Annotated in this window: 53 protein-coding genes and 5 tRNA genes (1 of these 58 only partly in view); 32 read left to right on the top strand and 26 right to left on the bottom strand. The window is 73.4% G+C overall.

The window, feature by feature from the left end; all coding sequences use genetic code 11:
• The first annotated feature begins 166 nt into the window (after positions 1–166).
• Positions 167–655, top strand: coding sequence for an LURP-one-related/scramblase family protein (locus ACYP53_RS07705; RefSeq protein WP_189913401.1), 489 nt, complete (start codon positions 167–169; stop codon positions 653–655).
• 139 nt (positions 656–794) lie between these two features.
• On the top strand, positions 795–1217 hold the full coding sequence (locus ACYP53_RS07700; RefSeq protein WP_189913402.1) for a DUF350 domain-containing protein: 423 nt from the start codon (positions 795–797) through the stop codon (positions 1215–1217).
• 25 nt (positions 1218–1242) lie between these two features.
• Here ACYP53_RS07700 and ACYP53_RS07695 read toward each other — a convergent pair whose 3' ends face one another.
• Positions 1243–1590 (bottom strand): winged helix-turn-helix transcriptional regulator, encoded by a 348-nt coding sequence (locus ACYP53_RS07695; RefSeq protein WP_189913403.1) that lies wholly within the window; start codon positions 1588–1590, stop codon positions 1243–1245.
• Positions 1591–1731: 141 nt separating this feature from the next.
• Here ACYP53_RS07695 and ACYP53_RS07690 point away from each other — a divergent pair, with 141 nt between their 5' ends.
• The 4 genes from ACYP53_RS07690 (at position 1732) to ACYP53_RS07675 (ending at position 5741) form a co-directional block, all read left to right on the top strand.
• Positions 1732–2607 carry an imine reductase family protein gene (locus ACYP53_RS07690; protein ID WP_189913562.1) on the top strand — a complete coding sequence of 292 codons (876 nt, stop codon included), beginning with the start codon at positions 1732–1734 and terminating at the stop codon, positions 2605–2607.
• 23 nt (positions 2608–2630) lie between these two features.
• Positions 2631–3200, top strand: coding sequence for a GNAT family N-acetyltransferase (locus tag ACYP53_RS07685; protein WP_189913404.1), 570 nt, complete (start codon positions 2631–2633; stop codon positions 3198–3200).
• A gap of 457 nt (positions 3201–3657) precedes the next feature.
• Positions 3658–4608 (top strand): hypothetical protein, encoded by a 951-nt coding sequence (locus tag ACYP53_RS07680; protein ID WP_459646976.1) that lies wholly within the window; start codon positions 3658–3660, stop codon positions 4606–4608.
• 170 nt (positions 4609–4778) lie between these two features.
• Complete coding sequence (locus tag ACYP53_RS07675) at positions 4779–5741, top strand: class I SAM-dependent methyltransferase (protein WP_459646975.1); 963 nt, start codon at positions 4779–4781, stop codon at positions 5739–5741.
• Between the two features lie 66 nt (positions 5742–5807).
• Here ACYP53_RS07675 and ACYP53_RS07670 read toward each other — a convergent pair whose 3' ends face one another.
• Positions 5808–6119, bottom strand: coding sequence for an ArsR/SmtB family transcription factor (locus tag ACYP53_RS07670; protein ID WP_189913406.1), 312 nt, complete (start codon positions 6117–6119; stop codon positions 5808–5810).
• A 51-nt stretch (positions 6120–6170) separates the two neighbouring features.
• A complete protein-coding gene (locus ACYP53_RS07665; protein ID WP_459646974.1) occupies positions 6171–7052 on the bottom strand; it encodes a TIGR03620 family F420-dependent LLM class oxidoreductase in 882 nt (293 codons plus the stop codon).
• 149 nt (positions 7053–7201) lie between these two features.
• On the opposite strand from ACYP53_RS07665, the gene cutA reads away from it, so the two are divergent.
• Entirely contained in the window at positions 7202–7531 is a 330-nt protein-coding gene (gene cutA / locus ACYP53_RS07660) for a divalent-cation tolerance protein CutA (protein ID WP_189913407.1), read from the top strand.
• Positions 7532–7583: 52 nt separating this feature from the next.
• On the opposite strand, the gene metG is transcribed toward cutA, so the two are convergent.
• From metG to ACYP53_RS07635, 5 genes are all read right to left on the bottom strand, one after another.
• Positions 7584–9317 (bottom strand): methionine--tRNA ligase, encoded by a 1734-nt coding sequence (gene metG, locus ACYP53_RS07655; protein WP_459646973.1) that lies wholly within the window; start codon positions 9315–9317, stop codon positions 7584–7586.
• A gap of 197 nt (positions 9318–9514) precedes the next feature.
• Positions 9515–9715, bottom strand: a complete 201-nt coding sequence (locus ACYP53_RS07650) for a DUF397 domain-containing protein (RefSeq protein ID WP_189913409.1) — start codon at positions 9713–9715, stop codon at positions 9515–9517.
• Entirely contained in the window at positions 9712–10560 is an 849-nt protein-coding gene (locus ACYP53_RS07645) for a helix-turn-helix domain-containing protein (protein ID WP_459646972.1), read from the bottom strand. Before ACYP53_RS07645 ends, ACYP53_RS07650 begins: the two co-directional genes overlap by 4 nt.
• Positions 10561–11158: 598 nt before the next feature.
• Positions 11159–11761 carry a GNAT family N-acetyltransferase gene (locus ACYP53_RS07640; RefSeq protein WP_189913412.1) on the bottom strand — a complete coding sequence of 201 codons (603 nt, stop codon included), beginning with the start codon at positions 11759–11761 and terminating at the stop codon, positions 11159–11161.
• 147 nt (positions 11762–11908) lie between these two features.
• Complete coding sequence (locus ACYP53_RS07635) at positions 11909–13192, bottom strand: adenylosuccinate synthase (protein WP_189913413.1); 1284 nt, start codon at positions 13190–13192, stop codon at positions 11909–11911.
• A gap of 126 nt (positions 13193–13318) precedes the next feature.
• Between ACYP53_RS07635 and ACYP53_RS07630 the strand changes: the two genes are divergently transcribed.
• The 3 genes from ACYP53_RS07630 to purM all read left to right on the top strand — a co-directional run bounded on the left by ACYP53_RS07630 (position 13319) and on the right by purM (position 17256).
• Positions 13319–14164, top strand: a complete 846-nt coding sequence (locus tag ACYP53_RS07630; RefSeq protein ID WP_459646971.1) for a diacylglycerol kinase family protein — start codon at positions 13319–13321, stop codon at positions 14162–14164.
• 326 nt (positions 14165–14490) lie between these two features.
• Entirely contained in the window at positions 14491–16074 is a 1584-nt protein-coding gene (purF, locus tag ACYP53_RS07625) for an amidophosphoribosyltransferase (RefSeq protein WP_189913414.1), read from the top strand.
• Positions 16075–16170: 96 nt separating this feature from the next.
• Positions 16171–17256 carry a phosphoribosylformylglycinamidine cyclo-ligase gene (purM, locus tag ACYP53_RS07620; RefSeq protein ID WP_189913415.1) on the top strand — a complete coding sequence of 362 codons (1086 nt, stop codon included), beginning with the start codon at positions 16171–16173 and terminating at the stop codon, positions 17254–17256.
• A gap of 189 nt (positions 17257–17445) precedes the next feature.
• Here purM and ACYP53_RS07615 read toward each other — a convergent pair whose 3' ends face one another.
• Together ACYP53_RS07615 and ACYP53_RS07610 are read right to left on the bottom strand one after the other, a co-directional pair.
• Complete coding sequence (locus ACYP53_RS07615) at positions 17446–17703, bottom strand: DUF3073 domain-containing protein (protein ID WP_189913416.1); 258 nt, start codon at positions 17701–17703, stop codon at positions 17446–17448.
• 386 nt (positions 17704–18089) lie between these two features.
• Positions 18090–19247 (bottom strand): Glu/Leu/Phe/Val dehydrogenase dimerization domain-containing protein, encoded by a 1158-nt coding sequence (locus ACYP53_RS07610; RefSeq protein WP_459646970.1) that lies wholly within the window; start codon positions 19245–19247, stop codon positions 18090–18092.
• A gap of 207 nt (positions 19248–19454) precedes the next feature.
• Between ACYP53_RS07610 and ACYP53_RS07605 the strand changes: the two genes are divergently transcribed.
• Together ACYP53_RS07605 and bldC are read left to right on the top strand one after the other, a co-directional pair.
• Entirely contained in the window at positions 19455–20423 is a 969-nt protein-coding gene (locus tag ACYP53_RS07605; RefSeq protein WP_459646969.1) for a hypothetical protein, read from the top strand.
• A 487-nt stretch (positions 20424–20910) separates the two neighbouring features.
• Entirely contained in the window at positions 20911–21117 is a 207-nt protein-coding gene (gene bldC, locus ACYP53_RS07600) for a developmental transcriptional regulator BldC (RefSeq protein ID WP_014137253.1), read from the top strand.
• A gap of 350 nt (positions 21118–21467) precedes the next feature.
• On the opposite strand, the gene ACYP53_RS07595 is transcribed toward bldC, so the two are convergent.
• Both ACYP53_RS07595 and hrpA read right to left on the bottom strand, forming a co-directional pair.
• Positions 21468–21541 (bottom strand) — tRNA-Asp (locus ACYP53_RS07595).
• A 133-nt stretch (positions 21542–21674) separates the two neighbouring features.
• The gene (gene hrpA, locus ACYP53_RS07590) at positions 21675–25661 is read right to left on the bottom strand and encodes an ATP-dependent RNA helicase HrpA (protein ID WP_459646968.1); all 3987 of its coding nucleotides are present in this window, start codon (positions 25659–25661) and stop codon (positions 21675–21677) included.
• A 301-nt stretch (positions 25662–25962) separates the two neighbouring features.
• Here hrpA and ACYP53_RS07585 point away from each other — a divergent pair, with 301 nt between their 5' ends.
• Complete coding sequence (locus ACYP53_RS07585) at positions 25963–27171, top strand: serine hydrolase domain-containing protein (RefSeq protein WP_459646967.1); 1209 nt, start codon at positions 25963–25965, stop codon at positions 27169–27171.
• Between the two features lie 40 nt (positions 27172–27211).
• On the opposite strand, the gene ACYP53_RS07580 is transcribed toward ACYP53_RS07585, so the two are convergent.
• A complete protein-coding gene (locus tag ACYP53_RS07580) occupies positions 27212–28171 on the bottom strand; it encodes a LysR family transcriptional regulator (protein WP_189913421.1) in 960 nt (319 codons plus the stop codon).
• A gap of 165 nt (positions 28172–28336) precedes the next feature.
• Here ACYP53_RS07580 and ACYP53_RS07575 point away from each other — a divergent pair, with 165 nt between their 5' ends.
• Together ACYP53_RS07575 and ACYP53_RS07570 are read left to right on the top strand one after the other, a co-directional pair.
• Complete coding sequence (locus ACYP53_RS07575) at positions 28337–29257, top strand: zinc-binding dehydrogenase (protein ID WP_459646966.1); 921 nt, start codon at positions 28337–28339, stop codon at positions 29255–29257.
• A 40-nt stretch (positions 29258–29297) separates the two neighbouring features.
• Positions 29298–30410 (top strand): alpha/beta hydrolase family protein, encoded by a 1113-nt coding sequence (locus tag ACYP53_RS07570; RefSeq protein ID WP_459646965.1) that lies wholly within the window; start codon positions 29298–29300, stop codon positions 30408–30410.
• Here the strand turns inward: ACYP53_RS07570 and ACYP53_RS07565 are convergent.
• From ACYP53_RS07565 to ACYP53_RS07545, 5 genes are all read right to left on the bottom strand, one after another.
• A complete protein-coding gene (locus tag ACYP53_RS07565) occupies positions 30396–30911 on the bottom strand; it encodes a DUF3995 domain-containing protein (RefSeq protein ID WP_459646964.1) in 516 nt (171 codons plus the stop codon). The genes ACYP53_RS07570 and ACYP53_RS07565 overlap by 15 nt on opposite strands.
• 136 nt (positions 30912–31047) lie before the next feature.
• A tRNA-Phe gene (locus ACYP53_RS07560) sits at positions 31048–31121 on the bottom strand.
• A gap of 27 nt (positions 31122–31148) precedes the next feature.
• A tRNA-Asp gene (locus ACYP53_RS07555) sits at positions 31149–31222 on the bottom strand.
• Between the two features lie 63 nt (positions 31223–31285).
• Positions 31286–31358 (bottom strand) — tRNA-Glu (locus tag ACYP53_RS07550).
• Between the two features lie 160 nt (positions 31359–31518).
• Positions 31519–31860 (bottom strand): metallopeptidase family protein, encoded by a 342-nt coding sequence (locus ACYP53_RS07545; RefSeq protein ID WP_189913567.1) that lies wholly within the window; start codon positions 31858–31860, stop codon positions 31519–31521.
• 70 nt (positions 31861–31930) lie between these two features.
• Between ACYP53_RS07545 and crcB (ACYP53_RS07540) the strand changes: the two genes are divergently transcribed.
• The 6 genes from crcB (ACYP53_RS07540) (at position 31931) to ACYP53_RS07515 (ending at position 37602) form a co-directional block, all read left to right on the top strand.
• Positions 31931–32455: a fluoride efflux transporter CrcB gene (crcB, locus tag ACYP53_RS07540; RefSeq protein ID WP_459646963.1), complete on the top strand. Its 525-nt coding sequence runs from the start codon at positions 31931–31933 to the stop codon at positions 32453–32455.
• Positions 32452–32838: a DUF190 domain-containing protein gene (locus tag ACYP53_RS07535; protein ID WP_459646962.1), complete on the top strand. Its 387-nt coding sequence runs from the start codon at positions 32452–32454 to the stop codon at positions 32836–32838. Before crcB (ACYP53_RS07540) ends, ACYP53_RS07535 begins: the two co-directional genes overlap by 4 nt.
• The gene (gene crcB / locus ACYP53_RS07530; RefSeq protein WP_189913427.1) at positions 32835–33209 is read left to right on the top strand and encodes a fluoride efflux transporter CrcB; all 375 of its coding nucleotides are present in this window, start codon (positions 32835–32837) and stop codon (positions 33207–33209) included. Before ACYP53_RS07535 ends, crcB (ACYP53_RS07530) begins: the two co-directional genes overlap by 4 nt.
• Before the next feature lie 188 nt (positions 33210–33397).
• Positions 33398–34135 carry a hypothetical protein gene (locus ACYP53_RS07525; RefSeq protein ID WP_189913428.1) on the top strand — a complete coding sequence of 246 codons (738 nt, stop codon included), beginning with the start codon at positions 33398–33400 and terminating at the stop codon, positions 34133–34135.
• Positions 34136–34330: 195 nt separating this feature from the next.
• Entirely contained in the window at positions 34331–36580 is a 2250-nt protein-coding gene (locus ACYP53_RS07520) for a DEAD/DEAH box helicase (protein ID WP_189913429.1), read from the top strand.
• Between the two features lie 188 nt (positions 36581–36768).
• Entirely contained in the window at positions 36769–37602 is an 834-nt protein-coding gene (locus ACYP53_RS07515) for a TIGR02452 family protein (RefSeq protein ID WP_189913430.1), read from the top strand.
• 27 nt (positions 37603–37629) lie between these two features.
• Here the strand turns inward: ACYP53_RS07515 and ACYP53_RS07510 are convergent, their stop codons facing one another.
• Together ACYP53_RS07510 and ACYP53_RS07505 are read right to left on the bottom strand one after the other, a co-directional pair.
• On the bottom strand, positions 37630–37974 hold the full coding sequence (locus ACYP53_RS07510; protein WP_459646961.1) for a hypothetical protein: 345 nt from the start codon (positions 37972–37974) through the stop codon (positions 37630–37632).
• Between the two features lie 95 nt (positions 37975–38069).
• The gene (locus tag ACYP53_RS07505) at positions 38070–39164 is read right to left on the bottom strand and encodes a hypothetical protein (protein ID WP_189913432.1); all 1095 of its coding nucleotides are present in this window, start codon (positions 39162–39164) and stop codon (positions 38070–38072) included.
• 295 nt (positions 39165–39459) lie between these two features.
• On the opposite strand from ACYP53_RS07505, the gene ACYP53_RS07500 reads away from it, so the two are divergent.
• The gene (locus tag ACYP53_RS07500; RefSeq protein ID WP_189913433.1) at positions 39460–40551 is read left to right on the top strand and encodes a low temperature requirement protein A; all 1092 of its coding nucleotides are present in this window, start codon (positions 39460–39462) and stop codon (positions 40549–40551) included.
• Positions 40544–40993 (top strand): RICIN domain-containing protein, encoded by a 450-nt coding sequence (locus tag ACYP53_RS07495; RefSeq protein WP_459646960.1) that lies wholly within the window; start codon positions 40544–40546, stop codon positions 40991–40993. The genes ACYP53_RS07500 and ACYP53_RS07495 overlap by 8 nt, the downstream gene beginning before the upstream one ends.
• A 37-nt stretch (positions 40994–41030) precedes the next feature.
• Here the strand turns inward: ACYP53_RS07495 and ACYP53_RS07490 are convergent, their stop codons facing one another.
• From ACYP53_RS07490 to ACYP53_RS07480, 3 genes are all read right to left on the bottom strand, one after another.
• Positions 41031–41726, bottom strand: coding sequence for a tyrosine-protein phosphatase (locus tag ACYP53_RS07490; RefSeq protein WP_189913435.1), 696 nt, complete (start codon positions 41724–41726; stop codon positions 41031–41033).
• A gap of 110 nt (positions 41727–41836) precedes the next feature.
• Entirely contained in the window at positions 41837–42598 is a 762-nt protein-coding gene (locus ACYP53_RS07485) for an SDR family oxidoreductase (RefSeq protein ID WP_189913436.1), read from the bottom strand.
• 67 nt (positions 42599–42665) lie between these two features.
• A complete protein-coding gene (locus ACYP53_RS07480; protein ID WP_459646959.1) occupies positions 42666–43940 on the bottom strand; it encodes a DNA glycosylase AlkZ-like family protein in 1275 nt (424 codons plus the stop codon).
• A 199-nt stretch (positions 43941–44139) separates the two neighbouring features.
• Between ACYP53_RS07480 and ACYP53_RS07475 the strand changes: the two genes are divergently transcribed.
• The 3 genes from ACYP53_RS07475 to ACYP53_RS07465 all read left to right on the top strand — a co-directional run bounded on the left by ACYP53_RS07475 (position 44140) and on the right by ACYP53_RS07465 (position 47319).
• Positions 44140–44895, top strand: coding sequence for a nucleotidyltransferase domain-containing protein (locus ACYP53_RS07475; protein WP_459647959.1), 756 nt, complete (start codon positions 44140–44142; stop codon positions 44893–44895).
• A 47-nt stretch (positions 44896–44942) separates the two neighbouring features.
• Positions 44943–45015 (top strand) — tRNA-Lys (locus ACYP53_RS07470).
• 297 nt (positions 45016–45312) lie between these two features.
• Positions 45313–47319 (top strand): carbamoyltransferase C-terminal domain-containing protein, encoded by a 2007-nt coding sequence (locus ACYP53_RS07465; RefSeq protein WP_459646958.1) that lies wholly within the window; start codon positions 45313–45315, stop codon positions 47317–47319.
• Positions 47320–47494: 175 nt separating this feature from the next.
• Here ACYP53_RS07465 and ACYP53_RS07460 read toward each other — a convergent pair whose 3' ends face one another.
• From ACYP53_RS07460 to ACYP53_RS07450, 3 genes are read right to left on the bottom strand one after another with little or no spacing between them, the layout of a single operon-like run.
• On the bottom strand, positions 47495–47680 hold the full coding sequence (locus ACYP53_RS07460; RefSeq protein ID WP_030245889.1) for a hypothetical protein: 186 nt from the start codon (positions 47678–47680) through the stop codon (positions 47495–47497).
• A gap of 41 nt (positions 47681–47721) precedes the next feature.
• Positions 47722–48597, bottom strand: coding sequence for a class I SAM-dependent methyltransferase (locus ACYP53_RS07455; protein WP_459646957.1), 876 nt, complete (start codon positions 48595–48597; stop codon positions 47722–47724).
• Positions 48594–49979: a cytochrome P450 gene (locus ACYP53_RS07450; protein ID WP_459646956.1), complete on the bottom strand. Its 1386-nt coding sequence runs from the start codon at positions 49977–49979 to the stop codon at positions 48594–48596. The genes ACYP53_RS07455 and ACYP53_RS07450 overlap by 4 nt, the downstream gene beginning before the upstream one ends.
• Positions 49980–50295: 316 nt before the next feature.
• On the opposite strand from ACYP53_RS07450, the gene ACYP53_RS07445 reads away from it, so the two are divergent.
• The 6 genes from ACYP53_RS07445 to ACYP53_RS07420 form a co-directional block, all read left to right on the top strand.
• Positions 50296–50664, top strand: a complete 369-nt coding sequence (locus ACYP53_RS07445; protein WP_229928241.1) for a hypothetical protein — start codon at positions 50296–50298, stop codon at positions 50662–50664.
• Between the two features lie 93 nt (positions 50665–50757).
• A complete protein-coding gene (locus tag ACYP53_RS07440) occupies positions 50758–51753 on the top strand; it encodes an ABC transporter ATP-binding protein (RefSeq protein ID WP_459646955.1) in 996 nt (331 codons plus the stop codon).
• Positions 51750–52622 (top strand): ABC transporter permease, encoded by an 873-nt coding sequence (locus ACYP53_RS07435; protein ID WP_189913442.1) that lies wholly within the window; start codon positions 51750–51752, stop codon positions 52620–52622. The genes ACYP53_RS07440 and ACYP53_RS07435 overlap by 4 nt, the downstream gene beginning before the upstream one ends.
• 19 nt (positions 52623–52641) lie before the next feature.
• On the top strand, positions 52642–53904 hold the full coding sequence (locus tag ACYP53_RS07430) for a cytochrome P450 (RefSeq protein ID WP_189913443.1): 1263 nt from the start codon (positions 52642–52644) through the stop codon (positions 53902–53904).
• Positions 53905–53936: 32 nt separating this feature from the next.
• On the top strand, positions 53937–55187 hold the full coding sequence (locus tag ACYP53_RS07425; protein WP_459646954.1) for a flavin monoamine oxidase family protein: 1251 nt from the start codon (positions 53937–53939) through the stop codon (positions 55185–55187).
• A gap of 11 nt (positions 55188–55198) precedes the next feature.
• Positions 55199–56070 carry the 5' portion of a Rieske 2Fe-2S domain-containing protein gene (locus tag ACYP53_RS07420; RefSeq protein WP_189913445.1) on the top strand. It continues 70 nt past the right edge of the window, so only the first 872 of its 942 coding nucleotides appear in the window; the start codon lies at positions 55199–55201; its stop codon lies beyond the right edge, outside the window.

Raw genomic sequence — 56070 nt, 5'->3', positions numbered from 1 at the left:
ACCGGGGGCGGCCGCGCGACGGGCTTTCCCTCGGGTGGGCGGCGGCGGTGGTTGGTAGCGGTGCTCCGGGGCGGTGCTCGGCGGCGATGCTTCGTGGCGGTGCTTTTCGGCGGGTGGGGGCTCGGGGTCGAATGGGGGTCGACGCCAACACGGAGGAGGTCCCGCGGTGCGGTATCTGGTCAGGGAGAAGCTGTTCGCGATCGGCGACGACTACTGGATCGAGGACGACCGGGGGCACAAGGCCTACCTGGTGGACGGCAAGGTGCTGCGGCTGCGGCACACCTTCGAGCTGCGGGACGCCCAGGACCGGGTGGTCGCGGTGGTGAAGGAGAAGATGCTCACCGTCCGCGACGCGATGAAGATCGAGGACGCCGACGGCGAGGTGATCGCGACCGTCCGGGAGAAGCTGTTCACCCCGTTCCGCGACAAGTACCTGGTGGACCTGGCCTCCGGCGGCGAGCTGAAGATCCACGGCAACCTCATCGACAAGGACTACCGGATCGAGGACGACCACGGCGACGAGCTGGCCCGGATCAGCCGCAAGTGGTTCCGGATCCGGGACACCTACGGGGTGGAGATCGCCGACGGCGCGGACACCGGCCTGCTGCTGGCCGTCGCGGCCTGCGTCGACCACCTGACGCACGAGGAGGACTGACCCGTCCCCGGATTCCGGATCCCGGTCCCGCTCTCACCCGCGTGGGGTATCTTTTGCCAACCCTTGACCAGGCCGGTCGAGGGGCCCTGACCAGCCGGTCGGGGTGCACGGCGAGAGTGGACCGGGGGCTGGAACCACGATGAACGACATCCTGCACGGGCTCGGCGCGGCAGCGGCGTACGGCGCCCTCGGGGTGGTGCTGCTGCTCCTCGGCGTCGGGCTGGTGGACCTGCTGACGCCCGGCAGGCTCGGCCACCAGATCTGGGTCGAGCGCAACCGCAACGCCGCCGTCCTGCTGAGCTCCGCACTGCTCGGCATCGGCGGCATCGTCTTCACCGCGATCGTCTACACCTACGCCGACTTCGCCAAGGGCCTTGTCTCGACGGCCTGTTACGGCGTGCTCGGACTGGTGCTGATGGCCGTCGCCTTCTGGCTGGTGGACCTGCTGACGCCGGGCAAGCTCGGCGCGATCCTGGTCGAGCCGGAGCCGCACCCGGCAGTGTGGGTGTCGGCCAGCTGCAACATCGCGGTGGCCGCGGTGGTCTCGGCCGCGATCGCCTGACGCGCGTCACGACCGGGTGGGCGCCTCACGCCGGGTGGGGCGCGCCGCCCAGGACGTGCTCCCGGCCCCACGCGCCCAGCGGCCCCAGCGCCGCGTTGAGGTGCCGCCCCACCTCGGTCAGCGTGTACTCGACCCGGGGCGGGACCTCGTCGTACGCCTCCCGGTGCACGATGCCGTCCGTCTCCAGCTCGCGCAGGTGCGCGGCCAGCACCTTCTCGGTGATCCCCGGCACCTGGCGGCGCAGTTCGCCGAACCGGCAGCTCCCGTGCTCGTCCAGCGCCCAGAGGATCAGCACCTTCCACTTGCCGCCGATCACGTCCATCGCGGCGTCGATCCCGCAGACGTACGCCCCCGGCCTCGGCACGGTCGCCATGCCCACCCCTCCCGACGCTCCGACCTGGATACTGACCCCAGGGTAACCACCCACTTCGAAGTGCGTACTTGATCGTTTCCGGGGGCGGCGCGGAGGCTGATTCCCGTGACGAACAACCGTGTTGAGAACGCAGCCGAGAACGTGACCGAGAACCCGCCCACCCCGCTGACCCTGCTCGGACTCGGCGCCATGGGCGCCGCCCTGGCCGGGGCCTGGCTCACCGCCGGGCACCCGCTGACCGTCTGGAACCGCACCGCCGCCCGCGCCGACGCGCTCGTCGGCCGCGGCGCCGTCGTCGCCGCCACCGCCGCCGAGGCCGTCGCGGCGAACCGCCTGGTCGTCGTCTGCCTGCTCGACGACGACTCCGTGGCCGAGGCGCTGGCCGACGTCGACCTGACCGGCAAGGACCTGGTCAACCTGGTCACCAGCACCCCCGACCAGGCCCGCGCCCGCGCCGCCTGGGCCGAACGGCGCGGCGCCCGCTACCTGGACGGCGGCATCATGGCCGTCCCGCCGATGATCGGCGTCCCGGCGGCCGGACCGTACGTCTTCTACAGCGGCTCGCCCGCGCTGTTCGAGGAGCACCGGACGGCCCTCGCCGCCCCGGCCGGCACCCGCTACGTGGGCGAGGACGCCGGGTACGCGGCCCTGCACGACGTGGCGCTGCTCAGCGCGATGTACGGCATGTTCGCCGGCGTCTCGCACGCCTTCGCGCTGGTCCGCGGCGAGGCGGTCGCGCCGGGCGACCTCGCGCCGCTGCTCAGCGACTACGTCACCGCGATGACCGGGTTCATCGCCGGCACCGCGGCGCGGCTGGAGAGCGGCGACTACACCAAGGGCGTGGTGTCCAACCTGGCGATGCAGGTGGCGGGCAAGGGCACCCTGCTGCGCACCGCCGAGGAGCAGGGCGTGAGCGCCGAGCTGCTGGAACCCTACTTCCGGCTGATGGAGCGTCGGCTGGAGGTCGGCAGCGGCGAGGAGGACCTCACCGGGGTCGTCGACCTGCTGCGACGGTGAGGGCCGGCCGGTAACGTACCGGCATGGCAGACCTAGAAGAACGCGCCGACGTCGTCGCGTCCGGCTCTCGACAGGCCCGGGCGGGAGTGCTGGTCAGACCGCGCCGCGGCGACGACCTCGCCGACTGCGTCCGGGTGCTGGGCGACGTCCACCGCGCCGACGGCTACCCCGCCGACTGGCCCGACCGCCCCGCCGACTGGCTCACCCCGGGCGGCCTGCTCGCCGCCTGGGTCGCCGAGTCCGAGGGCCGGCTCACCGGACACGTCGGCCTCGCCCGCAGCGCCCCGGACGACCTCGCCCCCGCCCTGTGGAGCCACCGCACCGGCGGCCGTCCGGAGCTCACCGCCGTGATCGGCCGGCTCTACGTCGCCCCCGGGGCGCGCGGCCACCACATCGGCGCGCGACTCCTCGCGGACGCCGTGGCGCACGCGCGGGCGCTCGGCCTGCACCCCGTCCTCGACGTCCTGGCCACCGACACCGCGGCCGTGGCCCTCTACCGCCGCCTCGGCTGGACCCACCTCGGCAGCGGCGACCAGCGCTGGCCCTCCGGCCGCACCGTCACCGTCCACTGCTTCGCCGCCCCCCGGGGATAGCACCGGCCCCGGCCTTCCCGCCCGCCCGGCCACCCCGGCCGGGCGGGCGCGCTCCCACGGGTCGTCGCCGCCGACCCGGTCGTCGGAGCCGTAGAAGGCGTCGGCCTCGGCCCGCAGCTGCGCCCCGTCGACCGTGGGTGCGCTCTGCCACGTGCGGTGCAGCTCGTCCACGGGGACGAATCGTCGGCGGTTGCTCATCGGCCGGTCGCTCATCGGCCGGACCTCGGCGATCTCGGTTCCGTTGCGGGTGATGCGGTAGATCTCGCCGGCTTCGACGTCGTCGAGGACGGCCTCGGACCGCGCCGCGAGTTCGCGCCGCGTGATGGTCTTCATGACGTCAGTGTGGTGCGCCGCATCGCCTCGTGCCGTGCCGTTCGCCCCGGATCCCTCGCGTGGGGGAGCGGGATCGTCGTGGGGGCTGAGGCCGGGGGCGGGTGGGGCGGGTGAGCCTGGGGCCATGGTGAAGCGCGGGTGGGTGCGGGACGGGCGGGCGGTGGCCGGGTGGGGCGTCGGCTACGCGGGGTTCGGGCTGGGGTGCGCGGGCAGTGGGACGGCGCTGTTCGGTGCCGGCTGGCTGGGGTGGGTGGTCGCCGGGGTGGGGCTGGCGGCGGCCGGGGCCGGGTGGGCGGCGGGGCGGCCGCGGGTGTCGGCGGGGCTGCGGCGGGGCCTGTGGGGGTTGTGCGGGCTGACCGCGGTGGCGGCCTGGGGCCTGCTGATGGACACGGTGACGCTGCTGTTCGGGCAGGCGGTGGACAGCGTCCCCGACACGGTGCTCCGGGTGCTGGCGGCGGTCGGGGCGGTGCTGCTGGCCGGTGCCGCCCGGGGCGAGCGGCCGGGCGGCCGGGCGAGGCGAACGGTGCCGGCCCCCTCGGCGGCCCCGGCCACCGTCCAACTCGCGGCCTGGGCAGGCACCTTGGCCTTCCTGCCGTACGTGGTGATGAAGCTGGTCTGGGCGCTCGGCGGCAGCTTCGCCGGGATCAGCGGTGACCGGATGTACGCCGACTACGTGCGCAACGGCTCCTCCGGGCTCTGGCTGGCCCTGGAGCGCTGGGGGCTGGACGGCACCGTGCTGCTCGCGGCGGTCGGGGTGTTCCTGCTGTGGGGGCTGGTCCGGCCGTGGGGGCAGGTCTTCCCGCGCTGGACCCTGCCGCTGCGCGGCCGCCGCGTCCCGCGCTGGCTGCCGCTCACCCCGGCGCTGTTGGGCGCGGCCACCCTGGCGCCGTACGGGCTGGTCGGGATCGGCTACCTGGCGCTGTGCACGACCGGGGTGATCCGGATCAGGGCGGGCGAGCTCGCCACGGCCGAGCAGGCGCTGCAGATCTCCTGGGTGGGGATGTTCGCGTTCGCCGGGTACGGGGTCGCGCTGGTGGTGGCGACCCGCTCGTACTGGCGGCGCACCGGCGGGTGAGCGGCAGCTGTTTGCTGGGGTGGCAACAAAGCTTGCCGTTGTTTCGCGGTCGGACGCAGCCTGGCGGTGGAGGATCTCGGACGGGCGGTCGCCGCCCACCGCGCGTCCGGCGCCGGGGTGCCCGCCTGAGGCGGCAGGCTTTTCGTCAACAACGAACGGAGACAAGGGACATGACCTCTCACCACCACCAGCAGCAGCAGCACGGCGCCGGCCACCAGCACGGGCACGGCCACGTCCCGGCCGCCGACTTCGACTGGGACGCGCTCGCCGCGCACCTGGAGCACGAGGCAGACCTGCGCGCCGACGCCGTCACCGAGGCCGCCCGCTGGCTGTCCGGCCTGTACGGCGCCGGGGCGAGCGGGACGGGCGTCGCGGACGGCACGAGCGGCACGGACCGTACGGACGGCGCGGCCGCCGGCGTGCGGCGGGTCCTCGACGTCGGCAGCGGACCGGGGGTGATCGCCGAACTGCTGGCCGGGGTCTTCCCGGCCGCCGAGGTGGTGGCCGTCGACCAGTCGGCCGCCCTGCTGGAGCGCGCCCGGACCCGCTCGGGCGGTCGGCTCGGCACCCAACAGGCCGATCTGCCCGCCGAGTTCGACAAGCTCGGCGAGGCCGACCTGATCTGGTCCGGCAACGCGATCCACCACCTGGGCGACCAGCAGGCCGCGCTCACCTCGCTCGCCGGGGTGCTGCGGCCGGGCGGCCTGCTCGCGGTCGCCGAACGCGGCCTGGCGACGCGCTTCCTGCCGCGCGACTTCGGCCTCGGCCGGCCCGGCTTCCAGGCCCGGCTGGACGCGGTCCACGAGGACGGCTTCAGCACCATGCGGGCCGAACTGCCGGGCAGCACCGAGGAGATCGAGGACTGGCCGGCCATGCTGGAACGGGCCGGCCTGACCCCGAGCGGCACCCGTACCTTCCTGGTCGACCGCCCCGCGCCGCTGGACCGCGGCACCCGCGAGTACCTGCGCACCCAGCTCAGCCGGCTGCACGACCAGCTCGCCGACAGCCTTCGGCCGGAGGACCGCGGCACCCTCGAAGCCCTGCTCGACGAGGACGCCCCCACCGGCATCCTCCACCGCCGGGACGCCTTCTACCTCTCCGCGATGACCGTCCACACGGCCCGCAAGGCCTGAGTCACCGCACCCGACCCGGCGGCCGAGGCCGCCGCGGCCGCCGGGCCGACGTGGGGGCCCCGGTGGTCAGAGGGTGTGGCCGAGGGTGCTGAGCAGGGTGGCGATGGCCGCCTCGTCGCGGCGGTAGTGGGTCCACTTGCCGATGCGGGTGGCGCGGACCAGCCCGGCCCGCTGGAGTTCGGCGAGGTAGGCGGAGACGGTGGACTGGGCGAGTCCGGCCTTGGCCTGGATGTGGCTGACGCAGACGCCGACTTCGTGCGGGTCGGCGATCGCGCCGTCCAGCGGGAAGTGGCGTTCGGGGTCGCGCAGCCAGGTCAGCAGCTGCAGTCGCGTCGGGTTCGCGATCGCCCGCAGGGCGGTGACCAGGTCGGCATCCATGTCAGGAAGGGTACCGGCGGTGGTGCGGGGCCCGGGGTCCCGGAGCGGCGCTCAGACCAGGGCCTCGGCCAGCCGGCGCCAGTGCGGGAGGGCGGAGCCGCCGGGCGGGGTGCCGATGACCTGGACGGCGACGTGGTCCGCGCCGGCCGCCAGCTGGCCGTGGAGCTTGGCGGCGACGGTGTCGAGGTCGCCCCAGTACACCAGGTCGTCCACCAGCCGGTCGCTGCCGCCGTCGGCGAAGTCCTCGTCGGTGTAGCCGAGCCGGCGGAACTTGGCGGCGTTGTACGGGGACGCGAGGTAGGGCGCCAGGTGCTCGCGGGCGGTGGTGCGGGCGACCTCGGGGTCGGCTTCGAGCAGGACGGCGTGCTCGACCGCGAGCAGGGCGTCCGGGCCGAGGATCTCCCGGGCCTGCGCGGTGTGCGCGGTGGTGACGTGGTACGTGTGGGCGCCGAGCGAGCGGTCGCGGGCGAGTTCGAGCATCTTCGGGCCGTACCCGGCGAGGACCCGTCGGACCGGGGCGGCCGGGGCCGGGTTGTGGGGGTCGGCGTCGAGGGCGTCGAGCTCGTCCAGGTACCCGGCCATCACGGCGAGCGGCTTGACCCCGGGCCGGGCGAGGCCGCCGTAGCCGAGCCCGAGCAGGTGGCGGTCCGGGTGGGCGTCGGCGAGGAGCAGTGCGGCGCCGTGGGTGCGGCGGGCCTCGCGGCCCCAGACCTGGGCGATGCCGTTGGCGATCCGGATCCGCCGGGTGGCGGAGAGCAGCAGGGCGGCGTGGGTGAAGGCCTCGCGCCCGATGCCCTCGGGGACCCAGAGCGCGGGCCAGCCGAGCTCCTCCAACTCCTGGGCGTGGTCCCTGATCCGGCTCGCGCGCAGGCCTTCGAAGTCGAAGGTGTAGATCCCGAACCGGCCCAGCCCCAGGCTCTCGACGTCACTCACGCGGCTCCCCTTCCGTCGTCCGTCCGACCCGAAGCGTCGAACGTATCGAACTATCGCAGATTTACGATGTGACGCGCAACGGAGAACCGCCCGGGAAGCCCGACTCCCGGGCCGCCCCGGCAGCCCGACTTCCGGGATACCGTCGGAACATGACAGTCGGTGAGCAGCGCTTCGTCGTGGTGACGACCACCCACGAGAGCGAGGAACTGGCGCGGGCCCTGGCGTCCGCCGTGGTCCGGGAGCGCCTGGCGGCCTGCGCCCAGGTGTACCCCGTCCGGTCGGTGTACTGGTGGGAGGGCGAGGTGCGGGACGCCGAGGAGTGGCGGATCGACCTCAAGACCCGGGCCGAACTCGCGGACCGGCTGGGCGCGTTCGTCGCCGAGCGGCACTCCTACGAGACGCCCGAGGTGATCGCCGTGCCGGTGGTGGCCGGCAGCCCCGGCTACCTGGACTGGGTGGCCGGGGAGACCGCTCGATAGCGAGCGGGGCCCGGGGGATCGCCTCCCCGGGCCCCGCTTCCGTCCACGGACCTCAGCCCTCCGAGCCGCCGAAGCGCGTCGCCCAGGCGGCCAGGTCCTCGTCCGTGATCTTGGCGAACAGCACCGGCGGCACCGTGAACGCCGTCCCGGCCGGCACCAGGTCCAGCGCGCGCGCCTCCTCCGGGCCGACCCAGCGGCAGGTGGCGGCCGCGGAGTCCGCGGGCAGCGCGAAGGCCCCGCGCATCGCCGCCGCCGCGGTCGGGATGAACGGCTCGGACACGACCGCGTACAGGTGGATCAGGTTCATCGCGGTGCGCAGGGTCAGCGCCGCCGCGTCCTGGTCGGTCTTCACCTGCAGCCAGGGCGCCTTCTCGTCCAGGTACGCGTTGCCCGCGCTCCACAGCGCGCGCAGCGCCTGCGCGGCCTTGCGGAAGTTGAGCGCGTCCAGCTGGGCCTCGTACTCGGCGAGCAGCCCGGCGACCTGCTCGCCGAGGCGCTGCTCGGCCTCGCCCGCCGGGTGGCCGCCGGGGACGTCGTCGCCGAAGCGCTTGCGGCTGAAGGTGAGCACCCGGTTGACGAAGTTGCCGAGGGTGTCGGCGAGGTCCTTGTTGACCACCGAGGCGAAGAGGTCCCAGGTGAAGCTGGAGTCGTCGGACTCGGGGGCGTGGGCCATCATGAAGTAGCGCCAGTAGTCGGCCGGGAGCAGCTCCAGCGCGACGTCGCTGAAGATGCCGCGCTTCTGGCTGGTGGAGAACTTCCCGCCGTAGTACGTCAGCCAGTTGAAGGCCTTGACGTAGTCGACCTTCTTCCACGGGCGGCGCGAGCCGAGGATCGTCGCCGGGAACATCACCGTGTGGAACGGGACGTTGTCCTTGCCCATGAACTCGGTGTAGCGGACGGTCGCGTCGGCCTCGTACCACCAGGACCTCCAGTCCCGGGGCTGCCCGGCCGGGGCCGCGTCCGCCCACTCCTTGGTGGCGCCGATGTACTCGATCGGGGCGTCGAACCAGACGTAGAACACCTTGCCCTCGGCGGCCAGTTCGGGCCACACGTCGGCCGGCACCGGGACGCCCCACTCCAGGTCGCGGGTGATGGCGCGGTCCTGCAGGCCCTCGGTCAGCCACTTGCGGGCGATCGAGGAGGCCAGCACCGGCCAGTCGTCGCCGTGGGCGGCGACCCACTCCTCGACCTCGTCGGTCAGCTTCGACTGCAGCAGGAACAGGTGCCTGGTCTCCCGGACCTCCAGGTCGGCGCTGCCGCTGATCGCCGAGCGCGGCTCCAGCAGGTCGGTCGGGTCCAGCACCCGGGTGCAGTTCTCGCACTGGTCGCCGCGGGCCTTGTCGTAGCCGCAGTGCGGGCAGGTGCCGACGATGTAGCGGTCCGGCAGGAAGCGTCCGTCGGCGTTGGAGTACACCTGGCGGATCGCGCGCTCCTCGATGAAGCCGTTGCGCTGCAGCTCGCGGGCGATCTCCTGGGTGATCTCCCGGTTCTGCGGCGAGGAGCTGCGGCCGAAGTGGTCGAAGGAGAGCCCGAAGCCGTCGTACACCGCCTTCTGCGCGTCGTGCGCCCGGGCGCAGAACTCGGCGACCGGCAGCCCGGCGTCCTTCGCGGCCAGCTCGGCGGGGGTGCCGTGCTCGTCGGTGGCGCAGATGAACAGCACCTCGTGGCCGCGCTGTCGCAGGTAGCGGGAGTAGACGTCCGCCGGGAGCATGGACCCGACCATGTTGCCCAGGTGCTTGATCCCGTTGATGTAGGGAAGGGCGCTGGTGATCAGGTGCCGAGCCATCCTCGGATGCTCCGATTTCTCCCGCACGCGCACCCCACCCGGAGTGCTGTGCCAGGCGCAGGGGTCCACTGTGGGCTGCCAAGCCTACCGCCGCCGCGGGCCGGGACGGTCGCCGCCGGGCGGGCGTCGGGGGCCGCTTCCGGGGCCGGTGTCTCAGCTGCCGCCGGGCCGGTGCCCGGCCGCCGCCGGGGCCGGTGTCACGGCCGGGTGAGGTCGCCGTACCGGTCGAACTCCCCGGCCTTCACCCCGCGGACGAAGGCGGCCCACTTGCGCGGCGTGGTCCGTACGACCACCTCGGGCCGGTCCGACTCGCGGATCTCCACCAGCCCGCCCGCGGCCCTGACCTCGACGCAGTCGGCGCTCTCGCCGCTGGCCGAGGCCTTGCGCCAACTGCTCATGAGAAGTCTTTCCGTAAGGTCCAGATGAACTCCCGGGACTCGTCCGGCTCCAGCGAGATCATCGCGGTCCTCTCCTTGATCCGGCGGTAGGAGTCCAATTCCGCTTCGGAGTGCACGAACTTCGGCCCGTGGGAGAGGTCGATCTGGACGGTGTCGAGCTCCGGGACAGGCCCGCGGGCGAGGTACAGGCTCTCCCCGGATCCCGTGTAGGTGGGGACGCTGAACGGGATCACCCGGATCTCCACCCCGGGCCGCTCGGAATTCTCCAGCAGGCTCAGCAACTGTTCGCGCAGCACTTCCGGACCGCCGAACTGCATGCGCAGCGCGGACTCGTGGAGGAATGCGCTGTACGGCTTCGGACGGTCGTCGAAGATCTGCTGGCGCCGAATCCGGAATTCCCTCCGGGCCTCCGCCTCCTGCTGGTACTGCGGGGGGAGGCGTTCGAACACCGCGGCGGCGTACTCCGGGGTCTGCAACAGGCCGGGGATGAAGGTGCTGTTGAGGATGGACAGGGAGGAGGCGTGGTGCTCCATCTCCGCGATGTCGATGATCTCGTTGGGCAGCCGGCCCCGGTAGCTGTCCCACCAGTACTTGCGCCGGTCCTGCGTCATCGCGAGCAGTGCGTCCAGGTACGGGCCGTCCTTGCAGCCGCAGGTGCGCGCCCAGGTCCGCAACCGGTCGGCGCTGATGCCCGACTTGCCGTTCTCCATCTGGGAGATCTTGGGCAGGTCGGTGCCGATGGTCGCGGCCAGGGTCTTGGGCGTCACGCCCACGCGTTCGCGCATCTTGCGCAACTCGATTCCGAGGCGCTGCTGGCGCACGGTCGGCGACAAGCGGGGTGGCATGACTCTCTTCTCCGGGTCGCGGCTGCGGTCGATGCTTCCGGTGAAGTGTGCCGCGCATACCGGGCCCTAGCTACCGAATTGGGGGATACCCCACGATGGAGTGAACGTTCTCTCGCTCGGTAGCAACTCTGGCACCCTGACCCTATGGTCGTCGTGTCACTCGCTGACTTGTTGCCGCCTAAACAGTCGTCAATCAGCCGTAATTACACACCAGATGCATGGTCACGGCGCCCGAACATCAACGACCGGAGACAGCCATGCCCCTTCCCACGCCTCTCCGCCTTCCCCACCATCCCCGTCCTTCCCACCGCATTTCCGCATCCCGGTGAATGCGCTTCTCGTCGCCGCGTTGTCCGCACTCCTCCTCGCCGTCCTTTTCGTCGGCTGGCTGGTCTGGCTGGTCAACCTCCAGCCCCGGGAACACCGCCCGGCGAAGCGCGGTATCGCGGCGGGCCATTCCGTCACCGGAGAACGGAAATAGCGGCGGCACACCACCGGAGGTGTGGCGGCGGATTGCCGGCCGGCTTCCGACGGCAAGCCGGTGCTCGCCCGGAGCGGGTGTGCGGCACCGCCGCCCTTCCAGCCGCCCGAGGCGTTCTCAGCCGCGGGAAAGGCGGTCCACCAGGCGGGACTTGGCGGCCGGCCACTCGTCGGCGAGCATCGCGAAGTAGGCGCTGTCCCGCCAGGTGCCGTCGGGGCGGAGGCGGTCGCGGCGGTGGATGCCCTCGAATCGGGCGCCGAGGCGCAGGACGGCGTTGCGGGAGCGCTCGTTGAGGGCGTCGGTCTTCCAGAAGACGCGGCCCATGCCGAGCTCCTCGAAGGCGTGGGTGAGCAGCAGCAGCTTGGCCTCGGTGTTGACGGCGGTGCGCCAGACCGAGCGGGCGTACCAGGTGCCGCCGATCTCCAGGTACTCGTTCTCGGCGCTGAAGTCGTGGTAGCCGGTGATGCCGACGGCCCGGCCGGTGGTGAGGTCGACGGCGGTGAAGTACACCGACTCCCCGGCCGCCGCCTCGGCGGTGCGGACGTCGAGGAGCGCGCCCAGCTCGTCCTCCGAGGTGGGGACGTGGACGAGGATCCAGCGCCAGACCTCGGGGTCGGAGCCGACGGTGGCCCAGAGGTCGGCGAGGTGACGGCGCTCCAGCGGCTCCAGGCGGATGTGGCGGCCGGTGAGGGTGACGGGGGAGGGCAGCTTCGCGGTCATGGGCCGAACGTAGCGCCGCTCTGCACTAGACGCAAGAGATATCTGCACTAGTACAAAATGCCCGACCGGGGCAGAGCAAAGGCCCCGCGGGACGGATCCCACGGGGCCCTCGAAGCGCCCGGCCTACGACGTGCCTGGCGGCCTGGCTCAGATGAACGAGTTGATCTGGATCGTCTCGTCACGGCCCGGGCCGACGCCGATGGCGGAGATCGGCGCGCCGGACATCTCCTCCAGCGCCTTCACGTACGCCTGGGCGTTCTTCGGCAGCTCGGCGAAGGACTTGGCCTTGCTGATGTCCTCGGTCCAGCCCGGCAGCGTCTCGTAGATCGGCTTGGCGTGGTGGAAGTCGGACTGGTTGTAGGGGAGCTCCTCGACCCGCTTGCCGTCGATCTCGTACGCGACGCAGACCGGGATCTGCTCCCAGCCGGTCAGCACGTCGAGCTTGGTGAGGAAGAAGTCGGTGAGGCCGTTGACCCGGGTCGCGTAGCGCGCGATCACGGCGTCGAACCAGCCGCAGCGGCGGTCACGGCCGGTGGTGACACCGCGCTCGCCGCCGATCCGGCGCAGGGCCTCGCCGTCCGCGTCGAACAGCTCGGTCGGGAACGGGCCGGAGCCGACGCGGGTGGTGTAGGCCTTCAGGATGCCGATGACCCGGTCGATCTTGGTGGGCCCGATGCCGGCGCCGGTGCAGGCGCCGCCCGCGGTCGGGTTCGACGAGGTCACGAAGGGGTACGTGCCGTGGTCGACGTCGAGCAGGGTGCCCTGGCCGCCCTCCAGCAGGACGACCTTGTCCGCCTTCAGCGCCTCGTCCAGGACGAGGGTGGTGTCGGCGAGGAAGGGCTTGATCTTCTCCGCGTAGCCCAGGTACTCCTCGACCACCAGGTCGGCCGGGATGGTGCGGCGGTTGTACAGCTTGACCAGGACCTGGTTCTTGTCGTGCAGCGCCGCCTCGATCTTCTGGCGCAGGATCGACTCGTCGAACAGGTCCTGGACCCGGATGCCGACGCGGTTGATCTTGTCCGCGTAGGTCGGGCCGATGCCGCGGCCGGTGGTGCCGATCCGGCGCTTGCCGAGGAAGCGCTCGGTGACCTTGTCCAGGGTGCGGTGGTACGGCGTGATCAGGTGGGCGTTGCCCGAGACCAGCAGCTTGGAGGTGTCGATGCCGCGCTCGTTCAGGCCGGCCAGCTCGGAGAGCAGCACGGCCGGGTCGATCACGACGCCGTTGCCGATCACCGGCGTGACGTTCGGGCTGAGGATGCCGGAAGGGAGCAGGTGCAGGGCGTACTTCTGGTCGCCGATGACCACCGTGTGACCGGCGTTGTTGCCGCCCTGGTAGCGGACGACGTAGTCCACGGAGCCGCCGAGGAGGTCGGTGGCCTTCCCCTTGCCCTCGTCCCCCCACTGAGCGCCAACGAGCACGAGTGCCGGCACAGGCGTACACCCCTTCCGGTTGGGGCATCCTGCGTAGGCCGCAGTCTGCCCCGAGATAGACGAAGCCCCTGGCGCAATGGCGCAAGGGGCTCTTGCACCGAGAGATTACCTGAGGAAGGACCGGTCGTGTCGTCCCTGTCCACGCCTGCTACCGGCGGCCCCGAGCCGCTCCTGCTGCTGCTCGACCCGGTGGCCCGGCGGACCGACGGCGAGTCGGTGCGGATCGCGAAGGACGTGCTCTGCGGGGGTGCGGACGTGAAGGTGGTCTATCCGGAGAGCACGTCCGAACTCGACCGGGTGCTTTCGCACCGGGGTCGGAGGCGACCGGTGGTGATCGGTTCTGATCTTGCCCTGCAGCGGGTGCTGCAGGCGTTGCACCGGCAGCGTGAGCTGGGCACGGAACCGGTGGGGATGGTTCCGGTCGGCCGCGCGGAGGAGCTGGCGACGGCCCGCGCGCTGGGTGTGCCGGGGGAGCCGGTCCGGGCCGCGCGAGCGGTGCTGTCGGGTGCGGCCCGCCGGCTGGACCTGCTGGTCGACGACGGGGGCGGGGTGGCCCTGGGCGGGGTGCGGATCACCGGCGGCGGGACGCGCTGGACGGGGGGCCGTACGGGTGGCTGGCGTTCGCTATGGGCGAAACTGGCTGCGGCCGAGCAGGCGAACGCACTCACCCCGGAGAGCACCGACCACAACCCCAGGGTCCGGGTCGAGGCCGACGGCCGGCTGCTCGCCGACGTCCACCGGCCGGTCCGGCTGGTCCAGGTCACCCTGCCGTCCGGCGCCTCGGACGGGACCGGGGAGATGGAGGTCGTGGTCCGGGCCTCCGGCGCCCTGGTGCGCGCCCGGGCGGCGAGCGTCTCGGTGGTCGGCCGCGGCTTCGGCTACGAGGCGGACGGCCACCCGGTCGGCCCGGTCCGCGCCCGGACCTGGACGGTGCACCCGGCGGCCTGGGGCCTGCTCCTTCCGGCCGCGTGAAGCCGCCTGAGGCCGCGCGAGACGGCGCGAGGCCGCGTGAAGCCGCCTGAGGCCGCGCGAGGCCGCGCGATTCCGGCCGCGTGAAGCCCGCGTGAACGCCGGGTGAGCAGGCTCACGTTCGTCCGCCCGCCGACACCCCCCGCTCCGCACACGGAACTCCCCAACAGGCGCGAACCACAAGGCCAACCGCCGCCGGGGGGAATTCCGGCCGGCCGAAATCCCCGCCCCGTAAGGGGTTTTGTCTACGCGCGTTACTCACCGATCGTCCGACAAACCCGGCATCCCGGGTTCCGGAAGCCTGTGCCAACTGCCCTAGACTCGAAGGCGTGCCACGTGGTGACGGAAGACTCAACCACGATCTTCTTCCCGGTGAGAAAGGCCCCCAGGACGCTTGCGGCGTCTTCGGTGTCTGGGCTCCCGGCGAGGAGGTCGCCAAGCTCACGTTCTTCGGCCTTTACGCCCTGCAGCACCGCGGTCAGGAATCCGCGGGCATCGCAGTGAGCAACGGCTCCCAGATTCTCGTCTTCAAGGACATGGGACTCGTCTCCCAGGTCTTCGACGAGGCCTCCCTGGGGTCGTTGCACGGGCATATCGCCGTCGGACACGCCCGCTACTCGACCACCGGTTCCTCGGTCTGGGAGAACGCCCAGCCGACCTTCCGGGCGACCGTCCACGGTTCGCTGGCCCTCGGGCACAACGGAAACCTGGTGAACACCGCCGAACTGGCGGCCATGGTCGCCGAACTGCCCGGCGAGGAGCACGTCTCGCGCTCCGGCCGGACCGCGGCGACCAACGACACCGACCTGGTGACGGCCCTGCTCGCCGGCCACCCGGACCTCTCCATCGAGGAGACGGCCAAGCTCGTCCTGCCCTCGGTCAAGGGCGCGTTCTCGCTCGTCTTCATGGACGAGCACACGCTCTACGCCGCCCGCGACCCGCAGGGCATCCGCCCGCTGGTGCTCGGCCGGCTGGAGCGCGGCTGGGTCGTCGCCTCCGAGACGGCGGCGCTCGACATCTGCGGCGCCTCCTTCATCCGCGAGGTCGAGCCCGGCGAGCTCATCGCCATCGACGAGAACGGCATGCGCACCTCGCGCTTCGCCGAGGCCAAGCCCAAGGGCTGCGTCTTCGAGTACGTCTACCTGGCCCGCCCCGACACCTCCATCGCCGGCCGCAACGTCCACCTCTCCCGCGTGGAGATGGGCCGCCGCCTGGCGAAGGAGGCCCCGGTCGAGGCCGACCTGGTGATAGCGACGCCCGAGTCCGGCACCCCCGCCGCGATCGGCTACGCCGAGGCCAGCGGAATCCCGTACGGCTCCGGCCTGGTGAAGAACGCCTACGTGGGCCGCACCTTCATCCAGCCCAGCCAGACCATCCGCCAGCTCGGCATCCGCCTCAAGCTCAACCCGCTGCGCGAGGTCATCCAGGGCAAGCGCCTGGTGGTCGTGGACGACTCGATCGTCCGCGGCAACACCCAGCGCGCGCTGGTGAAGATGCTGCGCGAGGCCGGCGCCGCCGAGGTCCACATCCGGATCTCCTCCCCGCCGGTGAAGTGGCCCTGCTTCTTCGGCATCGACTTCGCCACCCGCGCGGAGCTGATCGCCAACGGCATGACCATCGAGGAGATCGGCCGCACCCTCGGTGCCGACTCGCTCTCCTACATCTCGATCGACGGCATGATCGAGGCCACCAAGCAGCCCAAGGACAAGCTCTGCCGGGCCTGCTTCGACGGCGAGTACCCGATGGAGCTGCCGGACCCGGCGCTGCTCGGCAAGCTCCTGCTGGAGGCCGAGATCAAGGGCGGCCAGCAGCCGCCGGCCGTCCGCGGCAAGCCGACCAGCGGCAGCGACCTGGACGGCGTCCAGTCGCTGCTCGGCGGGGCGGGCGCGGCCGACGCGCTGCGCCGCCCGTAACGAATCCACGGTGGGGTCCCGCGAACCGGGGCCCCACCGCCGTTCCGCCCCCGCTCTTCCCGAACCACCCCCCTGACCCGAGAGGGCCGCACCGCAGTGACCAGCAACCAGAACGGCGCCACCTACGCCGCCGCCGGTGTCGACATCGAGGCGGGCGACCGCGCCGTCGAGCTCATGAAGCAGTGGGTGAAGAAGGCCAACCGCCCCGAGGTGGTCGGCGGTCTCGGCGGCTTCGCCGGGCTCTTCGACGCGTCCGCCTTCAAGAACTACGAGCGGCCGCTGCTGGCCTCGGCCACCGACGGCGTGGGGACCAAGGTGGCCATCGCGGCCGCCATGGACAAGCACGACACCATCGGCCACGACCTGGTCGGCATGGTCGTGGACGACCTGGTGGTCTGCGGCGCCGAGCCGCTGTTCATGACCGACTACATCTGCGTCGGCAAGGTCGTCCCGGAGCGGGTCGCCGCGATCGTCAAGGGCATCGCCGAGGGCTGCGCCCTGGCCGGCTGCGCCCTGGTCGGCGGCGAGACCGCCGAGCACCCCGGCCTGCTGGGCCCGGACGAGTACGACGTGGCGGGCGCCGGCACCGGTGTCGTCGAGGCCGACGCGCTGCTCGGCGCGGACCGGGTCCGGGCCGGCGACGTGGTGATCGCGATGGCCGCCTCCGGCCTGCACTCCAACGGCTACTCGCTGGTCCGCCACGTGCTGCTGAACGAGGCCGGCTGGAAGCTGGACCGCAAGGTCGAGGAGTTCGGCCGCACGCTCGGCGAGGAGCTGCTGGAGCCGACCCGGATCTACTCGCTGGACTGCCTGGCGCTCACCCGCGCCACCGAGGTCCACGCCTTCTCGCACGTCACCGGCGGCGGCCTGGCGGCCAACCTGGCCCGGGTCGTCCCGGCCGGCCTGCACGCCCGCCTGGACCGCGGCACCTGGACCCCGCTGCCGGTCTTCCGGACCGTCGCCGAGGTCGGCAACGTGGCCACCCTGGAGATCGAGAAGACGCTCAACATGGGCGTCGGCATGGTCGCGGTCGTCCCGCCGCACTCGGTGGACGCCGTGCTGTCGATCCTGGAGGACCGCGGCGTCGAGTCCTGGCTGCTCGGCGACATCGTCGAGCGCACCGACGAGCACGAGGGCGGCGCGGCCCTCTACAACGCCTACGAGGGCTTCCGGACGGTCTGACCCGGACCTGACGACGAGAGGGCCCCTCCGGCACGTCCGGAGGGGCCCTCCCGCGTACGGGCGCCCTACCGGCCAGCCCCGAGCAGACTCCTGCCCACGCCGGGCCGTCCGGTGAGCTGGGCGAGTAGCAGGGCACGCCGAAGACCGGTCCGGCGCCTCGGGCGCCGGACCGGTCCGGTGGAGCTGCTGTTACGAGCGGCGGGAGGCCTGCGAGGCCCCGGTGCCCGGCTCGTTGTCGTCCTCGTCGTCGAGGTCGGCGTAGCGGGCGGCGTACTCCGCGTACGGGTCGTCGTCCTCCTCCTCTTCGATCGGCTCCGGCTCGATCGAAGGAGCGGACGGCGATACGCCCAGCTCGTTGGACAGACGGTTAGCGTCGAACCCGCCGCTGTTGTACTTCAGCTCGCGGGCGACCTTCGTCTGCTTGGCCTTGGCCCGGCCGCGCCCCATGGGTCGACCCCCTCAACGATGGGGCTCACGGCCCCGAGTCTGACACGTGTTCATGATCAGGACCGGCCTGCCCGAATGGGAGAAGCCGTCCCTTGGAGCATTAACGGTACCTGTTTCCGCCGCTGGACGGTACGTCGTTGGTGTGACGTGGCGCGCACCGACCGCACCCGAGACCAGGTCTTTCCAGGTCAAGGGAGGTTTTGCGGCGATTTTCGCGCTGTCCGGAGGTGTCTTGGGTCCGTCGTTCCAGGACTGATTATCCCCCCTAGGGGGACCCCGGATCACCCGTTCGGCCGGAGAAGTGAGAATCCGGTTCCACATCGTGATGCGCGGGGGGCCACGGTGGCGGCCCCCCGCGCATCCGGGGTCGGGTGGCGACGGCCGGATCAGCCGCGGCGGGCACCCGGGAGCAGCACCGTGCGCAGCGCGCTGATCTCGCGCATCCGCTTCTCGGCCAGGCGGTCGGCGGCGACCGCCGGCGGGACGCCGTCGGTGGCGGCCCGGGTGAAGATCTCCAGGGTGGTGTCGAAGATCTTGGTGGCCTTGTTCTTGGCCCGGTCGAAGTTGAAGCCCTCGATCTCGTCGGCGACCTGGATGACGCCGCCGGAGTTCACCAGGTAGTCCGGCGCGTAGAGGATGCCGCGGTCGGCGAGGTCCTTCTCGACGCCGGCGTGGGCCAGCTGGTTGTTGGCCGCGCCGCACACGATGGAGGTGCCGGCCTCGCCGAGCGCGGCGACCACGCCGTCGGTCAGGGCGCCGCCGAGGGCGCAGGGGGCGTAGACGTCCAGCTTGGCCTGGAACAGGGCGGCGGTGTCGGCGACCACCTCCACGTCCGGGTGGGCGGCGCGCACGCGGTTGACGGCGGCCTCGAAGGGGTCGGTGACGACGACGGTGGCGCCGTCCGCGACCAGGTGGCCGACCAGGTAGTGGCCGACCTTGCCGACGCCCGCGACGCCGACCCGCTTGCCGCGCAGGGTCGGCTGGCCCCAGCGGGCCTGGGCGGAGGCGCGCATGCCCTGGAAGACGCCGAAGGCGGTCAGGATCGACGAGTCGCCGGCGCCGCCGTGCTCGGGCGAGCGGCCGGTCACGAACTCGGTCTCGCGCGCGATGACGTCCATGTCCTGCACGTAGGTGCCCACGTCGCAGGCGGTGATGTAGCGGCCGCGCAGCGACTCCACGAAGCGGCCGTAGGCCCGGAGCATCGCCTCGTTCTTGTCCTTGTTCGGGTCGCCGATGATGACGGCCTTGCCGCCGCCGAGGTCCAGCCCGGCCAGCGCGTTCTTGTAGGACATCCCGCGGGACAGGTTCAGCGCGTCCTCCATCGCCGCCTCCTCGGAGGCGTACGGGAAGAAGCGGGTGCCGCCGAGGGCCGGGCCCAGCGCGGTGGAGTGGATGGCGATGATGGCCTTCAGGCCGGAGCTGCGGTCGTGGCAGAGGACGACCTGCTCGTGGCCGTCGCCGGGGGCGCCGTCCTGTTCGGTACGGAAGATCCTGCTGAGCACGCCGGGTGCGGGGTGCGTGGCGGGGGTCTGTACGTCGGTCACTGTGGTGACTCCAGTATCGAAGGCCCGCTGCTGTGGTGCGGGCGCCTAAGGGGAAGCGTAGTCGGGTGGGCGCCGCCGATAGGCCCTCTTGTCCGAGCTTGTGCCGGTTGTCCGAGGGGTGAGACGGGAGGGGGTGCGCGGTGCGGGCGCGAACGGTTCGTGGCCGCGCCCTCCCGGGCCCGGTCGGCCCGTGCGACCATGCAGGACGTGACCGCCGTACGCACCTCCGTACAACCGCCCTACGCCGCCCACCTGCGGGTCTACGAGCCGCTGGCGGCCTACCCGGAGCCCGAGCGGGCCCGCTGGCAGGCCTACGCGGCGGAGCACGGGCCGGACGCGGGGGAGGCGGCGCAGCCGGTCGCGGCGGCGGTGCTGGAGGAGCAGCGGGAGGCGCTCGCGGAGCTGGCCGCCCGGACGCCCCGGGCGCTGCCGGAGCGGGAGAGCGGGCGGGCCTTCCTGCGGGTGGTGGACGGCGTCCTCTACGTCTGCCCGTGGGCGACCAGGCTGCGCAGCTGGCAGGCGCTGGAGGAGCTGCGGGCCGGGGCGCCGGTGGCGCTGCTGGACACCGCGCTGCCGCCGGCCGTCCGGGAGGCCGCCGAGGCGGACCGGGAGCGCTGGCGGGCCGAGCACCCGGACGCCCGGCCGTGGATCCTGACCAGCCGGTGGGAGGTGCCGGTGCGCTGGTTCCTGCCGTTCGGGGACGAGGACCGCTGCTTCGTCCCGGGCGGTCGGGCGGAGGGCGGGGGCCTGTCCGGCGGCGGGCCGCCCGGCGGGGAGCCCGGGAGGGAGCCCGGGAGGGAGCCGTCGGGGGGAGGGGAGCGGGACGGCCGGCCGGCGGCGCTCTTCTACCTGGTGCCGATGGCGCAGGCGCGCCGGCGGGTGGCGCGGGCCTACCGGGCGCTGCGCGAGGCGGTGCCGGACGGGGAGCTGGTGCGGGGGGCGGAGCTGATCGGGCGGTGGCTGGAGGAGTTCCATCCGCGCTCGCTGGTGGAACTGGACTACGGGGGGCTGGTGCACCTGATGGGGCCGGAGCGGTTGCTGGCGGACCGTTCGGCCGGGGAGCTGGAGGAGGGGCTGCGCGCGCTGCGGGCGGGGGACACCGCGGAGGCGCTGCGGGTGTACGGGGAACTGACGGTGCGCTGGCGCCGGGTGCTGGCGCTGCGGTACGCGAACTGACGTCCGACCACCCGTGTATGACTGTAAGGGTCCTTGGGACCGGAACACCGATGACCAAGGTCCTGGTTCGGGTCAATAGCCGTCGAACGTGACACTACTCACCGTTGACGCGAACTTACCCCTATGTGCAAAAATGGGACAACCAGCCCAACTTCACGTGAGCGTGCCCACTTTTGGGTGGTTCTGGAGTCGATGCGCGCTTTGCGGGGAAACGGAGGGTCTGGTCCCTTCGTAACCGGATGTCATCGCCGTGTGACTGTCCGTTATGGGGTGGTCCATCGCCATCCGTCAGCCTTGAACCCGTGAGGGGTCAATTTTGGCGGTTTGGTCGATAGGGCTGGACGGATGGTGTAGTTGTAGACACCAGGACAAGCCGTTCGTCCTATAACCGACTCGGCCCGTCTATGCCATTTCGGGCATCGCGGGCCAAGGTGCAGAATTTGAAGGATAGAACCGCCCTGGTTCGGTTCTCCCGAGGAGGCCGCTCATGACCGCTCGTACCCCTGATGCTGAGCCCCTGCTGACGCCGGCAGAGGTCGCCACCATGTTCCGCGTGGACCCGAAGACGGTCACCCGCTGGGCCAAGGCGGGCAAGCTGACGTCGATTCGCACGCTCGGCGGTCACCGCCGTTACCGTGAGGCGGAGGTGCGCGCTCTGCTGGCCGGGATTCCCGCTCAGCGCACTGAGGCCTGATAGGCCAAAGGCTCTTTCAAAGGGGCCGCTTACCGGACTCCGCCGGGTCCGGTAAGCGGCCCCTTTGTCATGCCTCGGGGCGGCGGGCCGGTCCATCGGAATGCTGAACTCCGGATAACGATTTGGTGTTCATGGGGCGGGGGGGATTTACAGTGAATAGAAGTGCAATTTTACATATTAAATTAGCGGGTCCTTGGGAAGGGTGTGCCACGCCCGGTTTCGAGGAAGGATGCGTGGTGACCGTCACACGGTCCGTCACTTGTGGTCCGGACCCGGTTCGGGATAGTGGTGGCGGCGTGGAAACGCGAGAGGCCCGGAACCTTGACGATTCCGGGCCTCTCGCACTGCGGCGATCCTGACGGGACTTGAACCCGCGACCTCCACCTTGACAGGGTGGCGAGCTAACCAACTGCTCCACAGGACCAGATTGTTCTGATCTCGTTCACTCGCTTGCCGCGCTGCGAACAAGACAGACTGTAGCCCATGGTGGGCCCCCAGGTCGAACTGGCTCCTGAAGGCCCACCCGCAGCTCAGGGCGGTGACCCGCGGCCCCGGGGTCAGAGCGTCGCCCGGGCCGCCTCCATCGCCTTCATGATCCGCTTCTCGGAGACCGGGCTCGGCGTGCCCAGCGACTGGGCGAAGAAGCTGACCCGCAGCTCCTCGATCATCCAGCGGATCGCCCGCACCTCCTCGGACGGCTGCCGGCCGGCCGGCACCGCCGCCAGCAGCTCCCCGTACGCCTGCTGCACCTGCTGCACCTTCAGCAGCTGCTGGGCGTCCCGCTGCGGGTGGTTGGGCAGCGCCTCCAGGCGGCGGTCCACCGCCAGCAGGTAGCGCTTGAGGTCCGGCAGCCGCCGCCAGCCGGTGGCCGTCACGAAGCCCGGGTGCACCAGCGAGGCCAGGTGCAGCCGGACGTCGTTCACCGCGTTCAGCAGCACCGGGCTGCTCACCGACTTCAGCCGGGTCGAGGCCTTGTGGAAGGCGATCAGCGCGGTGGCCGTCTTCAGCGTGGTGTCCGCGGACAGGTCGTACAGGTCCGCGCGCACCTTGTCGTGCAGCTTGCCGAACGCCGCCTCGTCCCAGGCCGGTCCGCCGGCCAGGGTCATCAGCCGGTCCGTCGCGGCGGACACCACGTCCTCGAAGAGCGCGGCGATCGAACCGTGCGGGCTGTGCGAGAGCGCCAGCTTCGCCTGGTTGCCCAGCCGGCCCTGGATCGACTTGGCCGGGGAGGTGGTGGTCAGCATCAGCAGCCGCCGGGTGCCGTCCCACATCGCCTGCGCCTGGGCCTCCGGGGTGTCGAACAGCTTGATGCCGACCGCGGCGCCCTCGTCCACCAGCGCCGGGTAGGCGCGCAGCGAGTGGCCGCGCGAGCGCTGCTCGAAGGTGCGCTGCAGCACCGGCAGGGACTCCGGCCAGGCGGTCAGCCCGCCCTGCTCGATGCCCTGGCCGGAGGCGGCCGAGGAGAGCGTCTCCTTGAGCTTCGGCTTGAGCTTCAGCCGCAGCTCCTCCAGGTCCTTGGACTCGGCGAGCTTGCGGCGCCCGTCCACGACCCGGAAGGTCACCTTGAGGTGCTCCGGCACCCGCTCGTCGTCCCAGGCCTCCGGCGGCACCGTGACGGCCGTCAGCCGCTTCAGGGCGTGCTCCAGCGACGGCAGCAGCGGCTCCTGGCGGTCCTTCACCGCGCGCAGCGCCGCCTTGGCGAAGTCCGGGGCCGGCACGAAGTTGCGCCGGATCGCCTTCGGCAGCGACTTGATGTACGCGGTGACCAACTCCTCCCGCAGGCCGGGGATCTGCCAGTCGAAGCCCTCCGCGGTGACCTGGTTGAGCACCGGCAGCGGGATGTGGACGGTCACGCCGTCCGCGTCGCTGCCCGGCTCGAACTGGTAGGTCAGCTGGAAGCGCAGCTTGCCCTGCTGCCAGTGGTCCGGGTAGTCGGCCTCGGTGACGCCGCCGGCGGCGTCGTTGATCAGCATCGACTTCTCGAAGTTCAGCAGGTCCGGCTGGTCGTGCCGGGCCTTCTTCCACCAGGAGTCGAAGTGCCGGGTGGAGACGACCTCGTCGGGCAGCCGGGCGTCGTAGAACTCGAACAGGGTCTGGTCGTCCACCATGATGTCGCGGCGGCGGGCCCGGTTCTCCAGCTCCTCGACCTCGCCGAGCAGCCTGCGGTTCTCCGCGAAGAACTTGTGGTGGGTCTCCCAGTCGCCCTCGACCAGCGCGTTGCGGATGAACAGCTCGCGGCAGAGCTCCGGGTCGATCCGCCCGTAGTTGACCTTGCGCTGGGCGACGACCGGCATCCCGTAGAGGGTGACCTTCTCGTAGGCCAGCACCGCGCCGGCCTTCTTCTCCCAGTGCGGCTCGCTGTAGCTGCGCTTGATCAGGTGGCCGGCCAGCGGCTCCACCCACTCCGGCTCGATCTTGGCGTTGATCCGGGCCCAGAGCCGCGAGGTCTCCACCAGCTCGGCCGACATCACCCAGCGCGGCGGCTTCTTGAACAGGCCGGAGCCCGGGAAGACCGCGAACCGGGCACCGCGGGCGCCGCCGTACTCGCGCTTCTCCACGTCGAACAGGCCGATGTGGGAGAGCAGGCCGGCCAGCAGCGACTGGTGGATCCGGTCGGCGTCCGGCTCGGCGTCGGGGTGGGGCTCCTCGATCGTCACGCCCAACTGCTTCGCCACCGTGCGCAGCTGGGTGTAGATGTCCTGCCACTCCCGTATCCGCAGGTAGTTGAGGAACTCCGTCTTGCACATCCGGCGGAAGGCCGAGGAGGAGAGCTCCTTCTGCTGCTCGCGGACGTAGCGCCACATCGCCAGGTAGGACATGAAGTCCGAGGTCTCCGAGGTGAACCGGCGGTGCCGGTCGTCGGCGGCCTGGCGCTTCTCCGCGGGGCGCTCGCGCGGGTCCTGGATGGACAGCGCGGCGGCGATCACCATGACGTCGCGGACGCAGCCGTTGCGGTCCGCCTCCAGCACCATCCGGGCCATCCGCGGGTCCACCGGGAGCTGGGCGAGCTTGCGGCCGAGCTGGGTGAGGCGCTTGCGCGGGTCCTTCTCCTCCGGGTCCAGCGCGCCCAGCTCGTGCAGCAGGTGGACGCCGTCCTTGATGTTGCGCGAGTCCGGCGGGTCCAGGAACGGGAAGGCGGCGATGTCGCCGAGGCCCGCCGCGGTCATCTGCAGGATCACCGAGGCCAGGTTGGTGCGCAGGATCTCGGCGTCGGTGAACTCGGGGCGGGAGAGGAAGTCCTCCTCCGAGTACAGCCGGATGCAGATGCCGTCCGAGGTGCGGCCGCAGCGGCCCTTGCGCTGGTTGGCGCTGGCCTGGCTGATCGCCTCGATCGGCAGCCGCTGCACCTTGGTGCGGTGGCTGTAGCGGGAGATCCGGGCGGTGCCCGGGTCGATCACGTACTTGATGCCGGGGACGGTGAGCGAGGTCTCGGCCACGTTGGTGGCCAGCACGATCCGGCGGCTGCTGGAACGCTGGAAGACCCGGTGCTGCTCGGCCGAACTGAGCCGGGCGTACAGCGGCAGGACCTCGGTGTTCCTCAGCTTCAGCCGGTTCAGGGCGTCGGCGGTGTCGCGGATCTCGCGCTCGCCGGAGAGGAACACCAGGATGTCGCCCGGGCCCTCGTCCTGCAGCTCCTGGGCGGCCTCGCAGATCGCCTGGACCTGGTCCCGGTCGCGGTCGGCGGCGTCCTCCTCCGCGCCGTCGGCAGTGTCTTCGGCGATTGGCCGGTACCGGACCTCGACCGGGTACGTCCGCCCGGAGACCTCGATGATCGGGGCGTCGCCGAAGTGCCGGGAGAAGCGCTCCGGGTCGATCGTCGCGGAGGTGATCACGACCTTGAGGTCGGGACGGCGGGGCAGCAGCTGCTTGACGTAGCCGAGGATGAAGTCGATGTTGAGGCTGCGCTCGTGCGCCTCGTCGATGATCAGGGTGTCGTACTGGCGGAGATCGCGGTCGGTCTGGATCTCCGCGAGCAGGATGCCGTCCGTCATCAGCTTGACCAGGGTGTCCTGGCCGACCTGGTCGGTGAACCGGACCTTCCAGCCGACCGCCTCGCCCAGCGGGCTGTTCAGCTCCTCCGCGACCCGCTCGGCCACCGTACGGGCGGCGATCCGGCGCGGCTGGGTGTGACCGACCAGACCGCGCACCCCGCGGCCCAGCTCCAGACAGATCTTCGGGATCTGGGTGGTCTTGCCGGAGCCGGTCTCGCCCGCGACGATCACCACCTGGTGGTCCCGGACCGCCGCCAGGATCTCGTCCTTCTTCTGGCTGACCGGCAGCTCGGCCGGATACGTGATCGTCGGGACGGCGCTCCGGCGCTGCGCCACCAGCAACTCGGCGCGGTCGATGTCGGCGGCGATCTCGGCGGCGACCTTCTGCCGGGCCTCGGGCTTGCGGACCCGGCGGGCCCCCTCCAGCCGGCGCCCGATCCGCACCTCGTCGCGCAGGGTCAGCTCGGGCAGGCGGGCGGCCAGCTCGCCGATTCCGGGGCCCTCGGAGGGCGCGGGGGCGGACTGGACTGCGGGAGAACTCACTGCGGGCATCCCTCTAGGTTCGCAAGGAGGCACGGCGGAGCGCACCTCGGTTTTCGAGCCCCTCCAGTGTCACAGCCGCCGGTGGCGAATCGCGAACGCCGGGCAACGGTTCGCGGCCGGCCCGGGCGCGCCCTGGGCTCCTCGTGGGCTCGTCCTGGGTTCGCCCTGGGCCGGATTGTCGGTGCCGTGCGCCACAGTGGTTCCCGGACGACATGACCGACGGTCAAGGGGTGTCGACCGAACGTCACGGGCCGCCACGGGCCGTCGAGGATCGTCACGGACCGCCGAGGACACGGGAAGGTGCTCACCGATGGGCAACACGGCAGGGTTCCACGCCAAGCGGCTGAGCCGGATCCCCGAGGTCCTCGGCGGGCACGTCGAACGAGGCGGAGTGCCAGGCCTCGTCGCCGCCGTGGCCCGCGACGACGAACTGCACGTCACGGTCCTCGGCAGCCACGACGTGGCCGGCACCGCCCCGATGCGGCGCGACACCCTGTTCCGGATCGCCTCGATGTCCAAGCCGGTCACCGCCGTGGCCGCGCTCACCCTGGTCGAGGAGTGCGTGCTGCGGCTGGACGACCCGGTCGACGACCTGCTGCCCGAACTGGCCGGCCGCCGGGTGCTGCGCCGCCCGGACGGCGAGCTCGACGACACCGAGCCCGCCGCCCGGCCGATCACCCCGCGCGACCTGCTCACCTTCGGGCCCGGTTACGGCCTCGCCATGCTCCCGCCCACCGCCCCGATCGTCCGGGCCGCGGCCGAGCGCGGCGTCAACGTCCAGCCGCCCCTGGGCGACTACCCCGACCCCGACGAATTCCTGCGTCGCCTCGGCGAGTTGCCGCTGCTCCACCAGCCCGGGGCCGGCTGGCACTACCACACCGGCTCGACCCTCCTGGGCATCCTCGTCGCCCGGGCCTGCGGCCGCCCGCTCGGCGACGTGCTGCGCGAACGCGTCCTCGACCCCCTCGGCATGCGGGACACCGGCTTCACCGTCCCCGCCGACCGGCTGCACCGCCTGCCCGTCCAGTACGTCCCCGACCTGGGCAGCGGCGAACTCGTCCCCTACGACGACCCGGCCGACAGCGCCTGGGCCCGGCCGCACCGCCTCCAGGACGGCGGCGCCGACCTCGTCTCCACGCTCGACGACTACCTCGCCTTCGCCCGCATGCTCCTCTCCGGCGGGGAGGGCCCCGACGGCGTCCGGGTCCTGTCCCGCCCCACCGTCGAGCTGATGACCACCAACCACCTCACCCCCGCCGTCCTCACCGCCTCCGCCCCGCTCCTGGGCCGCCCCGAACTCACCGGCTGGGGCTTCGGCGTCTCCGTCGCCACCACCCGCACCGGCCTCGCCGCCCCCGGCCGCTACGGCTGGGACGGCGGCCTCGGCACCGTCTGGTTCAACGACCCGGCCGAGCGCCTCACCGGCCTCCTGCTCACCCAGCGGATGTTCGAGACCGCCACCCCGCCGCCCGTCGCCCGGGACTTCGAGACCCTGGCCTACCAGGCCCTGGCGGGCTGAGCGGGCCTCCGGCCGGGGTGGTACTACGGCCGGAGTGGTCCTACGGTCGGAGCGCGGCCTCGTCCGCGTCCGGGAGCCAGTCCCGGGCCGGGTCGTACTCCAGCCACCGGCCGCGGGCCGCCTCGGTGGTGAACGCCTCGACCAGCCGGTCGAGTTGGGGGTTCGGCCCGCCGGAGGCCTCCTCCCGCCAGAGCAGCGACCAGGCGTACAGCGGGGTCGGGTCGGCCAGCGGCACGGTCCGCACGCCCGGGTGGTCGGGCAGCGGAGTGTCCGCCGGGACGAGGGAGAAGCAGGACGGGTCGTCCCGGACCTCGTCCAGGAAGTGCTCCAGCCCCAGATTGGTCGAGCCGACCCGGTCCTGGACGTCGAACCGGTCGGCGAACCGGGTCAGGAAGTCCAGCCGGTCCACCGCCGCCGGAAAGCGCAGCACACCGCCGCGCAGCTCCGCCGGCCGCAGCACGTCACGGCCGGCCAGCGGATGGGCGGCGCTCAGCAGCGCGTCCACCGGCTCCAAGCGGACCAGACGGTGCGTCAGCCCCGCGTCACCGCCGTCCGGCAACGGATGCACCCGGCCGAACCCGGCGTCCGACTCCCCGCGCAGCAGCGCCGCCGCCACCGACGGCAGGTCCCGGCCCGGCACCGGCTCCACCGACAGCCCCGGCGCCGCGTCCACCGCCCGCGCCAGCGTCCGCATCGGCGCGTACAGGTGCCCCCACACGTCGATCCGCAGCGGCCGCGCCGCACACCCCACGGCCGCCACCGCCCGCTCCCCCTGCGCCAGCACCCGCCGGGCCGGCTCCAGGAACCGCCGCCCCGCCCCGGTCAGCGCCACCCCGCGCGCGTCCCGCTCCAGCAGCCGCACCCCCAGCGCCCCCTCCAACCGCGCCACCCGCTTCGACAGCCCCTGCTGGCTGATCCCCAACCGCCCCGCCGCCCGCCCGAAGTGCAACTCCTCGGCGACGACGACGAACCCCCGCACCTGCGCCAGATCCAGATCCACCCGGGCACCCTAGGGCCTGCCTGCGCGCCCCGGCCCACCGGCCGCCAGGCTGCCCGGCGTCCGAGCTGCCACCACTCCCGTCGGTTGTCGTGGGCGGGCGGTGGTTGTTGGACCGGGGGGTGCGGGGCCGGGTGGGGTGTGGGGGTGACCGACGGAGGAGTGGGGATGAAGGCGCTGGTGGCGACGGGTCGGGCGGCGGAGCCGGTGCGGTTCGCGGAGGTGGAGCAGCCGCGGCCGGGGCCGGGGGAGGCGCTGGTGAAGGTCGAGGCGTTCTCGGTGAACCGGGGCGAGACGTTCCAACTGGAGGCGCCCCGGGCCGGGGGGCGGCCCGGGAAGGACGTGGCCGGGCTGGTGGTGCAGGCCGCCGCCGACGGGTCGGGGCCCGCCGTGTGCCGGCGGGTGGTGGGGCATCCGCCGGCCGGGGGGTGGGCCGAGTACGTGTGCGTCCCGACGTCCTCGCTCGCCGAACTGCCCGACCGTCTGGACGCCGTCCGGGCCGCCGCGCTGCCGCTCGCGGGCCTCACCGCGCTGCGGCTGCTCCGTACGGCGGGCGCGCTGGCCGGGCGGCGGGTGCTGCTGACCGGGGCCTCCGGGGGCGTCGGGCACTACGTCACCGAGCTGGCGGCCGCCGCCGGGGCCGAGCTGACCGCCGTCACCGCCTCCCCGGAGCGCGGCCGGCGCCTCACCGAGCTGGGCGCCGCCGAGGTGCTCCACGACCCGGCCGAGGCGCGCGGACCGTACGACCTGGTGCTGGAGTCCACCGGCGGCGCCGCGCTGCCGGTGGCGCTGGCCCGGCTGGCCCGGCGCGGCACCCTGATCTGGTTCGGCCAGGCCTCCCGGACGCCCGCCACACTCGACTTCTTCGACTTCTTCAAGGGCCCGGAGTCGGCGGTCGTCCGGCACTTCCACTACGCCGACTCCGACGTGCCCGACGGCGAGGACCTGGCCACCCTGGTGCGCCTGGCGGACGAGGGCCGGCTGACCCCGGAACTCGGCCGGGTCGTGCCCTGGGACGAGACCGCCGCCGTGCTCACCGACCTGCGCGAGCGCCGGATCCGCGGCAAGGCCGTGCTGACCGTCTCCTGAAACCCCCGCCCCCACCCCGGAGCCCTGAAGGGACCCCACCGTGCCCGACCCGTCCTTGCCCTCCCTCCCCTCCCTCCTCGACACCCCCGGCCTGCTGGCCGCCTTCGTCGCCGAGAACCGCCCGCGCGCCCACGGCGCCGGCCTCGACCCGTACGAGTACGCCCGGGTCACCGACCCGCTGACCTCCCTGCACGACTGGCCGGCCGCCTGCCGCGCCGCCGGCCGCCGGTACACCGGGGCGGCCGGGAGGGCGGCCGCCGAGGGCCGTACGGTCACCGCCGGTGAGGCGTACCGCAGTGCCGCCCGCTGGTTCCACCTCGCCGGGCTGCTCCCGCACCCCGACCGGGCAGCCGCCGCGGAGGCCGCCGAGGAGGCCGACGAGGCGATGCGGCGGGCGCTGGAGCTGTTGGACCCGGGGGCGGAGCGGGTGGCCGGCGAGGGCTTCGCGGGCTGGCTGCGCCGCCCGGCCGCTGCGGCCGGCACCGGGGCGGACGGCACCGGCGCGGACGGCCTCCCCGTGGTCGTGGTGGTGCCGGGGATGGACTCCGGCAAGGAGGAGTTCCACGCGGTCGTCGAGGCCCTGCTGGCCCGCCGGGTCGCGGTGCTCGCCGTCGACGGGCCCGGGCAGGGCGTCCTGGCGGCCACCAGCGCGCCGGAACCGGAGTACCACCGGGTCGTCGGGCGCGCCCTCGACGCGCTGGCCCGCCACCGGGACCTGGACCCCGCCCGGACCGCCGTCATCGGCCTCAGCCTGGGCGGCTACTACGCCGCGGAGACCGCCGCCCACGAGCCCCGGCTGCGGGCCGCGGTGACGGTCAGCGGTCCCTACCGGCTGGACTGGGACGGCCTGGTCCCGTTCGTCACCGAGACCCTGGCCCAGCGCTGCGGCGGGTACGAGGCGGCCCGCGCCTTCGCCGGCCGGGTCGACCTGACCGCGCTCGCGCCGCGGATCGCCGTCCCGCTGCTGGTGGTCGAGGGCGGCGAGGACCGGATCCCGGGCGTCACCGCCGCCACCGCCCTGGCCGAGCACGCCCCCGACGCCGAACTCCTCCTCGTCCCGCACGGCAACCACCTGCTCGGCACCGCCCTGCCGGACTGGCTGCCCGCCACCGCCGACTGGCTCACCGCGCGGCTCGACTCAGCGCGCGGCTGAACCCGGGACCGAGGCCGAGCGCGAGGCGGACCGGAGCGACGCCCGGTGGCCGAGCGAGGTGAGGGCGAAGAGGAGGCCGCCGACCAGGAAGAACGGCTCGTAGCCGAAGGCGGCGAACCGGGCCATCGCGTCCAGGTCGGCTCCCGAGCGGCTGCCGAAGGCCAGGGCGAACCAGTCCGGCACGGACGGCGCGGCGTGCAGCACCAGCAGCGCGGTGGTGCCCCACAGCGCCCCGGTCAGCAGCCGCGCCGGCACCCGCCGGCCCCACCGCCGCAGCGGCGCCAGCGCCACCGCCGCGGCCACCGCGCACAGCGGGACCGCGATCACGTCGATCACCAGCAGCGGGGTGCTGCTCCACACCGACCGGCCCTCCGGCAGCCCGAGCCGCCCGTCGGCCAGCCAGTACAGGTGCACCAGGGCGAAGGCCACCGCCCATCCCGCCGCCACGTACCCGGCCCGCCCCGCCACCCGGTTCCAGCCCGTGTCCCTCGTCGTCTCCATGCCCCAACGGTCCCGCCCCACCACCCCCCGCCGGATCCCCCCGCGGTCGCGTCCCCCTCCCCCCGCAGGGGGATCCGCCCGGCCGGTGGAACGACGAAGCCCCCGTAGCGAATTCGCTACGGGGGCTTCCTGGTTGTGGCCAGGGCCGGGGTCGAACCGGCGACCTTCCGCTTTTCAGGCGGACGCTCGTACCAACTGAGCTACCTGGCCGTACTGCACCGTCTCTTGCGAGACGAGCGATCCCGACGGGACTTGAACCCGCGACCTCCACCTTGACAGGGTGGCGAGCTAACCAACTGCTCCACGGGACCTGGTAGTGGCGAACCACTAAGGTCTTGCGGCACTGCACTTTACTACGGTCATGCGGTACTGCGTGCCCCCAACGGGATTCGAACCCGTGCTACCGCCTTGAAAGGGCGGCGTCCTGGGCCACTAGACGATGAGGGCTTGCGGCCTGTCCCGCTGTTTCCAGCGTTCGGGGACGTCGAGAAGCATATGGGATGCCGGGCGGATCGCCAAAACGGGTTTCGGCCGGGTGGGTGGGGCCGGTGCGGGGCGGGGTGCGGGAGGGGTGTCGGGTGGGGCTGCGGGCGGGTCCGGGGAGGGGTCAGGACCAGCCGAGTTCGTCGAGCTCGTGGTCGTCGAAGCCGAAGTGGTGGGCGACCTCGTGGATCACGGTGGTGCGGACCTCCTCGACCACCTGCTCGCGGGTGTCGCAGTGGCGCAGGGTGGGGCCGCGGTAGATCAGGATGCGGTCGGGCAGGACGCCCGCGTACCACTCGCCGCGTTCGGTGAGCGGGGTGCCCTCGTAGAGGCCGAGGAGTTCCGGGTCGCTGGGATCGGGTTCGTCCTCGACGAAGATCGCGACGTTGTCCATCATGGCCGCGAGCTGCGGGGGAATCTGGTCGAGGGCGTCGCTGACCAGTGTTTCGAACTCTTCCCGGGTCATCTCCACCGGATCATTGTCGGGTCTGGGGTGACGGTGTGCCAGGTGGCGGAGGCCGGTGTTTGATGGGGCTATGACGACCTCGGAGGACGCCCTGGGCGGCACGGTGGAGGGCCCTCCCCGGACGCCGCCGGTGGCGGCGCGGGTGCGCAGCCGACCGCCGGTGCTCCGCGGGCAGGGGCCGGCCGTGGCGGTGGTCGCGGTCGGTGGGGCGATCGGGGCGGTGGCCCGGTACGCGGCCGGGCTCGGCTGGACGACCGGGCCGACGGCCTTCCCGTGGACGACGCTGCTGGTCAACGTGGTGGGCTGCGCGGTGATCGGGGTGTTCCTGGTGGTGATCACCGAGGGGCGGCAGGCGCATCCGCTGGTGCGGCCGTTCTTCGGCACCGGGGTGCTGGGCGGGTTCACCACCTTCTCGACGTACGCGGTGGACGTCCGGCGGCTGCTGGAGGAGGGCCGGCTGGGGCCGGGGCTGGCGTACCTGGGGCTGACGCTGCTGGGCGCGCTGGTCGCGGTGTGGGCGGCGGCCGGGTTGACCCGGCGTCTGGTCCACCGCGCGGTGCGTCGCGGGGCCGAGGCGCGCGGGGGTGCGGGGTGAGCCGGCTGAGCGGGCCGGCGCTGCGGCTGACGGTGCTGGTCGGCGAGAGCGACCGGTGGCACCACCGCCCGCTGTACAGCGAGGTCGTGCACCGGGCGCGGGCGGCCGGGCTGGCCGGGGCGAGCGTGTTCCGGGGGATCGAGGGGTTCGGGGCGTCGTCGCTGGTGCACACCACGCGGCTGCTGTCGCTGAGCGAGGACCTGCCGGTGGCGGTGGTGATCGTGGACGAGGAGGAGCGGGTGCGGGCGTTCCTGCCGGAGCTGGACGGGCTGGTGGCGGAGGGCCTGGTGCTGCTGGACCGGTGCGAGGTGGTGACCTACGCCGGGCGCGGCCCGGCCGGGGGCGGCCACTCGGCCGGGGGCCGGGGAGTGGCGGCGGAGTGAACTGGCTGCTGGTGGTGGTGGGTGCGGTGGTCGGCGCGCCGCTGCGGTACCTGACCGACCGGGCGGTGCAGTCCCGGCACGACTCGGTGTTCCCGTGGGGGACGTTCACGGTGAACGTGGTCGGCTGTCTGATCCTCGGGACGGTGACCGGGGCGGTGGCGGCGGGCGCGGCGTCCTCGAACCTCCAACTCCTGCTGGGGACGGGGCTCTGCGGCGCGCTGACCACCTACTCGACCTTCTCGTACGAGACCTTGCGGCTGGCCGAGACCGGCGCCGGGCGGTACGCGCTGGCGAACGTGGCCGGCAGCGTGGCGGCCGGGCTGGCCGCGGTGTACGCCGGGGCGGAGCTGGCCGCGGCGCTCTGGGGCTGAGGTGCTCCGGGGCTGAGGCGGCGCACCGGCGTACCGGCGGACCCGCGGACCGGCGGCCGAACGGGCCCGGACGGGGCCGGGGGCGAACTGCCGTGCTGCCCGTGTCCCGTCGGGCGGGCGCGCGTTGGGCACCGAAAGCGGCCGCGCGCGAGTGGGCGGCCCGGGTGGGGCGGTAGAGAGGGACCTCGGTGGCTTCGGTACGGGCGGTGCGGGCGGTTCGGGCAGTGCGGGCGGTACGGGCGGCGCGGGTGCGGGTGGAGGCGGCGGGGACGGCCCCGGTGCGGCGGGTGGCGGTCCTGCGCTCGCGCGCGGTACGGGCGGCGGCGGTGCTGACGGTGGCCGGGCTGGGGCTGACCGGGTGCATGTCGGTCGGTCCGGCGGCCGAGGAGAAGCACGGCGGGGTGACGCCGGTCGGGCAGGCCGGTCCGGCGGGCAAGCCGGGTGCGACGGGCGGGCCCTCGGCCTCGCCGGGGGCCGGGCACCCGGGCGGTGCCTCGGGGCGCCCGGAGCGGCCGGGGGGCCTGCAGGCCGAGAACGCGCCGGGCGGGGCCACGGCCTCGGCGCCGGGCGAGGTGGTGCCGGGGGCGAACGGCGCGGTCGCCGGGGCGGTGCCGGTGCCGGCGCCCGTGGACGGCGCGCCGGGCGGCGGTTCGGCGGGCGGGGCGAACACCAGCCCCGCGCCGCACCCGGGCGGCGGCGCTTCGGCCGGCCCGGGCGGTACGGCGGGCTCCGGCGGTGCGGGCGGCACCGGCGACGGCCGTTCCGGCGGTGCGGCGGGCACCCCCTCGGCCACCCCGAGCAGCCGCCCGTCGAGCACCCCCGAGCCCGAGCACAGCACGCCTCCCGCGACCGTCCCGCCGTCCCCGGAGCCCTCCTCGGGTAGTTCCGGTTCTTCGGCCCCGAGCCCGCACGCGGGTGCGCACTAGTGGCTTGGCCAGGGCATTTGCCTCGGATCCCGTGGTTCCTCTATGGTGGTAGATCGTTCGTTTGATTCATTTGATTGGCGCCCTATTCCCATCTGGCGCCCTTGGCGCGTTCCGGCGATCCGTGGCTGACCGCATAGAGGCGGTTGTGAAACAGAACCCCGGACTTTGGCGCGTGCCACTTCCGGAAGGTTTTGCATGTCTCTCGTTGACGACGCCCGCTTCGCCATGCCCGCGAACGAGGCCGCCGCCGATGTCACCGACACCATCGACACCATCGACACCGCCGCGGACGAGGTGATCGCCGAGGCCGTGGAGGCCACCGAGGAGGCGGCCGCCGAGCCGACCATCACCTTCGGCGACCTGGGCCTGCCGGACGAGGTCGTCCGCGCCCTCGCCAAGCGCGGCGTCACCACCCCGTTCCCGATCCAGGCCGCGACCATCCCGGACGCCCTGGACGGCAAGGACGTGCTGGGCCGCGGCCGTACCGGCTCCGGCAAGACCCTCAGCTTCGGCCTCCCGCTGCTGACCCGCCTCGCCGACGGCGAGCGCACCAAGCCCAAGCACCCGCGCGGCCTGATCCTCGTCCCGACCCGTGAGCTGGCCATGCAGGTCGCCGACGCCCTGGAGCCGTTCGGCTCGGTGCTCGGCCTCAAGCTCAAGGTCGTCTGCGGCGGCACCTCGATGTCGAACCAGATCTACGCGCTGGAGCGCGGCGTCGACGTCCTGGTCGCCACCCCCGGCCGTCTGCGCGACCTGCTGAACCGCGGCAGCGCCAAGCTCGCCGACGTCCGCACCGTCGTGCTCGACGAGGCCGACCAGATGGCCGACATGGGCTTCCTGCCCGAGGTCACCGAGATCCTCGACCAGGTCCCGGACGGCGGCCAGCGCCTGCTGTTCTCCGCCACCCTGGAGAACGAGATCGACACCCTGGTCAAGCGCTACCTGAAGAACCCGGTCACCCACGAGGTCGACCCGTCGGCCGGCGCGGTCACCACCATGACCCACCACATCCTCGTGGTGAAGCCCAAGGACAAGGCGCCGATCACCAACGCGATCGCCGCCCGCAAGGGCCGCACGATCATCTTCGTCCGCACCCAGATGGGCGCCGACCGCGTCGCCGAGCAGCTCATCGAGGCCGGTGTGAAGGCCGACGCGCTGCACGGCGGCATGACCCAGGGCGCCCGTACCCGCGTCCTCGGCGACTTCAAGGACGGCTACGTCAACGTCGTCGTCGCGACCGACGTCGCCGCCCGCGGCATCCACGTCGACGGCATCGACCTGGTCCTGAACGTGGACCCGGCCGGTGACCACAAGGACTACCTGCACCGCTCCGGCCGCACCGCCCGGGCCGGCCGCTCCGGCGCCGTCGTCACCCTGGTGCTGCCGCACCAGCGCCGTGGCGTGTTCCGCCTGATGGAGGACGCGGGCGTCGACGCCTCGCGCCACATCCTCGACCACGCCTTCGACGCCGAGGTCGCCAAGATCACCGGCGCCCGTTCGCTGACCGAGGTCCAGGCCGAGAGCGCGGCCGGCATCGCCGGTGCCGCCGAGCGCGAGCTCGCCGACATGACCCGCCAGCTGGAGCGCGCGCAGCGTCGCGCCACCGAGCTGCGCGAGGAGGCCGACCGTCTGGCCGCCCGTGCGGCGCGCGAGCGGGCCGAGCTGGGCATCGAGGACGAGGCTCCGGCCGCCGCCGAGGAGGCCGGCGATTCCGCCGAGGCCGCTCCGGCCGCCGAGGCCCCCGCCGCGTCGCAGACCGAGGACCGCGCTCCGTCGTACCGCGAGGCCCGCACCGAGCGCCCGGCGTTCAACCGTGACCGTGACGACCGCGGTGGCCGTTCCGGTGGCTTCAACCGTGACCGTGACGACCGTGGCGGCCGCTCCTTCGGCGACCGTGACGACCGTCGCTCGGGTGGCTTCAACCGCGACCGTGACGACCGTGGCGGCCGTTCCGGTGGCTTCAACCGTGACCGCGACGACCGTGGCGGCCGCTCCTTCGGCGACCGTGACGACCGTCGCTCGGGTGGCTTCAACCGCGACCGTGACGACCGCGGCGGCCGTTCCGGTGGCTTCAACCGTGACCGCGACGACCGCGGCGGCCGCTCCTTCGGCGACCGTCCGGCCCGCTCCGGCGGTTTCGACCGTGACCGCGGCGGCGACCGTGGCGGCTTCAACCGTGACCGTGACGACCGCGGTGGCCGTTCCTTCGGCGACCGTCCGGCCCGCTCCTTCGGTGGCGACCGCCCGGCCTTCAACCGTGACCGCGACGACCGCGGCGGCAGCAGCCGTCCGTTCGCGCGCCGCGACGACCACCGCGCCGGTGGCCGTCCGCAGGCCGACCGCGGTGGCTTCAACCGTAGCGGCGGCGGTTTCGACCGCGACCGCGGCGGCGACCGCGCCGGTGGCTTCAACCGCGACGACCGCAAGCCGCGCTGGAAGAACTGACCCCGTACGGGCGGTAGTCGACCGCCCGGCCGGCTGAACGTACGAAGGGCCCGCTCCGTCCCCCGGAGCGGGCCCTTCGCGTTCCCCCGATACCCCCCGACACCTCGTCGTGCTCCCCCCGAGGTGTTGTTCTGGAAGTGAGAATAACCTGTGGCGCCCGGACGCGGTAGTCCCGTACCGTCCACGACATGAGCAGCAGACTGCATGACGTGGCACGGGTGAACGAGGAGATCGCCGAGCGGGGGAGCTACCGGACGGCCGGCGGCGAACTCGTGCCGGTGGGGGAGCGGCTGACGGCGGCCCGGGCCGGCACGGTGTCGTACGCGCCGTCGGCGCTGGACGCCCTGGTGGCAGCCGGCGGGCCCGGGCCCGGCCCGCGCGGGAGCGTCGAGGTGACGGCCGAGGGGAGCGTCGAGGCCGCCCGGCGCCTGGTCGAGGCCGGGGCCGGCCCGGTCGGGGTGCTGAACTTCGCTTCCGCCCGCAACCCCGGCGGCGGGTACCTGCGCGGCGCCCGCGCCCAGGAGGAGGACCTGTGCCGCAGCGCGCTGCTGTACAGCTGCCTGCTGGAGGCGCCGGACTACTACGAGGCGCACCGGGCCTCCACCGACCTCCGGTACAGCCACCGGGTGATCGTCTCGCCCGGCGTGCCGGTGATCCGGGGCGGGCGCGGCGACCTGCTGGCACGGCCGTACCCGGTCACCTTCCTGACCTCGCCCGCGCCCAACGCCGGTCAGCTGGAACGGCGTTCGGCCGGCACGGACGTCCGCGGCGTGCTCGCCGAGCGGGCCGTGCGGGTGCTCGCGGCGGCCGCCGAGCACGAGGTGCGCGCCCTGGTGCTCGGGGCCTGGGGCTGCGGGGTGTTCCGCAACGACCCGGCGCAGGTCGCCGAGGCCTTCGAGGGCGCGCTGGCCCGGTACGGGGCGGCCTTCGAGCGGGTGGTGTTCGCGGTCTGGGACCGCTCGCCGGTCTCGGCGAACCGGGCCGCCTTCGAGACCCGGTTCGGCGCGGCGCGCGGGGCCTGACGAGGCCTTCCCGGTTCGTGACGGGCTCTAACGGGTCCTGCGGTTGCGGGCGGACAGTGCCGTGGCGGCCGTGGAGGCCGCCGCGACCACGCCGGTGACGGCGAACACGGACGGCCAGGCGCCGATCCGCTTCGCCAGCGGGTGCGAGCCGCCGAAGGCCGCCACGTACAGACCGGTCAGCACCGCCGCGGTGGCCGTACCCGAACCGCGGCGCCACTGCGCGGCCGCCCCGGCGCCGGCCACCGCCAGCACCGCGCCGCCCAGCTCGCGCCGGCCGCTCCAGCGGGCGACGCCGTAGCCGCCGACCAGACCGCTCGCCGCGGTCAGCGCGGCGGGCGCGGCGGCCGCGAGCACGTTCGGGACCTTCGCCATCGTCGACTCCACTCCTCGGGGCTGTGTCGGTCGTCCGACCATAACCCGGCCCCTCCGGCGGCCCGCCGGGGGCTGCCCCGGCGGGACTCCGCCCTCTACCGGAAGGCCTCCGCGGCGGGCTTCCCCGGGACGGTCCTGGCCAGCCACCGCGCCGCCTCCGCCGGGTCGAGCACCCGCTCCAGCCGCAGGTCGCCCGGCACCTCCTGGATGAACCGCCCGGCCGACCAGCTGCGCTCGTACGGCAGCGGCTCCAGCACCAGGGTGCGCACCCCGTCCAGCACCGGGATGTCGCTCGGGGTGCCCTCGTTCCAGAGCCAGCCGCCGTCCGGGGCGACCAGGTTGAAGGCGCCGGACGCGATCAGCCGGCGGCCGTCCAGGAAGGCGGTACGGGCCAGCGCCACCACCTCCGGGTCCTGCCGGGCGCCGGGCAGGTGGCCGCCGCCGATCAGCACGTCGGCCAGCAGGGTGTGCAGCTGGAAGGTGTCGCTCAGGCCGCTCATCCGCAGCAGGTAGCCGGTGCCGGTGGGGCGGTCGAGCACCAGCAGCGGCTCCTCGTCCAGCATCAGCGCCAGGTGGGCGAGGCCCTTGAAGTCGTGCCGCTCGCCCTCGTACCGGGCGAACAGCTCCACGAGCACCTCGGTCACCCCGGCGGCACGGGCCTCGGCCCGGACCGGGGCGTGCGCGTACACCGCCCAGGCCGCCTGCTGCCACAGGTGCAGTGTCCACCAGCCGACCACGGCCAGGTGGGCGTTCCACTCGTCCAGCAGCGCCGGGTCGGCGATCCGCTCGTGCGCCTCGGCCGGGTCGTCCTGCTCCGGGTCCGGCAGCGGGCCGCCGCCGGTCTCGGCCCAGCGCCGGGCCAGCACCCGCGCCCCGCTCAGCGCCCCGCGCAGGCCGGCCAGCACCGGGCCGGCGCAGGCGACCGGATCGGCGCCGTGCTCCACGCAGGCGCCCACCACCATGGCCAGGTGGGAGCGGGGGAACGGCGGGGCGTCCGGCAGCAGCGCGGCCAGCCGGGGGCCGGCCGCCGCCCGCTCCTCCGGGGCGGCCGAGCCGAACAGCCCGCCGACCGGGCCGAGCGCGGGGCCGAAGCGCTCGTCGTCCCCGGCGGCGACCACCGCCTCCAGTTCGGCCACGGCTTCGAGGAGGGCGGGCTGCTGACGGTGCGACGGAGTCTGCTCGGTGGACATTCGCCGCAGCATAGGCGGCCCGGCCGGTCCGGTCGAAACGCCCCCGCGCCCCGGCCCGGTGACGGATACTCGCGCGGTGACCGCGTCCTCCGTTTCCTCCGGTGGCCCCGTTTCCTCCGGTGCTCCCGTCTCCCACGGTGTCCCCGTCTCCCACGGTGTCCCCGTCGCCCACGGCGCTCCCGTTCCCGCCGGTGCCCCCGGCCGCACCGGTCGCCCCGGCGCTCGCGTTCCAGCCGGTGCCCCCGGTAGCCCCGGGGCCGTCGAGGCCGCCGGGAGCGCCGAGCCGGCCCTGAAGGTGGCGCCGCTCGAACTCTTCCTCGACCTCGTCTTCGTCTTCGCCATCACCCAGCTCACCGGCAGCCTGGCCCACCACCTCACCCCCGGCGGGTTCGCCCAGGTGCTGGTGATGCTGGCCCTGATCTGGTGGATGTACGACGCCTTCATCTGGCTCACCAACGCCATGCCGCCGCGCACCCACGGCCGGCGCGGCCTGCTGATGCTGGCGATGGGCGGCTTCCTGGTGATCTCGCTGTCCGTCCCGCACGCCTTCGAGGGCAGCGGCGCCGCCTTCGGCTGGGCGTACCTGGTGATCGTCGCCCTGCACACCGGGATGTTCGTCGCCGCCGGGGTCACACCCGCCGCGGTGCTGCGGATGGGCGCGAGCAACCTGGTCGTCGGCGCCCTGGTGGTGACCGGCGGCTACGTCGCCGGGAGCGCCCAACTCGGCTTCTGGATGACGGCGTTCGCGATGCAGTTCGTGACCCCGTGGGTGGCCGGACTGCCCGAGTTCCGGCTGCGCTCCGACCACTTCGTGGAGCGGCACGGGCTGATCGTCATCATCGCCTTCGGCGAGTCGGTGATCGCCATCGGCGTCGGCGCCGGGAGCGCCGAACCCGGGCCCGCGCTGCTCGCCGTCGCGCTGCTCAGCCTGAGCGTCTGCGTCGGGCTCTGGTGGGCGTACTTCGGCCACGACGACGACGCCCGCGCCGAACACCGGATGGCCGCGCTGCCCTCCGACCGGCGCAACCGGGCGGCCGTCTCCGTCTACTACCTCGGCCACCTCGGGCTGCTGCTCGGCGTGGTGCTGTTCGCCGCCGGGGTGAAGTCCGCGGTCGGCCACCCCGGCGCCGCGACCGGCCTGCCCCAGGCCGGGGCGCTGGCCGGCGGCACCACCCTCTACCTGCTGGTCAACACGGCCCTACGCGGCTTCTTCGGCCTGCGCCCCAACCTGCCCCGGGTGCTCGGCGCCGTCCTGGTCGCGGGCACCGTGCCGCTGGGCACCCGGGTGTCGGCGCTGGTCCAGGTCGGCGTGGTGGCGGCGGTGCTGGCCGCGGTCTTCGGCTACGAGGCCTGTCGGTACCCGGTGGCAGACTTCGACCGTGACTGACTCCGCGATCACCGACGGCAGCTACCTCGTGCGCAACGTCGGCAACGGCCTGCTGCTGCGGGTCGCCGACGCCTCCCGGCGCAGCGGCGCCCGGATCGTCCTGGGCCCGGACGACGGCACCGATGCCCAGCTCTGGCGCCTCACCGCCGTCCACCCGGGCGGCGCGCTCTTCCACCTGGAGAACGCCGGCAGCGGCAAGCGCCTCGACGTCACCGGCGCCTCCCCCGACAACGGCGTCCCCATCCAGCAGTGGGGCGCCAACGCCTTCGGCGCCCAGGAGTGGCTGCTGGAGTCCCACGTGGACGCCCCGGGCACCTACACCGTCACCAGCTTCGTCAGCGGCAAGCCCCTGACGGCACCGGACGCCCCGGACGACGTCGTCCGCCAGTGGGAGGACGTCGACGCCCCCACCCAGTGGTGGCGCTTCGAGCGCCGCGGCTGATCGCCCGCGCCTGACCGCCCGCGCCTGACCGCCCGCGTCAGGCCGAGAGGTTGGTGTGGACGGCGGCCAGTTCGGCGTCGGTGACGCCGTGGTGGCGCAGGTAGGCCGGGATGTCGGTGTGGTGGGTGCGGATCCAGGCCAGGGAGGAGGCGAGGAGTTCGGCGCCGACCGGGCGGGAGACGCGTTCGGTGCCGGTCTCGTCGATGTACGGGGTGGGGCCCTTGTCCAGGCCGAGGCCGATGTTGGAGAGCAGGAAGTCGGCGGTGATGTCGGCTTCGGAGGCGCCGAGCAGGGTCTGCAGGACGGCGACGGTCAGACCGGTGCGGTCCTTGCCGACGGCGCAGTGGACCAGGACGGCCGACGACTGCGGTTCGGCGAGGCGGCGCATGACGGCGGCCAGCGAGGGGCCGGCCGTCTCCGCCATGAAGGGGTAGAGGGAGGCCTGGTCCTCGGGCCAGGGCCGGTCGAGGTTGTCGCGGTCGGCGGGCAGGGTCGGCAGGTGGAGGGTCTCGTGGTCGAGACCGTGCCGCTGGTCGGGCCAGACCTCCAGCTCGAACGCGCTGCGCAGGTCGATCACCGTCCGCAGGCCGAGGTCCTTGAGCCGTCGGGCGCCCTCCTCGGTGAGGGTGTGGAGGGACCCGGAGCGGTAGAGCACGCCCCGGCGGAGGGCGCCGATCCCGCCCGCGTCACGGAAGTTGCGCACACCGGGGATGTCGATGAAGGCGTCGGTCATGGCCCCACCGTACGGGCGGGGGCGGGCTCGGGGAAGGAAACCGGAGGGGGCCGTTCGGTGGCGGGGCGACGCTGTCCGAAACCGGCCCCCGAACCGGTGGGGATCAGCCCTCAGCGCCCGCCCGAGACCTCCAGGAACGCCCCCGTGGTGTACGAGGCGGCCGGGGAGAGCAGGAAGAGGATCGCCTCGGCGACCTCCTCCGGCTGCCCGCCGCGCCGCATCGGCAGGCCGGGGGCGACCCGGTCGACCCGCCCCGGCTCGCCGCCGAGCGCGTGGATGTCGGTGTGGATCAGCCCGGGCCGCACCGCGTTGACCCGGATCCCCTCGGCCGCGACCTCCAGGGCCAGGCCGCGGGTCATCGAGTCCACCGCGCCCTTGGCGGCCGCGTAGTCGACGTACTCGTTCGGCGAGCCGATCCGGGAGGCGGCCGAGGAGACGTTGACGATGGCGCCGCCGCGGCCGCCGTGCCGGGTGGACATCCGGCGGACGGCCTGGGCCGCGCAGAGGAACGGGCCGGTGATGTTGGCGGCCCAGATCCGGGTCAGCCGGTCCTCGTCGATCTCCTCCAGCCGGCACTGCTTCTCCAGCGTGCCGGCGTTGTTCACCAGGCCGGTGAGCTGGCCGAGTTCGTCGTCCACGGTGGCGAACAGCCGCTCCACGTCGGCGGTCCGGCTGACGTCGGCGCGGACGGCCAGGGCGGTACCGCCCTCGGCCCGGATCGCGTCCACGACGGCCGCCGCCGAGGCCTCGTCCGTACGGTAGTTGACGCAGACCCGGTGGCCGCGGCGGGCGGCCAGCAGGGCGGTGGCGGCACCGATGCCGCGGCCGGCGCCGGTGACGATCAGGACCTCGTCGGTGGTGGTGGTCGACATGATCCGTACGCTACCCGGCGGTTCGGGCCGTCATGCCGGTCGGGCCGCTGTACGCCCGGCCCGCCCGTCAGGCCGCCGCGGCGGCCCGTAGTGCCGCGATCTTCGGTGCCCGGCTCTTCGGCGAGTCGAGGCTGAAACCACGGGCGTCGCCCAGCTCCTCGCGGACGAACGCCTCGGTGCGGGCCACCGCCTCCCGCAGGGCGTCGTCCGGCGGGACGAAGGGCAGCAGGACGATCTCGGCCCGTTCGGTGTCGTACTCCCAGAGGCCGACGATCCGGCCGCGGTCCAGCACCACGTGGGTCTGCGGGTCGGCCTCGGTGCCGAAGGAGCGGCCGGCCCGGCCGGCGGGCAGCGGGCGGGCGGCATCGGCCGGGTCGAGCAGCCGGGGCAGGTCGCGGTGCAGCAGGTGGATGCCGTCGATGCCGGCCAGCAGGGTGTAGTGCGGGGTGCTCGGTACCGTGAACTCGGTGAACTCCTCGGCGAGTTCGGGCGGCAGCAGGAGGTCGGAGCCGGGCGCGAGCGGGACCGCGCCCGCCTCGGCGACGGCCCGGCGGGCGGTGGCGGCGGTGAAGCCGGAGAACCAGCGGAAGTGCGTGAGGGTGGCCGGGCCGGCCCAGGAGAAGTAGCGGCGGGCGAGGTCGGCGGCGTCCCCGGCGACAGGCTGGTCCCAGCCGGTGTAGCCGTAACGCTGCTGGTCCAGGCGGCCGTTGACGGGCACCCGGCGGATCCGGCCGCGCGACTGCATCAGCCCGAGGGCGAGCGGCAGGGTGGTGGCGACGCCGCGCTTGCGGCCCGCCTCGCCGAGCGGGCGGACCGCGTCGCCGACCGCCTCCCGGATCGTGGTCGGGTCCAGCGGTTCGCCCTCCGGCAGCACCCGTTCGATCGCCAGGCAGAGCTTCTCCACCTCGTCCCGGCCGACCCCCAGGTGCTTCTCCGCCGCGACCAGTTCCCCCACCGGTGCGGCCGCGCCGGCCGCCAGACCGAGCGCGAAGTCGGCGGCCGGCAGCACGTACGTACAGCCCCGCGCGGCGGGCAGCTCGTGCACCTCCAGCCGGGCCACCGCCGCGTCCACCGCCGCCCGGCCGAGCCCGGCCCGGGCGAACAGGCCCAGGTACGGCGCCGCGCCGCCCACCGAGCGGGCCCAGCCGGTGGCGGCCAGCACCTCCGCGGCGGACGCGCCGGGGTGCGGACGGTCCAGCCACTGCCGGTGCGACCACCAGGCCCGCAGCTTCTCGACGCCGACGGCCGTTCCGGTCGCGCCGGTTGTCCCGGTCGCCCCGGCTGCCCTGGTCGTTCCGGCCGCCCCGGCTGTCACCGCTTCCGCGTGGGGATCGCGCTCCATGGGGCCAGTATCGGCGGCCGGGCGGGCCGGGGACCGGAAATCGCTCGCCCGGCGCGGCCCGCTCCGGAGAGGATGCCGGTACCCGTTCGGCGGCCCGGCCGTACGTCCGTCCATCCGTACGTCCTCCGGCCGTACGTCCCCCGGGAGGAGACCGCCCGTGCCCGCCGCCCCGCCCGTGCCCGCCCCGCCCGTCGCCGCCCTGCCCGGCGCCGTCCCCGGTGCCGTCCTGCTCGCCGGCATCGTCGGCTCCACCGCCTACGGCTTCGCCCACGCCGGCTCCGACGTCGACCGGCTCGGCCTGTTCGCCACCCCCACCGAGGAGTTGCACGGTCTGCACCGCCCGGCCGAGTCGCACGTCAGCACCGATCCCGACCTCACCCTGCACGAGGCCGCCAAGTGGTGCCGGCTCGCCCTGGGCTGCAATCCGACCGCCTCCGAACTCGTCTGGCTGCCGGACGAGCTGTACGAGATCCGCACCCCGCTCGGCGAGGAACTGATCGGCATCCGCGCGGCCTTCCTCAGCGCACCGGCCGTGCGCAGGGCCTATCTCGGTTACGCCGACCAGCAGTTCCGCAAACTGCTGACCCGTGACACCACCGACCCGGCCACCCGCCGCCGGGCCGCCAAGCACGCCCGGCACCTGGTCCGGCTGGTCGAGCAGGCCGTCCGCCTGCACCGGACCGGCCGTAACCTGATCCGGCTGCCCGACCCCGAACGGATCCGCGACCTCGGCGAACGCATCGCCGACCGGCCGGCCGTCGCCGAATCCCTGCTCGCCGACGCCGCCGAGCGCCTGGACGGCCCCGGCGTCCTGCCCGCCGTCCCCGACCCGCGCCCCGTCGAGGACTGGCTCCGCCGGGTCCGCGCCGCCCACTACACCCCGCCTCAAGGAGCGCTCCACGCCACCGGCGCGCCCGCGCAATCCACTGGCGGAGCCCTGGGCCCCACCGGGTAGGATCGCGGTGGCTCTTCCCACCGGGTACCACCGGGACCGAGGGCCGCGGGGCACTAGCTCAATTGGCAGAGCTGCGGACTTTTAATCCGTAGGTTCAGGGTTCGAGCCCCTGGTGCCCCACCGCGACGAGGCCGGGTCAGCGCATCGCTGACCCGGCCTCCGCCGTTCCCGGGCCGGGGTCGACCACGGGCCCGGACCGGCCTTCCGGCGCCCGGGATTGCGCATGCGTAGGCGGCGGGCGGGGGCGTGCGTAAACGGGGATTTCAGTATGTACCGGGTCTCGGCGGGCGTGGTCGAATGGCCGGGTAGTCGCTGGTGCCGGGGGCGGGCGGCCGGCCCTGGGCGGGGTGCGGGAAATCCCCTCGCGAACGGGCCGGAATTACCTCTCCTGGGCAGACCGAGGAAAAAGAGGTAACCGTGGCCGAGCATTTCCTTTCCGCCTATCTCACGCCGCCGGGGCCGGGTGCGGTCTTCTCGGTGCGGCACGACCAGAATGTCGCGCTGTGGCGCCGGGACGGCGCGGACGTCGAACTGGTGCGGGTGTGGGAGCTGGAGCGGGTCAGCGGGCAGAAGCACCACTTCTGGCCGCTGTACACCGAGGGCCGGGCCGAGGCCTTCCTGTCGGCGCTGCTGGCCGAGGAGGGGCTGACCCTCGACGACGTGACGGCGACCTGGGGCACGCCGGGGCTGCCGAAGGCGCGGCCGGTGCCGAAGCCGGCCGGGTCGGAGGAGTTCCCGCTGCACAGCCTGGCGCACCTGTTCAGCGGTGTGCTGAGGGACATCCCGCTGTTCCGGGACGGGCAGATCATCGGCATGGCGATCGACGCGCTGCCGGACTACGCGCAGGAGAGCCGCCCGAACACCTACTGGTACGCCGGCTGCGTGGTGAAGCAGGGGAAGATCACCTTCGAGCCGGTGGAGTCGCCCGGCCCGCTGTACACCGCCGCCGAGACGGTGTTCGGCCTGGAGCCCGGCTCGCTGATGGCGCTGGCCACGGCCTCCACGGCGGCGATCGAGTTCGACGCCGAGGCCGCGATCGCGGACGTCACCTTCTTCGGCGGCTCCGCGACCCAGCCCTGGAAGGCCGCGCACGACCTGGTCCGCGCGGTGGTGGCCGCCGCCGAGGAGCAGCTGGCCGACGTGGAGCTGGACGACTCGCTCAGCCGCGAGGACCACCTGCGCAGCGCGGTGATGAAGGTCGTCCAGCGCTGCTGCGAGGGCGTCGCGATCCGCAACGTGGAGCGGCTGCTGGAGGTCGGCGGCATCCGCGCCGAGGACACCCATCTGTCGACCAGCGGCGGGTACGCGCTCAACTGCCCGACCAACACACTGCTGATGGACCGGTTCGGCTTCAAGGGCCTGGTCACCCCGCCGTGCGCCAACGACTCCGGCCAGGGCATCGGCCTCGGCCTGCTCGGCCTGTACGGGGCCGGCGCGCTGGCGGAGTCCGGGCTGCGGATCCTCTCGCCGTACTACGGCCGGGACGTCATGGACGTCGAGGAGGCGCTGGCCGAGTTCGCGCCGTGGATCGCCTCGGTGACGGACTTCGAGGCCGAGCGGTTCGTCGCCGACGTCTCGGACGGCGTGATCGCCTGGGTGGACGGCCGGGCCGAGCTCGGTCCGCGCGCGCTGGGCCACCGCAGCCTGATCGGCGACCCGCGCTCGCAGAAGGTCAAGGACCTGCTGAACGAGTACAAGCGGCGCCAGTGGTGGCGCCCGGTCGCCCCGATGGTGATGGCCGAGCACACCGGCGAGTGGTTCGCCTCGGACCGCGAGTCGCCGTACATGCTGGAGGCGGTGCAGGTCCGCCCGGAGGTGCGGGACCTGGTGCCCGCGATCGTCCACCTGGACGGCTCGGCCCGGCACCAGACGGTCACCGCCGAGTCCAACCCGCGGCTGCACCGGGCGCTGGACGCGTTCCGGGCCGCGACCGGGGTGCCGATCCTCTGCAACACCTCGCTCAACGACAAGGCCGAGGCGGTCGTCGACCAGGCCGCGCAGGCGCTCAACTTCTGTGTCCGCAAGGGCGTTCCGGTGCTCTACCTGTGCGGGCGGCGGGTCGAGCTGCGGACCGCGCCGGTGCCGGCCGCGGACGCGCCGACCGAGCCGCGGCCGCGCGCGCTGGAGTACTTCGCCGGGCAGGAGGCGGACCGCGACGCGCTGTGGCAGGGCTGGCTGGACGCCGGGTACACCGTCGAGGGCATGTACCACCTGTCGCGCAGCCACCAGCTGCGCGCGGAGCAGGAGTTGTCCACGCCGGAGCGGGTCAACCTGCTGGCCGCGTACCGGGCGACGGTGGACCCGTCGTTCCGCGGGCTGGTCGACAACTTCCGCCGGACGCACGGGCCGGGCGGCTCCTTCGTCGACCCGTCCACGCTGACCGGGGCGTTCGGGGTGATCAACCCGCTGCGCAAGTCGCGCTGACGGCTGCCGCACGGGGCGGGGCCGGAAACGGGCCGGGACCGGAAACGGGTCGGGACCGGAAACGGGTCGGGACCGGAAACGGGTCGGGACCGGAAACGGGTCGGGGGGTAGGGCTTCGAAAGCCCTACCCCCCGACCCGTTTCCGCTGCTAAGCCGCCGGGCGTCGCCACCACCGTCAGTAGCGCGGCTTCCGGGTCAGCGCCAGGCCGCCGAGCAGGAAGGCGACGCCGAGCACGCCGGCGACGACCGCGTCGGTGGTCTGGGCGGGCTTGTGGCTGGCGTCCATCACGGCGGTGATCAGACCGGCGACGGCGCTGATGTAGCAGAAGATGGTGATGAAGATCTTGACCTTGGGGTGCATGGCGGTTCCTTTCGGTGCTGCTCTGTCGGTTGGTGTGGTGGTCAGGCGTTTTCCTGCGGTCCGCGGCCCGCGGGTGCGGTCGCGGCGGCGGTGAGGCCGAGCAGCATCACCCAGGCGTCGGGGTCCGACCGGAAGCGGTTCCAGCGGTCGGCGGCGAGGGCGAGTTCGGCCAGGGAGAGGACGCCCCGGGCCACCAGCGGTTCCAGCCGCTGCGGGCCGAGCTGGCGGGCGAAGGCGTCGGTGGGGTGGTCGTCGTTGGTGGTCGCGAAGGGGCGCAGCGCGACCTGGTCGAAGCCGGCCGCCCGCAGCAGCCGGGGCAGCCGTCGGCCGATCGACCGGTCGCCGCCGTCGGCGCGCTGGGCGGCGGCCATCTTGGCGTGCACGCCCGCGAGTTCGGGGTACGAGGGCTCGGCGGCGCCCCACAGCGCGGAGTCGACCTCGGTGCAGGCGACCCGTCCGCCGGGCTTCAGCACCCGGCGGACCTCGGCGAGCACGGCGACCGGGTCGGGCACGTGCTGGAGGACGTAGCGGAGCAGGACGAAGTCCACGCTCGCGTCCGGCAGCGGCAGGTCGGCGCCGTCGGCGACGAGCAGGGTGACGCCGGGACCGGCCGCGTGGGCGAGCAGTTCGGCGTCGATGTCGGCGGCGATCAGGGTGGTGCCGGCGGGCAGCGCGGCGCGCAGCCGTCGGGTCACCGCGCCCGGCCCGGCGCCGAGTTCGAGCACGGTGGCGTCGGTGCCGTCCGAGCCGATGCCCAGTTCGCGCAGGATGCGCAGTTCCTCGGGGAAGGAGAGCGCGGCCTGCGCCTCCAGCCGGTCGAGTTCGGCGGCCAGACCGCCGCCGGTGGTGCGGGCCGGGTCGTACGAGCCGCCGACGGGACGGGCGGGGGCGGCGGTCGTGGTGTCGGTGGTGGTCATCGGGGCCTCGCGATCATCGTCATGCCGTGCTTGGGGCGGAGGGTGACCAGGGCCTCGGGCTCCACGGGGAAGCCCTCGACCAGTTCCAGCCGGACCGACTGCAGCAGGGTGGCGAGCACCAGGACCGCCTCCAGCATCGCGAAGTGCTGGCCGACGCAGATCCGGTCGCCGCCGCCGAACGGCAGGTAGAGGTGGCTGGGGAGGTCGGCGCCGTCGAAGCGGTCCGGGCGGTACGCGTCCGGCGCGTCCCAGTAGTCGGGGTGGCGGTGCAGCACCCACTGGCTGACGCACACCAGGGTGCCGGGCTCGACGTGGTACCCGCCGACGGTGTCCCCGGCCACCGCCCGGCGGGAGATCAGCCAGACCGGCGGGTAGAGCCGCATGGCCTCCTGGATCGCCCGGCGGCAGGCCGGCAGGTCCTGGAGGTCGGCGGCGGTCGGCGGGCGGCCGCCGAGGACCCGGTCGACCTCCTCGCGGACCTTGGCCAGCTCCTCGGGGTGGCGGTCGAGCAGGTAGAGCGTCCAGGTCAGCGACTTGGCGGTGGTCTCGTGGCCGGCCATCACGATGGTCAGCACCTGGTCGCGCAGGTCCTCGTCGGAGACCAGGTGGTCGGTGGACATCATGGTGTCCAGCAGGTTGCCGCCCTTCCCGGCACCGTCCCGCCCGCTGCCCCCGCCGCTGCCGCCACTGCCCCCGCTGCTGCCGCCGCTCAGACGGCGGGAGGCGATCAGGGTGCGGGTGACGGTGTTGAGGAAGACCCGGGCCCGGCCGAAGTCGGCGTACCGGCGGGCGGTGTCGGCCGGGTCGGGGTCGGGGCTCGGTACGTAGTGGCCGATGCAGCGGTTGACGGCGTCCACCGCGCGACTGAAGCCCTCGCCGATGCCGTCGATGTCGGCGCCGAGGATGGCGTGGGTGAGGATGCCCAGGGTGAGCGCGGTGAACTGCTCGTCCACCTCCACCGGGGCGCCGGACTCCAGGGACGGGCGCCAGCGCTCCAGCATGGCGGTGGTGGCGTCGGTGACGATCTCGTCGAAGGTGCGCACGGCGCTGGGGCGGAAGGCCGGGGCGGTCAGGTGCCGCTGGCGGGCCCAGTCGGCGCCGTTGCTGGTGAGCAGCCCGTTGCCGAGCAGCGGGCGCAGCATGGCGTCGTCCGGGGTGCCCTCCTTGGTGTAGTTGGCGCCGTTGTCCTTGAGCACGTGTTTGGCGTACTCCGGCCGGTTGAGCAGGTAGACGGTGTCGCCGGCCGCGCGGTGGCGGGTGACGTCGCCGTAGCGGCGGGCCAGGCCGGTGATGAAGTCGAGCGGCGACTCCCTCATCAGCGCCATGTCGACGTCGTCGGCAGGGCCTGGCGGGACGGTGTGCGTAGGCACGGTGCGGACCACCCCCGTTTTCCTCTCGATGCTTACCCGGGACTCCGGAATGCGTACTCGGCCCTGCAATGCGTACCCGGCAATTCCCGGTACGCATTCGAATGCGTATTGCGATGCGTATTCTGATACGTATTCATGGGCGCGTGACGGCTGAAATCTACCGCACCTGCCGCATGTGCTCAATACTTAGTCCGGGCACCGGAAATGAAGTCTTGGCGGCCGATTGCGGCCGTGTCATTCTTCATTTGTCAGCAGCGCCGGGAAGCACCGAGCACCAAGCTTCCGGCACCGCCGGCACCACCGGAAATCTGAGAAAAGGAAAAGTCACATGGCTTTGGACCAGAGGAAGCGGGCCGAGTTCGTCAACGGCTACACCCGTGCCCTGATCAGCGCCTGGTCGAGCGAGGAGTACGCGGCCCGCCTGCGTACCGACGCCCGCGCCGCCCTCGCCGAGGCCGGCCTGGAGTTCCCGGCCGACGCCGAGATCGTCATCGTCTCGACTGCCGCCGAGGGCGAGCAGGAGGGCAACCTCGAGGTGCAGGTCGAGCTCTTCGAGATCGGTCTCGCGACCGGTCGCTACGAGTTCCACATCCCGGAGACCCCGCAGATCGACACCGCCGAGCTCAGCGAGGGCGACCTGTCGGACATCGCGGCCGGCGGCAACTCCTGCTGCTGCCCGTGCTGCTGCTGCACCTGATCCACCCGGGAATCCCGCCCGCCGGGCAGAGTGCCCGGCCGGTCGACCTGAGGACCGGGTCGGCCTGAAAACCCCACAGAGGAGCGATCCACAGTGGCGACTGCCGTCGGGGAACACCCCGTCTCAGTCCGCGGCCTGCGCAAGAGTTACGGCGACTGGCACGCGGTCCAGGGTCTGGATCTGGACATCCACCAGGGTGAGGTCTTCGCCCTGCTCGGGCCGAACGGCGCGGGCAAGACGACGACCGTCGAAATCCTGGAGGGCGTCCGCCAGCGAACCGGCGGTGACGTGCGGGTCCTCGGCTGCGACCCAGCCGAGGACCGGCGCGAGTGGCGCGCCAGGATCGGGGTGGTCCCGCAGACCACCGGCGCCTACTCGGACCTGACCGTGCGCGAAGTGGTCGAGCACTTCGCCGCGTTCTACCCGAACCCGCTCCCGGTCGGCCAGGTCATCGACATGGTCGGACTGGGCAAGCACCAGAAGAAGCAGAGCGCGGACCTCTCCGGAGGCCAGGCCCGCCGGCTCGACGTCGCGGTGGGCATCGTCGGCGACCCGGACCTGATCTTCCTCGACGAACCCACCACCGGGTTGGACCCGGTGGCTCGCCGAGAGGCCTGGGACCTGGTCCGCTACTTCTCCGAGCGCGGTCGCACCACCGTGCTCACCACGCACTACCTGGACGAGGCCGAGGCGCTGGCCCAGCGCGCCGCGGTGATCGTCGCCGGCCGAGTGGTCCAGTGCGGACTGCTGGCCGAGTTCGGCGGCCGCTCACAGACTCCGACCACGGTCTCCTTCCGGATTCCGCCGGAGCTGGCCGGCCGTACGCTGCCGCCGCTGCCACCCGGGGCCGAACCGGCCCCGGTGGGCGTGGACGGCGTACTCCGGATCGCCACGCACGCCCCGACCGCGCTGCTCGCGGCGCTGGTCCCGTGGGCACATCGGGCGGGGGTCGGCGAACTGCCCGAACTGCGGGTGCACCGGCCCACGTTGGAGGACGTCTACCTGGACCTCATCCGGGAGAACGCCGACGGCACCGACCGCGGTGCCGACACCAGCCAGAGCATCACCCACGAGGCGGGCAAGCGATGACCCTCACCCAACCCACCGCGACCGCTCCGGCCCCGGCGGCCACCGCCGCCACGCCCCGGCGCGCCGGCCGGATGCCCGGCATCCTCCGGGCCGGCGCGGCCCGCTCCAAGGTCGAGCTGCGGGCGTTCTTCCGGAACAAGCAGTCGCTGGTCTTCACCCTGATGTTCCCGGTGATCCTGCTGATGGTCTTCGGCTCGATCTTCTCGGGCAAGGTGACCGGCACCGACACCGACGTCAAGCTGGTGTTCATGGCCGGCATCATCGCCGCCGGCGTGATGAGCACGGCCTTCTCCGGCCTGGCGATCAACATCGCGATCGAGCGCGACACCGGGACCGTCCGCCGTCTCGCGATGACCCCGATGCCCAAGTCCGCCTACTTCATCGGCAAGCTGGTCCGGGTCATCGTCACCACCGCGCTGGAGACCGTACTGCTGATCGGCATCGCGCTGGCCCTGTTCGGGCTGCCGCTGCCCAGCACCCCGGAGCGCTGGTTCACCCTCGGGTGGGACCTCGCCCTCGGCACCGTCGCCTGCGCGATGGCCGGCGCCGCGTACTCGGCGCTGATCCCCAACAGCCGGTCGGCCGCGGCGATCGTCACCCCGGTCTTCATGGTGCTGCAGTTCATCTCCGGCGTGTTCTTCCCCTTCGGCCAACTCCCCGCCTGGATGCAGACGGTGGCCGCGTTCTTCCCGGTCAAGTGGATGGCCCAGGGCTTCCGCTCGGTCTTCCTGCCGGACTCCTTCACCGTGGTGGAACCGGCCGGGAACTGGGAGCTGGGGCACATCGCGATGGTCCTCACGGCCTGGTCGCTGGCCGGCCTGCTGCTGACCGCCTTCTCCTTCCGCTGGCGCGGCCCCCGGGTCCGCTGAGACCTCCCCGGAGCTGGACATGACGACGGCAGACCTCACGACGGCGGACCTCGCGACGGCAGGCCCGACGGCGGCGGACCTGACGGCGGCGGATCCGACGCCGCCGCCGGTGCGCCTGCCCGGCCACCTGATCCACCCGTTCGCCCCCGCCGGGCGGGCGAACCCGCACCCGGCCTACCGGTGGCTCAGGGCGAACGACCCGGTCCACTACGACGCCGCGTCCCGGCTCTGGCTGATCACCTCGCACGCCGACTGCGCGACCGTCCTGCGCGACCCGCGCTTCTCGGCCGCCCAGGGCCAGCGCGAGCGCGCCCGCGACGACGCCCTGCCGCCGTCCATGCTCACCACCGACCCGCCGGACCACCACCGGCTCCGGGCCCCGGGGGCGCTGCTCCTGGGGCCGGCCGCCGTCCGCCCGCTCGCCGCCGGCCTCGCCGAGGACGTGGACGCGCTGCTCGACCGGCTGCCCCTCGACCGCCCGGTCGACGCCGTCGCCGAGATCGGACGACCGCTCGCCACCGCCGTCTACGCCCGGCTCTTCGGCCTGCCCGACGGCGAACTCCAGCGCTTCGAAGCGCTCGCCCGGGCCGCCTCGGTCAACCTCGACCCGATGGTGCCGCCCGCCCGGGCCGCCCTCGGCCGCAGCGCCGCCGGCGCGCTCACCCACTACCTCGACAAGCACGCTGCCACGGTCGAGGGCGCCGAGGTGCCGCTGGCCGCCCTGGCCGCCGACGACCGGCTCAGCCGCGCCGAGATGCTCGGCATCCTCAACCTGGCCGTCATCGGCGGCTGGCAGCCGCTCGCCGAGTCCATCGGCAACGCCCTGCACCTGCTGCTGCCCGACCGCGCCGCGGTCGCCCGGCTCGCCGGGGCCGACGAGGACCTCGCGCGCCTCGCGGTGGACGAACTGCTGCGACTGGAAGCGCCGATCCCGTTCACCGCCCGGGTCACCACCGACCGGGTCGAACTGAACGGCGGCGTCCTCCCGCCCGGCGCCCGGGTGCTCGCCGTGCTCACCGCCGCCAACCGCGACCCGGACGTCTTCGCCGACCCGGACGAACTCCGCCTGGACCGCAGCCCCAACCCCCACCTCGGCTTCGGCGGCGGCCCGCACTTCTGCCTCGCCGCCCCGCTGGTCCGGCAGACCTCCGCCCTGCTGCTGCCCCGCCTGCTGCGCCGCCACCCGGCCCTGCGCGGCCCGGCGGGCGCCCCGGACTGGGACCAGTGCCTGGTCCCGCGCCGGCTGCGGGCCCTTCCGATCGACCTCGGCGGTGAGCTGTGACCCCTGTGACCGCTGTGACTGCTGTGACTGCTGTGACCGCTGTGACCACGTACGACGCCATCGTGGTCGGCGCCGGCCCGTCCGGCCTGAACTGCGCCCGGCTGCTGCACCGGGAGGGCCTCGCCGTCCGGGTGTACGAGGCCCGGGACCGGCTCGGCGGCCGGATCCACACCTTCCACCCCGCCGACGGCGGCCCGCCGCTGGAACTCGGCGCCCAGGTCGTGCACGGCGACCGCAACCCGGTGCACGAGCTGGTCGGCCCCGGCCGCACCACCGCCGTACCGCGCCGGGTCACCGCCCGGATCGTCGAGGACGGCGCCAACCGCGAGATGGGCGCCCTGAGCTTCGGCCGGCGCGCGCCCTGGCAGCTGGAGGCCATGCTGCAGCGCGCCCCCGGCGTCACCGGCCTCTCCGTCGGCACCTGGCTGCGGGCGGTCGGCAGCACCGGCCCGGAGGCCGCCGCCGCCACCGAGTGGTTCCGGCAGAACTGGGCCGCCGACCCGGACGGGCTGAGCGCCGCCGCCGTCGCCTCCGCGCACCGCGGGGACGGCGTCGGCGAGGGCGAGTACGCCGTAGAGGGCGGCTTCGCCCGGCTGCCGGAGCGGCTGGCCGCCGGGCTGGACGTCCGGCTCGGCGAGCCCGTCCGGGAGGTGCGGTACGGGCCCGGGCGGGTCACCGTACGGACCGGTGCCGGGACAGCCGGGGGGACGGCCGGGGGGACGGCCGCCGCCCGGGCGCTGGTGCTCACCGTCCCGCCGGCGGCCGTCGGCGGTGTCGCCGGGCTGCCCGCGCACAAGCTCGACACCGCCGCCCGACTGCCCGCCGGCGACGGCTGCTGCGCCGTGGTGACGCTGGACCGGCCCGCCCCCGACACCATGATCGTCTTTGACGTCGACGGCCGCACCGGATTCGTCCGCTGCACCGCCGGCCGCCCCGAGGCCCTGGTCGTCGCCAAGGCCGGGGCCGCTTCCCGGCTCCGCGCGGCCCTCGGCGACCGTACGGCGCTGGCGGCGCTGCTGGCGGTGGCACTGCCCTGGACCTCGGACGCCGCCGTCCTCGACGTCACCGTCGCCGACTGGGGCCGGGACCCGTACGCCGCGGGCGCGTTCACCGCACCCCGGGCCGGCCTGGAGGACGCCGCCCGGCAGTGGGCGGAGCCGGTGGACGGCACGCTCTTCTTCGCCGGCGAGGCGACCGTGACGGGCGAACGGCTGCCCTGGGTGCAGGGCGCCCTGGCCAGCGGCGAGCGCGCCGCCGAACAAGTCCTCAAGGCACTTCGATGAACGTGAGTCCGATGACCGTGCACCACGGCTGGTACCTGCTGGCCTTCCGCTCCGAACTGCCCGACGAGATCACCCCGTTGGCCGTCGGACCGCACCGCCTGATCGCCGTCCGCGAGGGGGAGCGGATCCGCGTCCTGGACGCCACCTGCCCGCACCGCGGCGCCCACCTCGGGTACGGCGGCCGGCGCGAGGGCGACTGCCTGGTCTGCCCGTTCCACGGCAAGCGGATCGGCCTCGGCGACCCGTCCAAGCACTGGTCGGTCGCCGAGCACCGGGTGCTGGAGTGGGGCGACGCCCTCTTCGTCCGGCTCTCCGACGACCCCGACGGCGACCGCGGCTTCGAGCGGGCGCTGAAGGCCTGGGAGGCCGAGTACCCGCTGGTCGCGGCCGTCAGCCTGCCGGTCGCCGTGCCGTCCGAGTACGTGGTCGAGAACGCCTTCGACCCCGACCACTTCAAGGCCGTCCACGGCGTCCCCGGCACCCGCGGCATGACCGCGCGCGACGGCGAGAACGGCGAACTGGTCATCGAGGGCGAGTTCCTGATGCAGACCTCGCCCTGGCAGGACGCCCGCACCCTGGAGGGGATCCGCTGGGAGGCGGTCCGCACCGGCCGGGTCCGCTGGGACTTCAAACCGCGCTTCCACGCCCAGGCGTTCAGCCCGAACGTGGTCGTCACCGAGTTCGGCCCGGAGGCGGAACGCCAGGTCATCGTCACCGGCTCGGTGCCCACCGAGGACGGCGGCTGCACCGCCCGCGTCGCCATCGGCGTCCGCGAGAACCAGCGGGCCGCCCTGCCCGCCCTGCTCGGCGGCAGCGAGAAGGCGCTTGCCGAGGACAAGGTGGTCTGGGAACACCTCGACCACACCATGACCCCGCGCTACGA

It is taken from the genome of Kitasatospora sp. Ki12 (assembly GCF_054601375.1).
This window is presented reverse-complemented; position numbering and strand designations above follow the sequence as displayed.

Bases quoted from the DNA above. Each gene is read 5' to 3' on its own strand.
- ACYP53_RS07490 (WP_189913435.1), bottom strand. From the start codon at position 41,726: ATGACCGACGCCTTCATCGACATCCCCGGTGTGCGCAACTTCCGTGAC.
- bldC (WP_014137253.1), top strand. From the start codon at position 20,911: ATGACCGCTCGTACCCCTGATGCTGAGCCCCTGCTGACGCCGGCAGAG.
- ACYP53_RS07675 (WP_459646975.1), top strand. From the start codon at position 4,779: ATGACCTCTCACCACCACCAGCAGCAGCAGCACGGCGCCGGCCACCAG.
- ACYP53_RS07445 (WP_229928241.1), top strand. From the start codon at position 50,296: ATGGCTTTGGACCAGAGGAAGCGGGCCGAGTTCGTCAACGGCTACACC.
- ACYP53_RS07435 (WP_189913442.1), top strand. From the start codon at position 51,750: ATGACCCTCACCCAACCCACCGCGACCGCTCCGGCCCCGGCGGCCACC.
- ACYP53_RS07650 (WP_189913409.1), bottom strand. From the start codon at position 9,715: ATGAGCAGTTGGCGCAAGGCCTCGGCCAGCGGCGAGAGCGCCGACTGC.
- ACYP53_RS07695 (WP_189913403.1), bottom strand. From the start codon at position 1,590: ATGGCGACCGTGCCGAGGCCGGGGGCGTACGTCTGCGGGATCGACGCC.
- ACYP53_RS07640 (WP_189913412.1), bottom strand. From the start codon at position 11,761: ATGACCGCGAAGCTGCCCTCCCCCGTCACCCTCACCGGCCGCCACATC.
- metG (WP_459646973.1), bottom strand. From the start codon at position 9,317: ATGGCTCGGCACCTGATCACCAGCGCCCTTCCCTACATCAACGGGATC.
- crcB (WP_459646963.1), top strand. From the start codon at position 31,931: ATGACGACCTCGGAGGACGCCCTGGGCGGCACGGTGGAGGGCCCTCCC.
- ACYP53_RS07575 (WP_459646966.1), top strand. From the start codon at position 28,337: ATGAAGGCGCTGGTGGCGACGGGTCGGGCGGCGGAGCCGGTGCGGTTC.
- ACYP53_RS07680 (WP_459646976.1), top strand. From the start codon at position 3,658: ATGGTGAAGCGCGGGTGGGTGCGGGACGGGCGGGCGGTGGCCGGGTGG.
- ACYP53_RS07545 (WP_189913567.1), bottom strand. From the start codon at position 31,860: ATGACCCGGGAAGAGTTCGAAACACTGGTCAGCGACGCCCTCGACCAG.
- hrpA (WP_459646968.1), bottom strand. From the start codon at position 25,661: ATGCCCGCAGTGAGTTCTCCCGCAGTCCAGTCCGCCCCCGCGCCCTCC.
- ACYP53_RS07455 (WP_459646957.1), bottom strand. From the start codon at position 48,597: ATGACCACCACCGACACCACGACCGCCGCCCCCGCCCGTCCCGTCGGC.
- ACYP53_RS07670 (WP_189913406.1), bottom strand. From the start codon at position 6,119: ATGGATGCCGACCTGGTCACCGCCCTGCGGGCGATCGCGAACCCGACG.
- ACYP53_RS07515 (WP_189913430.1), top strand. From the start codon at position 36,769: ATGAGCAGCAGACTGCATGACGTGGCACGGGTGAACGAGGAGATCGCC.
- ACYP53_RS07585 (WP_459646967.1), top strand. From the start codon at position 25,963: ATGGGCAACACGGCAGGGTTCCACGCCAAGCGGCTGAGCCGGATCCCC.
- ACYP53_RS07480 (WP_459646959.1), bottom strand. From the start codon at position 43,940: ATGGAGCGCGATCCCCACGCGGAAGCGGTGACAGCCGGGGCGGCCGGA.
- ACYP53_RS07505 (WP_189913432.1), bottom strand. From the start codon at position 39,164: ATGTCCACCGAGCAGACTCCGTCGCACCGTCAGCAGCCCGCCCTCCTC.
- ACYP53_RS07645 (WP_459646972.1), bottom strand. From the start codon at position 10,560: ATGCCACCCCGCTTGTCGCCGACCGTGCGCCAGCAGCGCCTCGGAATC.
- ACYP53_RS07700 (WP_189913402.1), top strand. From the start codon at position 795: ATGAACGACATCCTGCACGGGCTCGGCGCGGCAGCGGCGTACGGCGCC.
- ACYP53_RS07430 (WP_189913443.1), top strand. From the start codon at position 52,642: ATGACGACGGCAGACCTCACGACGGCGGACCTCGCGACGGCAGGCCCG.
- ACYP53_RS07685 (WP_189913404.1), top strand. From the start codon at position 2,631: ATGGCAGACCTAGAAGAACGCGCCGACGTCGTCGCGTCCGGCTCTCGA.
- cutA (WP_189913407.1), top strand. From the start codon at position 7,202: ATGACAGTCGGTGAGCAGCGCTTCGTCGTGGTGACGACCACCCACGAG.
- ACYP53_RS07615 (WP_189913416.1), bottom strand. From the start codon at position 17,703: ATGGGGCGCGGCCGGGCCAAGGCCAAGCAGACGAAGGTCGCCCGCGAG.
- ACYP53_RS07565 (WP_459646964.1), bottom strand. From the start codon at position 30,911: ATGGAGACGACGAGGGACACGGGCTGGAACCGGGTGGCGGGGCGGGCC.
- ACYP53_RS07510 (WP_459646961.1), bottom strand. From the start codon at position 37,974: ATGGCGAAGGTCCCGAACGTGCTCGCGGCCGCCGCGCCCGCCGCGCTG.
- ACYP53_RS07460 (WP_030245889.1), bottom strand. From the start codon at position 47,680: ATGCACCCCAAGGTCAAGATCTTCATCACCATCTTCTGCTACATCAGC.
- ACYP53_RS07485 (WP_189913436.1), bottom strand. From the start codon at position 42,598: ATGTCGACCACCACCACCGACGAGGTCCTGATCGTCACCGGCGCCGGC.
- ACYP53_RS07520 (WP_189913429.1), top strand. From the start codon at position 34,331: ATGTCTCTCGTTGACGACGCCCGCTTCGCCATGCCCGCGAACGAGGCC.